Consider the following 57,671-nt stretch of genomic DNA (forward strand, 5'->3'; position numbering starts at 1 on the left):
CCGGTAGCCCCGCTCTTTTTCAAGAGGGGTGTCAGATTAAGTCGAGACTTCTACAGATAATGTCGGGCGTTGGCATCCCCTCATAGCGGATGACTCCGTCCTCAATGGTGGGCGCTCCAATGGCGCGGTAGAGAGCTACCACATTAGAAAACATTCTTAGCCGACCCTGGCCAGCAGTTCTTTCTCGATCACACCAACCAGTTCGGCAGTCAGATTGGACAGCGTCAACTTTTTCCGTCCCTCATCATAATAAACGTCTGCGGCCGGATCCTTACCTAACGCTCCACGCTCGAATTGCAACGACCAGTTAGCCGCGTCCCCCTTGATACGGGTCTTCTCTTTCAGCGATTTCGCATTGACCGTAAAGTCGTCTGGCACCTTATGTTTCTCGCTATTCAAATAGTCTTTCAGCCCAACAATTTCATCCACTAAGTCAGCGGGTACGTGTGCGACAGCGACGTGGCAGATAGCGTCCAAGCGCGCAGATTTGCCTGCGGCCAACTGCTCCTCCAGATACTTGATCACCGCCTCTTTGGCCTTGTAACCAAAGCCTTTTAACGTTTTGTTGTCGCGAAAAAACCGTGCAACGTTATCAATGGCATTTTTGGTAGCGCGTCCGGAAGCTACTCCTTTCGCGCATCCCAGTGCAGAGATGAAATAATCGGATGCCTGACTATCACGGCCCCGGCTGATGAAGCACAGGTAGGTTGAATCCACTTCATCCTCCGCGTCATCTTCATTCTGCTCAGGCGCAGCAGCGGCCGCAGCAGCCATAGCCTTTATGGCCACGAAACTCGCTAAATTGATCCTGGCGGCCTGCTGAACCTTGTTGAGATCGACCTCTTGAATTTCCTTGGGCACATAGTTCTCGTCCAGCTGTATACCGCCGCGTTCCTTCATGCTGGCGACCAGGAAAAAGTCGGTTGCACCTGCGGTGTACTGAGCGCAAAGGATGTGTCCACCGGTCGATAAGACTTGATTACCGGCTTGCTCCACCAACTGGTCCATTGCCAAGTGGGTCAAGTCGATAAATCGCGCTTCATCATCTTGTACTTCTACGAACGCGGTGAAGCGCTCTGGAAACGGTCCCTGACGGTCATCATTGGCAAACTGGCCGTAGACCACGCTGTTGCCTTCTTTGCCGATGAGGCCGTGGATACCATTGACCAGAAAATGCAACGCGGGATTTTCAGTATCGAGCGCCACATCCTTCTTGACCACCTCGGAGATAACGCTGGTCTTGGCCAGCTTCTTGAAGCTGTGAATAATGGCAGTTTTCAGCGTAATCATAGGTCGAATTCCGTTCCGATAGTATCAATATGGAATCACTGAAAATAGCACCTTACCCAGCAAACTTCAGGGCTTATCTCGATATCAGATATCACCTAAGGGCTCCAACACCTAGTGATCAGTAAGGCTGCACGAACCCAATAACTGTATATGCATACAGCATAATACTCTATGCCATTCATCAGCACGAGGGTCTGAGCGTCGAAACGCGGACAGCATCATCTAGGCTTGTCACAGACCATAGTCTCTAACGTAGACTCAGTCTGAAAAGTTTTTCCAATCTTATCCGTCAGCGCTGGAGCACAGCTGAAGAGCGGGGACCGCCCACGCTGGATCGATCAGATCCTTCGTTTGAAGCAATTCTTCGAAGGAATCTATCCCAAAGATTACCCGAGGTTCTAGGTAATGCGCAGGAGGCCTTTTACCTACTGAAGAACAGATTTTTGGAGGGTTTGATCTCAAGACAGGTCACACAAGAACTCGACTGTCTGGACGATAGTCCGGGTAATGGTCATGTGTCGCCACTCCGCTATAGGCCTGGTTCTGGGGACGATTGTTACGAACGCCATGTCTCAGTAAGCACCGAGACAGTACCGCGATGGTTGAGTGGGACGGCGCCCAAAACATTGAGCGTCGATAAATACCACATTACGCGTCCGTGACTCTCAGTACAGGCTCAAAGCGACATCTAGGTCCGTCTGTACCCTTCGGCCGGGTCCCATCAACACATAAACGGTATTTTTGGTCTCGAACAGGCAATCGTGGGTGAAGGAAACTCCCAATGAGGTTCTTACCCAGCGGGCGCGATGGAAACGTCCTCAGCTATCGTGGAGAACAAACAAAGTGTTGACCAGTGTAGGAGTAACTCCTCCTCTAACAACGACCTTTAACTGACGGGGGGAGACCACTAAATCAACCATTATCCAGTCAGCGACTAGGCAATAGGTCCGTCCAGGGAAGTAAGATCCGATCAGAGCCACGGCGTCTGAATGAGGAAGCTCACATCCAGGTATTTTTTCACCACCAGAAACCAGTTCTGCTAGGCCCGCCAGATTCATTCATCCCTCCGACCCACTTCATAAATCGAGTCGAATGATTAATCACACCAGTCAGCATAGCTGCCCGTAAATCGCCCGACTTAAACCCCGATGAACAGCACGCAAAACTTGGCTCATCTGCTCAAAAGCTAACGTTTAGCCCTTTAGCTATGGTCTGATTTATGCCATTGCTCATGCTTGAATCCGACGTCAAAATAGATGCCGGTGTCTGCGGTACGTGAGCGATATCTGCTTCTGCGGCATAAATCCCGTATATGCGTAAACCGCTGCTATCGGTGCACATCCAATGCCCGATCAATACGCAATAGGCGTCGGTATTAACAATGACATCCAACGCCCAGCAATAAGCCACAAAAATCACCGGATCCAGAGCAACTGCGCCACGCCATAAAAATATCTACTGGAGCTTTGAATTGGACGCGATCATCTCCATGTATGCATTGCCACCCATGGAAATATCATAACCTGGTGGCCCTTCCCATTGCCGCGAGACACCGGTATTTCTAAGCATAACGTCAACCTTAATGCCGTCCTTAACCATGCTGTCTAAATCCCACTCGAAGTGATTTATGAGAGCCTGGCAGGCCACATGAGGCACTGTTGTCAATAATCTCAAGCTGGAGTTGTTTGGGGGTAACTTAAGCCTCGCGATCTCCGACATCGTCCATATAAATCTCCGTAACCTAAAATGCCAAAGAGACTCAAGATGAAGTTCAAGTTGAGCTGACAGCAATGGGAAAGACTTACGAGTCGCACGCTCCCTACTTACTTTTCGCGGCAAAAGTGCAAGCATGTTACTGATATTTACTCGCACCTGTTTTTGGGTGATGCGGTACAAGTTCTCAACGCCCTCTATAAGAATAGTTGCGTATTTTTCGTCCTCATCATTTACCACCGGCTCGACACTACTCTTCTGCATTAAGTTCCCTGTAATTTTACTCAACAACCAGTCCTTATCGTTTTCGTTGAGCCAACGGGTTACTTGATAAGCACTTACCCAAAGATAGTCCATACCAATGCCTGGCTTCACTTCAAGTAGCATTGAGATTTTTTCTCGATAAGCCTTTTTCTTATGTTCTGGCAAAGTTTTCTCTTTAAGACGGACCGTCGGGTTTGCCGAGCTAGCAAGTAGAGACTCTTCTGCCAAGCATTTCTCAAACTTTTCTGCACATCCAAAAAGATGGAGAGATATTAAAAGATGCCTTGCCAACGGCATATCAATTTGACCTCTTGTTGTCGATAGCCTAATCCATTGACTTCGAATTCCAGCTGCGTATGCCAAATCAATTTTCGAAATAATTTCATCGCTGAACTTATCACGAATACTGCTAAATAATTTAGCTGTGCCAATTAGGTTCCCATGAACAAACCCTTGCTTCTTTGCTTGACGCCGATAACAAGCAGCCAAAACCGTATATTCTATCGATGGCAGATTGCGTTGCAGAATATCATTTACAAAAACTGCAAACTCGCGCTCTTCATTTGAGGCGAGTGAGCGGTTCGTAGGTTTAACAGCGTTCCACCCGCAAGCACAATCATCGGTCAACCCCGGTAACAATCGGTTTTTACGATAGAAAGGGTGAGAGCAATTAGGGCAAGATTTAAGAAGTTCTTCACCGTGTCGCCAGCACGCTGTAACGCCCGGTACATGATGAGCTCGGTGCCAATATGCGTAGCCACACTCTATGAGGTCGGCCTGCACACAGGCCAAGCAAATTTTAGCTCTGCTATTCCTCGTACCTTCTCTCCTAGGCACTCGAGCGACATCAGATAAAACCTTGTCAAATTCCTTAGAGGATTCTTTTGATAATCCTATAAAAGGTTTGTAGGCTGGGAACGTAGTGTTAATCTCAAGCAACTCAGCCAAGTTGCCTTCTTTAACTCCCGGCAATCGAGAAGCAAGGTTTTCTAATTGCTTTGGTATGATAGATAGTTGGAATGGCGCAACGCCAAAAAGATCACGGAAAGTTTCTGCCTCGGTTTTGTTTCCGGACAAAAAATGGTATCTCGTAATACGAGATAATAGTGTCTCGTCTGGCATAGACATTGGGAAAAACAGAATACTGGACATGAGTAGCCGACTTTCTAGCGTGGGTCTGGTAGGACGCGAGTCCTGTGGATGGTGTTCTTTTATCACATATCACCGTGTACCCGGGTAAGGATTTTAAAAATGAACGCCATACAGTAGCGAACAGCCAGCAACTGTTTTATTAGAAAACAGCAGTTTTTACGCCAAAGTCAAAATACAAGTAAGCGTCCGAACTACACCGCCTTGCATCTCAGACCTTAATCCCCTTTAACCGCTGATTGACGCGCTCACACTCAAAAACTGCGAAATTGCACCCCACTTGACCACCCATTTGCGTTGCAACTGACCAATCATTTGCATTCGAAGTGATCAGGACTCTCGGCTCTGTAGGGTAAGAGCGTGGCTAAAAGCAGACCGTAGGTTTGGCCAGTCAACGGGGCTCATTGAGCGCCGCTCTTTTCCTGTTCAAGCCGACAAACAGGGGGGCAATGAAACGGGAAATCGTAGGCTAAGGCGCGAAGTTTTCGTGGCTATCTATTCCATGCAGCGAATCGATCAGCGGGCAGCTAACCGTCCCGTGGCTCGCGCAACAGTCATCAACCAACTGCGCCAGGACCAACTCGATCCGCCGCAGATCCGCAAGTTTCCCCCGCACGTCTTCGAGCTTCTGCTCGGCGTGCACACGCGCATCATTGCAGTGCGTACCGTCATCGAGCCGCAACAGTCCGGCCACTTCATCGAGGCTGAAGCCCAGCCGTTGTGCGGACTTCACGAATTTCACCCGTGCAATATCCGCCTCGCCGTAGCGACGAATGCTGCCGTAGGGCTTGTCCGGTTCGGGCAACAGCCCTTTGCGTTGATAGAACCGAATGGTTTCCACGTTAACCCCGGCTGCCTTGGCAAAGACGCCAATGGTCAGGCTTTCCGCAGTGTTTTTCATACCGCTTGACTCCGTACCTGACTACGGAAATAACCTTAACCCATCGATCAAACATTCGAAAGGTTGAACCCATGTCTGAATCACAAAAGGGCCGTGGTGCACTCCTCGCTGGAGGTCTGGCGGCGATCCTTGCGTCCACCTGCTGCCTGGGCCCGCTGGTGCTAATTGCCCTGGGCTTCAGCGGCGCCTGGATCGGTAATCTCACCGTTCTGGAGCCCTACCGCCCGTTTTTCATCGGCGCGGCATTGTTGGCGCTGTTCTTCGCTTACCGGCGCATTTTCCGCCCGGCTCAAGCCTGCAAACCCGGTGAGACCTGCGCAATTCCGCAGGTACGAACTACCTACAAGTTCATTTTCTGGCTCGTGATGGCACTCGTGCTGGTCGCGCTCGGTTTCCCCTACATCCTCCCGTTGTTTTACTGATCAGGCAGGAGTCTCCCATGAAAAAGCTGTTTGCCGCTCTCGCGCTCATTGCCGTGGTTTCCCCGGTGTGGGCCGCCATCCAAACCGTCACCCTGTCGGTACCGGGCATGACCTGCGCCGCCTGTCCGATCACGGTCAAGAAAGCGCTGACCCAGGTCGAGGGCGTGACCAAGACCGAGGTGAGTTTCGAGAAACGCGAAGCCATCGTGACCTTCGACGATGCCAAGACCAACTCCGAGGCCCTGACCAAGGCGACCGAGGATGCCGGCTATCCATCTACCATCAAGCAATAGGAGGAAATACCAATGAGAAATCCTCTCAATCTGTTCACGCGGATCGGTGACAAAGCCAGTTCCGTCGGTGTGCTGGTTTCAGCCCTAGGCTGCGCCGCGTGTTTTCCTGCTCTGGCTAGCTTAGGCGCTGCAATCGGTCTGGGCTTTTTGAGCCAGTGGGAAGGCCTGTTCATCACCACGCTACTGCCCTTGTTTGCGGCCCTGGCGCTGCTCGTCAATTCCCTTGGCTGGCTCAAACATCGGCAGTGGCAGCGAACTGCACTCGGCCTGATAGGCCCTGTCCTGGTCTTGGCTGCGGTGTTTTTGATGCGGGCTTATGGCTGGCGGAGCGGTTGGCTGCTCTATATCGGTCTGGCCCTCATGCTTGGGGGCTCGATCTGGGATCTCGTGTCGCCCGCCCACCCCCGTTGCGCCCCGGGTGCCTGCCCACCACAGCCAAAACAGTAATGCCGCAAAGAGACCCATTTGAGGAAGTAAACGCTATGACCACACTGCGAATCCACGGTATGACCTGCGCCTCCTGTGCCGACCGCGTCAGAGATGCTCTGGAGGGAATCTCCGGCGTGCACCGGGCGGACGTCTCCTACGCCGGTGGGAAGGCCGAAATGACGGCCGACGCGGCTGTCAGCCGTGAACAAATGCAAGCCGCCGTCGAGGCCCTTGGGTATCAAGCGTCGTTCGAAGTCGCCTCGCTACAACCGCGCCCCGGCCAGCTCGATAAGGCGCTGGGCTGGTTGCGCAGCGACACCGAGGTCGGCAAAAACGGCGACGCGCTACACATTGCAGTCATAGGCAGCGGCGGTGCGGCAATGGCGGCCGCCTTGAAGGCGGTGGAAGCCGGCGCCCGCGTCACTCTGATCGAGCGCGGCACCATCGGCGGCACTTGCGTCAACGTCGGCTGCGTGCCGTCGAAAATCATGATTCGCGCCGCGCATGTGGCTCATTTGCGCCGCGAGAGTCCGTTCGATGACGGAATGCCCGCCACGCCGCCGACCGTCCTGCGCGAGCGGCTGCTCGCGCAACAGCAAGGCCTTGTCGACGAACTGCGTCACGCCAAGTACGAAGGCATTCTGGAGAGCACACCAGCCATCACCGTGCTGCGTGGCACCGCTCGCTTCCAGGACGGCCACACGCTCAGCGTCGAACTGGTCGAGGGGGGCGGGCGCGAAGTCGCGTTCGACCGCTGCCTGATCGCTACCGGCGCCGGTGCGGCCGTGCCGCCGATTCGCGGGCTGCAAGACACCCCCTATTGGACCTCGGAGGAGGCACTGGCCAGCGCCAGTATTCCGCAACGGCTCGCCGTGATCGGCTCATCCGTGGTGGCCTTGGAGCTGGCGCAAGCCTTTGCCCGGCTGGGTAGCCGCGTCACCATCCTGGCGCGCAACTCGCTGTTCTTCCGCGAAGATCCGGCCATCGGCGAGGCGCTGACCGCAGCCTTCCGCATGGAGGGCATCGACGTGCTTGAGCAGACACAAGCCAGTCAGGTGACCCACGCCAACGGCGAATTCGTACTGACCACCAACCACGGTGAACTGCGCGCCGACCAACTGTTCGTCGCCACCGGCCGCACGCCCAACACCCAAAGCCTGAACCTGGAAGCGGCGGGTGTACTGTTGGATGAACGCGGCGCCATTCAGATCGATCAGGGCATGCGCAGTAGCGCAGTGGATATCTATGCAGCCGGCGACTGCACCAACCAGCCGCAGTTCGTCTACGTCGCGGCGGCGGCTGGCACCCGTGCGGCGATCAACATGACCGGCGGCGAAGCTACGCTTAATCTCGATGCCATGCCGGCGGTGGTGTTCACCGATCCGCAGGTGGCCACCGTCGGTTACAGCGAAGCGGAAGCACAGCGCGCAGGCCTCGAAACCGACAGTCGCACGCTGAGCCTGGACAACGTGCCGCGTGCGCTGGCCAACTTCGACACGCGAGGGTTCATCAAGCTGGTCGCCGAAGCGGGTTCTGGTCGGTTGCTCGGCGTGCAGGCGGTGGCCCCGGAAGCGGGCGAGCTGATTCAGACGGCGGTGCTGGCTATTCGCAACCGCATGACCGTGCAGGAGCTGGCCGACCAGTTGTTCCCCTACCTAACCATGGTCGAGGGCCTGAAGCTCGCGGCGCAGACTTTCACCAAGGACGTAAAGCAATTGTCCTGCTGCGCTGGATGAATGGAGAGCACCATGAAATTTGCCCGCTACATTACCGAGATCGCCGAACGTCTCACCCCGACCAACCGGCCCAAAGGTTTTGCGGAGTTCTTGGTCGCGCTACTGGGTGAACTTGCCAAGGGACGCCCGATTTCGCGAACTACGCTTGCCAGGACTCTTGGCTGGCCCGCTGAGCAAGTGGCGGCTGTGCTCGAACAAGCCACCAGTACCGAATACGACAACGATGGGAACATCATCGGCTATGTCCTCACCTTGCGCGAGACGTCGCATGTCTTGGAAATTGACAACCGCCGGCTGTATGCCTGGTGCGCGCTGGACACCCTGATGCTCCCGGCGTTAATCGGCCGTACAGCTCGCGTCTCGTCGCATTGCGCTGCAACTGGAGCACCCGTTTCGCTTACGGTTTCACCCAGCGAGATACAGGCTGTTGAACCTGCCGACGTGGCAGTGTCACTGGTATTGCCGCAGGAGGCGGCCGACGTTCGTCAGTCCTTCTGTTGCCATGTGCATTTCTTCGCATCTATCCCAGCGGCAGAAGATTGGGCCTCCAAGCATCAAGGATTGACTATCGTAAGCGTCCAAGAGGCGTTCGGCGTGGGCCAGGAGCTTAATCGACATCTGTTGCAGACCCTTCCAATGAGAACATCGTGATTGGATTTCGACTCAATGTCCTACGGAGTGGGCATCGGATTTCTCTTTCCGACTTTGATCCGGTGATCCCAGCCATCGCCAAAGTCATAGACCTAGCGGAATGTCCTTTTCCCGTTCAACGCTTTGATCAGAGTCTTGCGGGTCTCCGAGTTCACGGGAGGCCCCCATCCATCGGAGTCGGGAATACCGTAACTCTCACCAGCTATTTCAAACTCATGCAGATGGTCATCGTGCCAGCCCATTGCGATCTGGATCACCGCGTGCAATTTGCCTAAGGTGATGTTCTCGGGCACCGCCACACGGCGCCAGATGGCAGGTTCGATCCACTTCAATTCAATGTGCAGTAGCAACAAATCAGGTTCGGGTTTTGGCAAGCGAACAGTTTTGACCATGGATCAGGCGGCCTCGCAGAGTTCCGTGGAGGCGAGAGAAACGTTCCAGGGCAGCAGTTCGTCGACCCGATTGATCGGGTGGTCGGCGATGCGCTCCAGCACGTGTGTCAAATAGGCTTGCGGGTTCAGGTCGTTGAGTTTGGCTGAACCCACCAGGCTGTAAATCGCAGCCGCTCGTTCGCCGCCGGCGTTGGAACCGACGAACAGATAATTTTTTCTGCCTAGCGCGACAGCACGTAGCGCGCGTTCGGCAGCGTTGTTGTCGATCTCAATTCGCCCGTCATCGCAATAGCGCACCAAGGCCTGCCACCGATTGAGGGCATAGAGAATCGCACCGCCCAATGCCGATTTTTTCGACAGTTGAGTCAGCGTCTGGTTGAGCCACGCGTGGAGTTGTTCCAGCAGCGGACTGGCTCGGCTTTGCCGAACCACTTTTCGCAGGTTGGGCGGTTGCCCTCGAATCTCGCTTTCGATGGCATACAGGGCCGCAATCCGTTGCAGCGCCTCGGCGGCAAGTGGTGAAGCCAGGTCTTTGTAGACCTCGTAAAACTTGCGCCGGGCGTGAGCCCAACACGCCGCTTCCTCAATGGTGCCCGTGGCATATAGTTGAGCAAAACCGGCATAGCCGTCCGCCTGCAAGATCCCGCTGAAGCGCTTGAGATGCGCGCGGGGATGTTGCCCCTTGCGATCCGGCGAGTAGGCAAACCAGACCGCCGCCGGTGTCGCGTCCCCCGTAGGTCGGTCGTCCCGCACGTACGTCCACAGGCGCGCCGATTTGGTCTTGCCGTTGCCCGGCGCGAGCACGCCAATCGGCGTGTCGTCGGCATGGACTTTGTGTCCGCTCATGACGTGGTGCTCAAGGGCGTTGATCAGTGGTCGCAGCAACTGACTGCTCTGGCCAACCCAGTCGGCCAGGGTTGAGCGCTCCAGCTCCACGCCCTCACGGGCGTAGATCTCGGACTGCCGATACAACGGCAAATGATCGACAAACTTCGAGACCAGCACATGGGCCAACAACCCTGGGCCGGCAAGACCTCGGGCGATCGGGCGACTCGGTGCCGGCACCTGGGCGAAGTGCTCGCAGCAGCGGCAAACCCACTTCGGACGGACATGGCGAATGACTTTGAAACGTGCCGGAACGTACTCCAGCACTTCGGACACATCCTCACCTAAATGGCGAAGCGTCCCACCGCAGCCAGTGCATTGCGACTCGGGCTGATGAACGTGGGTTTCGCGAGGTAGGTGTTCAGGCAATGGTTTACGGCGCGAAACTGCGCGAGGTGCCGGCTCGACTGGAGGTGTCATTTCGGCTTGGCTGATTTGCAGCTCATCAAGGCTCAACTGGAGCTGGTCGATCATCGCTTCCAGTTGCTCGGAGCTGCGACCGAACTGCGTACGACGCAGCTTGGCGATCATCATCTTCAAGCGCTCAATCTCTGCGTGCTGGGCAGCGATCAGCGCCTTCAAGGCTTGAAGATCATTCGGCAGGGAGTCGGTCACGAGGGTCATGCCCGAATATTACTGGGGATTTTTTCAGCGCGGCAAGTCAGACCGCGAGGACGGGTGCTGTACGAATTGGCCGGCGCCAATCAATGCCCTCCAACAGCATCGACAACTGCGCGGTCGTCAGCGACACGCTGCCGCTGGTTGCTTGCGGCCAGACAAAGCGTCCTTGCTCCAACCGTTTGCAAAACAGGCACAAGCCGTCGCCATCCCACCACAACAGTTTGATCCGGTCACCACGCCGTCCGCGAAAGGCGAAGATCTGACCGGAGAAGGGATCGGCTTCCAGTTGAGTCTGCACCATGGCCGCCAAACCGTCGAAGCCACGACGCATGTCCGTGACGCCAGCGGCGATCCAGATACGGGTTCCAGCGGGAGGGGCAATCATCGCACTAACTGCTGCAAGACGAGTTGCAGCGTCTGCGGGTCTGGTGCTCCGGTGATACGCAACTTGGCTTTTCCTACCTCAACTGCGATCTCGGAATGACACTCTGCCTGTGGCTGGAAGACTGGCGGCAGATCCATTGGCGCCTCGATCACCTGGACTGGCAAAAACGAAGCACTCTGGCTGACCGGGCCGAATAGCCCTTCTTGGTATTGCTGCCGCCAGCGAAAGACCAGATTGGCATTGACGTCATGTTCGCGAGCGATCAATGACACGGAGGCGCCAGGCTGGAAGGTGGCCTCGACGACTTGGCGTTTAAAGTCCAGCGGAAAGTTGGGGCGGCGACCGGCTCGACGGGCTGGGGCAACTGTATCCAAGATAGTGTCCACTAAAAAATGGTGTCCACTATCTTGGCCAATTTGGAGGGCTGTCAGGAGAGGGTGCTGGCCGGACGGTTACAAATACAATACACCACACATATAAATACTTTCACTGCACGCCTCGTCAAAATTCACACATCGAATCCACGCACAGCTCATATATATAGAGGCTTGTGCCGACGGCGTTACAGAGCAATATTCATACGCGGATCAGGGTGCCTTCACTCATATTTGGAGTTTTCTGAGACACGCTGTTCGATACAGCGCTGATTGAGTGATTGGCTTGCCGTCAAGTTTTAGCTTCCGCTCGGCCCAGCTCAGGCGCCGCCGATGGAATGCATCAAGGGTTTCGCATTCGGCTGCCAGTGCAGCCGCACAGTGCGGCAGCTTGTTGAGCTGCTTTTCAAACCTAGATAACACATGAAGCTCTCTGCCTATTTTTGTCCGTGAGATGCGGACAGGTTTACCTGGAAGCGCTCGTAACATTTCAGCGCATTGAACCACTTCGTTGGCAAGGTCAAGGTCGAGGTCTTTGAATCTTTCTGCCTGCTGTCCGCGCGGTCTGTGGGCTTTTCCTGGCTCTTGTGTAAGCTCGGACAGCCATTGCCGATCGTTTCGATGAAGCCACACATAATCTCGACACTCATGAGCTAGGCGAGCTCTGTATTCCCCGTCAAATCGGTTCCTCCTATCAACCAGCAGTTTCGAAAGCCTCGCCTCTTTCCATAGGTCAGGTCCATACGAAATCGCGCGTATCATTCGGTAGACGCATGTAACCGAGCTCCTTGTTTCTGACGCTATGGTCTTAGCGTTAGCCCCCATGAGCGCCAGCGTCCAGATCGTTTCAGATGCCTCACTCATATACTCATTGGTGCTTGAGCGATTGGTTGGAGATCTGTTGGCAGCTCGTCCACCAGGAGTTTCGCTATTGGCTGTTCGACTAAGCGACTCGGTAATAGGCCCGTTTGGCCGCAGTATCCTTTCCATATCGACCTTGAGCGCACAGGCCAGCAGGATGAATTTCAGCGGATGATGGGTGCCCCTCGGCTTACGCAAAAGCTTCACAATCCAGGCCGCCGGTATATCCGCAGACGACTTGCTCAGTATCGAGTATTCCCCTGAGGAGGGGAGCGCCTCAAAGAACGCAGACATGTGTCGCGCCAAAATGCCTAAGTGCAGCCGACCAGTATCGGAAGCCATTTTCAAGGCAATAGCGCTATCCAGAAACACCGAGCGAATCGCATCAGGACATAATGGCGGAACATCGGTCTCAAGCACCTGCATCGAACGCTGCGCTATTTCTTGCAGAGCACTTTGTAGATTTTGAGGGATGTCTAGCGAAATGGAGTGAGACTGAACGTCCTCATCGTCCGGTAAATGCATTCTTCGAGAGTTTCTGCTCAACCAGCGGTAATCAAGGAACCTCAACGGGGTTCCATGGTGGGGACAGATCAAAACGCCTGGAAGCTGATGCACACGGTGCCAGTACGCTGCTCCCACACAGGCCATGTCCTGTTGGACACAGTCGAAGCAAAATCGCACTCTCGAAGCAAACTCGAGTCGGCTCGCGATTAACCCCAACCTTAGCATCAACCCCTTGCCGTTTCCCGCCATCAAGATATTGGCGTCGTCCACCTGTTGCGGGGTCAAAAAAGGTTCGTAGTAGGGCAGTTGCGTATGGCGCTTTATAACAGCGGCTAGCGATAAGCCTGTATCACACGGCAGCGCCTCGACAAGCTCAGCTAGTCGACATGGAAAAGCAACGTTCTGCGAAAAGCATTTCGCGGACTGCGCTCCATCGAAAACTGCTGCGCAACTACGTACGCCACAGAGCCGGGCGTATCTTGAGAGAACGCTGTGAAGCGTCTCATCGTGGAAAACGGCCGGAAAGAAATGGAATTTGAGCCCCATTTCGTCACCCTTAATTCACCCCTTCCGATACAACGGAGAAAACTCAAAGAGATCACTGCTTATCCAACCGGCGCTCTTCAACGCCTCAATGGAGTCTTCACTTTCACTTAGCGCCTGTGCCTCTGAGGTCTCAACCGCCACCGCCGCAGGTGACTGCGATTTGACTTGGTTAACGGCCGCCACATTAGGTTTGGTAGCACTATTGTCGCTGCGACTGATGACACTGCGCAGCAATGCCAGTCGCTCCGGCCGAGCCACACCATCGAACGCCATCATGTCGCTTAGTTGGTCTTCAATCGGAAGCAAATCATCGAACTGCCGCATCCGTTTCGGATCTCGGCTTCGCAGAGCGGACAAAGCTGGCTTCAATATCTGCATCTTGGTGTTGCTCACCAACGCAATTGTCTCGGCGGTAACGCATTCCGAACCACTCTGGATCGCATACCTTTGACTGAGCACCAAAAGCTTCACCAAAAAGTCGGTGACCCCTTGTGTATGCTCATACAGCGCATCAAACACATCCTCTGTCAGTTCGACCGGCTGCTGGTACCACTGATAGCTCCAGAGGTTTTCAACAAGCATGCGCCACTCGTCATCGTCCTTCTCAAAACGTTTAAATTCGAGTACCCCGACGCCGCAGCAACGCCTTGCGTTGCGCATGACGTCCGAAAATAGGCTGATCATCGAATTTGTCCCGATGAACACCACAGGAATTCCGATGTTGTTCACTAGATGGAGGAAGAAATTCAGCATGTTGTCCTTGCCCCCAGTTTTCGCGAGGTGCAGGTTCTGAAGTTCGTCGATCAGCAAAGCTCCGATGAAAAATGTACTCGCAACCTGTTCCATTTGTTGCAACGAGTCATTGATGTTCCGAGCCCTATACCGCTTGTAGTAATCCTCATCACCTAAAGCTCGCCCGACCGCATAGAAAAATTGCTGACAGAAGCCTGCCAGCGAACCATCTCGGGGGCAGTCAAGCTTGAGCCAGGTGATCTGGGTATGAACGAACTGCTTTCCTTCATAACGCTCGTGGCGAATCGTTTGAGGGTAGAGACTCAAAATGGCTTCGAGTGCGGTGGACTTTCCAATGCCACTAAGGCCAACCAGACTGAACGTTTCGGCAGTGGACTTAAATCCATCGTGGTAGCGCTGTGCGCCCGAAAGTGAGTGAAGATGTCTGACAGTGTCTGGAGAGGTCGGGTTGCGTCCGACGTACCCACGTCGTACCAGCAATGAAAATACGGACTCCAGATCCATGTGGACCAACAAAGGCTGGACCACCGTTCTCAACCGGTCGATGCAGTGAACCCGAGTCGATCGGTCGAGGGTCAGCTCTTCTGGATCAACAGGACGGGGGAAGTTCGAGATTAGTTGCATTGCCACCTCTTCTGAGAAGATCGGTGGCAGCGCTTCGATGAGTGGATTTCCCGCGTAGTCCGCTATCGCCTGCTTCGTGTAGCTTGCGAAAACTTGGGCGCCTTTCATGAGTTTTGTCCTGGGCGCAGGCGTTTGAGCATATCGATAACCTGAGCGCTGCGAGGGCCGGCAAAGTTTTCTGAGCGATCTTGGGAGATCTCTGTCTTGAGCACAGGCGATTCAATCCTTACACCCTCTGGCACATGGGCGGTCTCACGCTCCTTGAGGCGCTCAACGGCGCGATTCTCACGAATATTTCCAATCATCTCAGCTTTGGTCGCAGGCGCTGGCTCATCATTTCGCTCAGCGATCGCACCGCTGACGACTTGATTAACTTCCTCCAGCAGCGAAATCCGACTCTCCAACTCAGCGCGTTTATGAGTCGGTGGAGTCTGGCGGTAAGCTTCGAGCAGATCGAAAATCTCATCGGATCGATAACCAGCATACTTGCTATCAGACTTACGCAAATCGCAACGGATGAACTGTTTGTTGTCTCCCCGAATCCAGATATGTGCTGAGGAATTTGGGTCATACCAACACTCTATCGACCAAACCCCGCGGCTACGGGCCTTCGCAAACCAGTTGTTCTCGATCGCTACATCACAGACATAGTGCATCCCTCGGAATAGCACACCACCCTTTTGCACCGTCGCTTGCTCGCGCGGAAGCAAATGGAGATAGACCAGCTCGTCGGGATGATTGTTTGGTTCGACATGACCATTTTCTAATGCCCAAGTCCAGATACCTGACGGCGTCGGATCGACACCGTCGTTCATCATCTCTTGAGTGAGCCTGTCGGGCTGCCTGTTGAAGCGGTTATAGTGAAGGACACACTGGATGATAATCTTGGTGAACTCTTTAATGCTCAGCGTTGCATCGAGTCGGTAATCTCGCTCGCCACGTTCCTTCTCCCTAGCAGCTACACCACCAGGAAGCCACCTGATGCCTGTCAGGTTGTTCAGGATACCGAACCGGCTCTCAACCATCGACTTCCAGTCAGGGCGGTAAGGCGGAGCGATTCCCAGCTCGATATTCAGGCCAGTGGCAAGACCCTCAGCTGCTTTCCCCAACATCTCGCCTCGATCAGCGTAGATGTGATGTGGGAGGTGATGACAGGCCCATTCCCCTGAATCGATTGTGACCCCATTGGTAGCGCAAAACTCAACCTTCGAAGTGAAAGCGTTGAAAAGCGCTTGCCTGGCTCCGTTCCAACTCGGGCCCTCTAATCCGATGTAGAGACCGACGATCATGCCGGAAAAGCTATCAATGACGACGTACACAACCGGCCGTCCAATGAGCATTCGCCTGGAGTATCCGTTCACGAGATAAATGTCCGCAATGGTGGCATCGATCTCAAACTGATGGCAGGGGCCACGAAGCCAGTCACGGACGGTTCCAGAAAGGGGGCGGCAATCTTTTAGCCACTTACGCATTCCCTTACGGCCACGTTCAGTTTCAACCTCGTCGAAATATTGCTTTCCCCAATAATCGAACTGTCTAAAGGAAGGAATTTCCGATTCGGGTAGCAAACGACCGCCTGATTCTGGATTTTTCGACAGGTCTTTCGCGGTATAGAACCTCCTGAGCATCTCAACATAGGCGTTGGTTATCGTAGAAGTCTTATCCCCGACAAATAACGAGTAGCCGATACGGATACAGCGCTTATCCACGGCATCGATAACCTTGGTCGGTGAAACGGCAATACCTTGATACCTTGGCTTCCTACCTGGGGGCTTTGCGGGATCATACTTGCGCTCAGGAACTCCGACGCCCGCATAGTTTTTCAAGAGCGCATTTCGAACTTGGCCATTGATCCAGTAACGGTACAGAAGTCGATAGATGCTCTTGCGCTGTATACCGAGCTCAACAGCTCTAGCGCCGACCATTTGACCCATCTCACCAGGAGCGAATATCTGACCTGGATAATCTGAGTCGATCAGGGGTGCGATGATGTTCCACTTTTCATCCCTTTCCCGCTTCTTTTTCTCATCCAAGTCATCCTCTAACACTAAGAGAAACTCAGGCGTAACGACCTTGGCTAGCTTCGTATCACCTGCAATGACGGATCCGCGAAGCTCCTCCAGGCCTAAACCAATCGGCTGGCGGGGCGGATCCGTTAATTGGATCAAAACGACCGCATCGTATCGCTCATTGAGGTACAAGACCCTAACGAAGCCCGGCACGACGGAAAACTCAGTAAGCGGTTCGAAACAATCATTGACTTGGACTTTCATGATAGGCCCTCCGCCGTCAGTGAAATTTTCATTGGTTTCTCAATGATTTCAAATGTTGGTAGTGGCGCAGTCATTTGAATGGGAGTACCAACCAAATCTACCTTGATCGACTTAGCCCATATCAGGTGATGATATAAAGCCCGAGAGTCTTGATAGGAGATAAATAAACGTGCGGCAATCTTTCGCAGAGATTCAGCAGTACTCCACGGGTAGGGACGACAGCTCGCTAAGTGCCCCAGAAAATCTGTGTGTAATGATGGCTCTGCCAAGGCGCGCGGCAGTTGAGCGAACTTCCTGAGTAAGCCTAAATTCTTGATCAAATCGGGGCTGAACATTTCTTCAGTGACAATGGCCCAATCAACGTGTTGGCCAGTCCAGAAACGCTTTTCGATCTCAAATTTTTCCAACGTCCTCCTGGCTTTTTTGCCTTCGAGGTCAGTGCGGTATTTAATTGTTCTGGCTACGGATTTAAAGCTGCCATCGGGCTTTTTTATCGTTAATAAAAAATCCGTGGTCATAACGTAAGGAAGCACTGTCTTCGGATACTTCGGGTATCGCACTCCCATAGAGCTCGCGATTGCTTGAGCACTTTCTCGCGGTAGCAATGGATACTGCTCGCGTATATCCACAACATTTTCCGAAAATTCACATACCAAAAAATAGGCGCGCTCTAGGTCGGAAAAGAGGTGATGGAGGCGATCGATCTTCACACCTTGGATCTTGTGGGAGCGTCCTCTGGAAGGCACGTCTTGGACGCGCAGCCACGGCAGATAACTGGCACCAGCTCCGCTACCGAATCCATTCGAAATATGCCGCTGAATATCTGTCTCAGACGAAAACCTACGACCGCGCAATGCTACCTCCTTCGTCCGCCGGGACCGCCTCTCCTCGCCCTGAAAAATAGTTATAGGAAAAAATCGCCCACCACCTGTTCATGGTACAGCCCTCTTTAGCCTACTCCCGGAGCGGAACGAAGCGGAGAATCTAGACCGATGGCTCAGCCAAAAAATGGAAAACCCCGTAAATACGGGGGTTTCGGCCTTGTGTCAATCTATGTTACGGCGTGTCAATCTTTATTGTTAAGTGTCAATCTTTATTGTTAGTAGCCACCAGCAGGTTTGCTCAGGCACAGCCTTACTCCACCGTCACCGACTTGGCCAGGTTACGCGGCTGGTCAACATCGGTGCCCTTGAGCACGGCCACGTAGTACGACAGCAATTGCAGCGGGATGGTGTAGAGGATCGGCGACAGGGTGTCGTGGATGTGCGGCATGTTGATGACGTGGGTGCCTTCACCATTGGTCATGCCGGCCTTTTCATCGGCGAACACGATCAGTTGGCCACCACGGGCACGCACTTCCTGCAGGTTGGACTTGAGCTTCTCCAGCAGTTCATTGTTCGGTGCAACAGTGACCACCGGCATGTCGTCGTCCACCAGGGCCAGCGGGCCGTGTTTCAGTTCACCGGCCGGGTAGGCTTCGGCGTGGATGTAGGAGATTTCCTTGAGTTTCAGGGAGCCTTCCATCGCCACGGGGTACTGTGCGCCACGGCCGAGGAACAGGGTGTGGTTCTTGTCGGCAAACAGTTCGGCGACTTTTTCGACGGTGCTGTCCATGGCCAGGGCTTCGCCCAGGCGAGTCGGCAGGCGGCGCAGTTCTTCTACCAGGGTAGCTTCGACGCCTGCGGCCAATGTGCCGCGCACCTGGCCCAGGGACAGGGTCAGCAGCAGCAGGCCCACCAACTGGGTGGTGAAGGCTTTGGTGGAGGCTACGCCGATTTCGCGGCCGGCCTGGGTCAGCAGAGTCAGGTCGGACTCACGCACCAGGGAGCTGATGCTGACGTTGCAGATCGCCAGGCTCGCCAGGTAGCCCAGCTCTTTGGCATTGCGCAGGGCGGCCAGGGTGTCGGCGGTCTCGCCGGACTGGGAGATGGTCACGAACAGTGTGTCAAGCTGCACCACCACCTTGCGGTAGCGGAACTCGCTGGCGACTTCGACCTGGCACGGGATGCCGGCCAGCTCTTCCAGCCAGTAACGCGCGACCATGCCGGCGTGGTAGCTGGTGCCACAGGCGACGATCTGCACATTGCGCACTTTGGCGAACAACTCGGCGGCTTGTGGGCCGAAGGCGTTGACCAGCACCTGGTTCTGGCTCAGGCGACCTTCCAGGGTGCGCTGCACCACGGCTGGTTGCTCGTGGATTTCCTTGAGCATGAAATGGCGGAACTCGCCCTTGTCGGCAGCTTCAGCACCGTCGCGGTATTGCACGGCTTCGCGCTCGACGGAGTTGCCGTTGACGTCCCAGATCGCCACGCTTTCACGGCGGATGTCGGCGATATCGCCTTCTTCCAGGTACATGAAGCGGTCGGTGACCTGGCGCAGGGCCAGTTGATCGGACGCCAGGAAGTTCTCTCCCAGGCCCAGGCCGATCACCAGTGGGCTGCCACTGCGGGCGGCAACCACACGGTCCGGCTGGCTAGCGCTGATCACGGCCAGGCCGTAGGCGCCATGCAGTTCCTTGACCGTGGCCTTGAGGGCGGTGGTCAGGTCGCTGTGGTCCTTGAGCTTGTGGTTGAGCAGGTGGGCGATGACTTCGGTGTCGGTGTCCGAGGTAAAGACGTAGCCCAGGCCCTTGAGCTGTTCGCGCAGCACTTCGTGGTTTTCGATGATGCCGTTGTGCACCACCGCAATATCACCGGAGAAGTGCGGGTGTGCATTGCGTTCGCACGGCGCGCCGTGGGTCGCCCAGCGGGTATGGGCAATACCCAGGCGGCCTGCCAGGGGTTCACCGGCCAGGGCCTGCTCCAGTTCGCTGACCTTGCCAGGGCGGCGCATGCGCTCCAGCTTGCCAGCATTGCTGAAGACCGCGACACCGGCACTGTCGTAGCCACGGTATTCCAGGCGCTTGAGGCCTTCGAGCAAAATGGCGGTAACGTTTCGTTCAGCGACTGCGCCTACAATTCCACACATGGTTTCTCTCCTAGATGACTGCCGCGCAAATCAGCGTAATGCCGCGGGCTTGAATCTGGTCGCGGGCCTCAAGCGGCAGGCGATCATCGGTAATAAGGGTATGGACGCTGCTCCAGGGCAGTTCCAGGTTGGGGATCTTGCGGCCAATCTTGTCGGACTCGACCATCACCACCACTTCGCGGGCAACTTCGGCCATCACGCGGCTCAAACCCAGCAATTCATTGAAAGTGGTGGTGCCACGCTGCAGATCGATGCCGTCGGCGCCGATGAACAGTTGGTCGAAGTCGTAGGAGCGCAGCACTTGTTCAGCAACCTGGCCCTGAAACGAGTCCGAGTGCGGGTCCCAGGTACCGCCAGTCATCAACAGCACAGGCTCATGTTCCAACTCACTCAGGGCACTGGCCACATGCAGGGAGTTGGTCATCACCACCAGGCCAGGCTGATGGCCCAGTTCCGGAATCATCGCGGCGGTGGTGCTGCCGCTGTCGATGATGATCCGTGCATGTTCACGCAGGCGTTTGACCGCCGCCCGCGCGATGGCGCGCTTGTGCACGGAAATCGGTTGGGCAGGATCGCCGACCAGTTCCTGGGGCATGGTGATGGCACCGCCGTAGCGACGCAGCAACAGGCCGTTGCTTTCCAGCGCGGCAAGGTCCTTGCGGATGGTCACTTCGGAGGTTTCGAAACGCTTGGCCAATTCATCCACGCTCACTTCACCCTGCTCGGTGAGCAAGGCCAGGATGTTGTGGCGTCGTTGAGGTGTATTTCGTTTCGACATGGTGATGATAAGTTTCGTTTCGAAAGATAACGAAGGCAATCAAAACCTATTGACGAAGGATCGTCAAGCAGAAGAATGAAATTTTATTGAAGCCCCAGATCCAAAAGTGTGGGAGCTGGCTTGCCTGCGATAGCGGTGTATCAGTCGATGAAAACGTGACTGAAATATCGCTATCGCAGGCAAGCCAGCTCCCACATTGATGGGTGGTGCCTGAAGGTTGTGGATAACTCAGGTCTTTTTGATTTTGACCGGGCGTTTCCAGCCGTCGATATTGCGCTGGCGGGCGCGGGCCACCGCCAACTGGGACTTATCCACATCCTGGTTGATGGTCGAGCCCGCCGCCGTGTTTGAACCATCGCCAATGGTAACGGGCGCAATCAGCGAATTATTGGAGCCGATAAATACGTCTTCACCAATCGTCGTCTGGTACTTGTTGGCGCCATCGTAATTGCAGGTAATGGCGCCAGCGCCAATGTTGCTGCGGGCCCCAATCACTGCATCGCCGAGATACGCCAGGTGCCCTGCCTTCGCATCGTCACCCATCCGCGCATTTTTCAGCTCAACAAAGTTACCCACATGGGCGCGGGCGCCAAGCACGCTACCCGGCCGCAACCGTGCGAACGGCCCGGCATCGCTGCCCTCGCCCATCACTGCACCGTCGATATGGCTGTTAGCCTTGATCACCACGCCTTTGCGCAGGGTGCTGTCCTTGATCACGCAGTTCGGGCCGATGACCACGTCATCTTCAATCACCACGCGGCCTTCGAGGATCACGTTGATATCGATCAGCACGTCGCGGCCCACGGTAACCTCACCGCGTACATCGAAACGCGCCGGATCGCGCAGCGTCACGCCCTGGGCCATCAAGCGGCGGCCTTCACGCAGTTGGTAGTGACGCTCCAGTTCCGCCAGTTGCTTGCGATCATTGGCGCCCTGCACTTCCATCGGGTCATGGGGCTGCTCGGTGGCGACCACCAGGCCATCATTGACGGCCATTTCAATCACGTCGGTGAGGTAGTACTCGCCCTGGACGTTGTTGTTCGACAGGCGACTCATCCAGTCCGCCAAATGAGCTGCCGGCACCGCGAGAATTCCGGTATTGCCTTCGGTAATTGCCCGCTGGGCCTCAGTGGCGTCCTTGTGCTCGACGATGGCTGTGACCTTGCCGTCGGCATTGCGCACGATACGGCCGTAACCGGTGGGGTCGTCCAGTTCGACGGTCAGCAGCCCCATCTGGCCAGGCACCACGTGTGTGAGCAGGCGCTGCAGGGTTTCTACTTCGATCAGCGGCACGTCACCGTAGAGGATCAGCACGGTGTCAGCCTTGATGAACGGTACGGCTTGCGCCGTGGCATGACCGGTACCCAGTTGCTTGTCCTGCAATACGAAATTCAAGTCGTCGGCGGCCAGACGCTCACGCACCGCATCGGCACCGTGGCCAATCACCACGTGGATACGCTGTGGCGCCAGTTGCCGGGCGCTGTGGATAACATGGCCGAGCATGGAGTTGCCAGCAACCGGGTGCAGCACCTTGGGCAGGGCTGAACGCATGCGAGTACCCTGGCCTGCGGCGAGAATGACGATTTCAAGAGACATGAATGGCTACCAATCCTGGGCGGTCCGGCTTCAGACCAAAGAAGTGTTTTGCTAAAAAAGAAAAAGGGTAGCCGAGGCTACCCTTTTTAATCAATCACACATGAAGCACGACGGCGTGGCCGCTTACTTCTTGCGGATCTGCTGGAGAGTACGCAGCTGAGCTGCGGCCTCGGCCAGACGTACTGCAGCAGCGCTGTAGTCGAAGTCTGCGCCTTTTTCGTGCAGGGCCTTCTCGGCAGCCTTGACGGCTTCCTGAGCGGAGGCTTCATCCAGGTCGCCAGCACGTTGCACAGTGTCGGCAAGCACCTTGACCATGTTCGGCTGAACCTCAAGGAAACCACTGGAGATGTAAAACACCTCACGTTCCCCGCCTTGCTTGGTCAGCGTGATCGGACCTGGCTTCAAGCTGGTAATCAGCGGCGCGTGCCCCATGGCGATACCAAGATCACCCAGAACGCCGTGCGCTGTTACAAACTCGACCAGACCGGAGAAGATTTCCCCTTCCGCACTGACGATATCGCAATGGACTGTCATAGCCATCTGATTGCCTCAACCTAAATTAGCGCCCGTTGCCGGGCGCTGGGATTACAGTTTCTTGGCTTTCTCGATCGCTTCTTCGATGCCGCCGACCATGTAGAACGCTTGTTCTGGCAGGTGGTCGTAGTCACCGTTGAGGATGCCTTTGAAGCCAGCAATGGTGTCTTTCAGGGAAACGTATTTACCCGAGGCACCGGTGAAGACTTCAGCCACGAAGAACGGCTGCGACAAGAAACGCTGGATCTTACGAGCACGGTTTACCAACTGCTTGTCGGCTTCCGACAGCTCGTCCATACCCAGGATCGCAATGATGTCCTTCAGTTCTTTGTAACGCTGCAGCACGTACTGAACGCCGCGAGCGGTGTCGTAGTGCTCCTGGCCGATCACGTTCGGGTCCAGCTGGCGCGAAGTCGAGTCGAGTGGATCGACCGCTGGGTAGATACCCAGGGAAGCGATGTCACGGGACAGTACGACGGTGGCGTCCAAGTGGGCGAAGGTGGTCGCAGGCGATGGGTCGGTCAAGTCATCCGCAGGTACGTATACCGCTTGGATCGAAGTGATCGAACCTTCCTTGGTCGAAGTGATACGTTCTTGCAGAACGCCCATCTCTTCAGCCAGGGTCGGCTGGTAACCTACTGCCGAAGGCATACGGCCCAGCAGTGCGGATACTTCAGTACCGGCCAGGGTGTAACGGTAGATGTTGTCGACGAACAGCAGAACGTCGTTACCTTCGTCACGGAACTTCTCGGCCATGGTCAGGCCAGTCAGTGCTACGCGCAGACGGTTACCCGGCGGCTCGTTCATCTGACCGTAGACCAGTGCTACTTTGTCCAGAACGTTGGAATCCTTCATCTCGTGGTAGAAGTCGTTACCCTCACGAGTACGCTCACCCACACCCGCGAACACGGAATAACCGCTGTGCTCGATGGCGATGTTACGGATCAGTTCCATCATGTTTACGGTCTTGCCTACACCGGCACCACCGAACAGACCGACTTTACCGCCCTTGGCGAACGGGCAAACCAGGTCGATAACCTTGATGCCGGTTTCCAGCAGGTCGTTGCCGCCCGCTTGCTCGGCGAACGAAGGTGCTGGACGGTGAATGCCCCAGCGCTCTTCGGTGGCGATCGGGCCAGCTTCGTCAATCGGGTTGCCCAGTACGTCCATGATCCGGCCCAGGGTCGCTTTACCGACCGGTACGGAGATGGCAGCGCCAGTGTCGACAACGTCCAGACCGCGCTTCAAGCCTTCGGTGGAACCCATCGCAATGGTACGAACTACGCCGTCGCCCAGCTGCTGCTGAACTTCCAGGGTAGTTTCCGCGCCTTGTACTTTCAGCGCGTTGTAGATGCTCGGTACGCTGTCGCGTGGGAATTCCACGTCGATAACGGCGCCGATGATTTGAACGATACGTCCGCTACTCATAGCTGGATCCTCTGAATATTTGAACCGTTAAACCGCGGCAGCGCCGCCGACGATTTCCGAGATCTCTTGGGTGATCGCAGCCTGACGCGCCTTGTTGTAGATCAGCTGCAAATCGCTGATCAGATCACCGGCGTTGTCGGTAGCGTTTTTCATCGCGATCATCCGCGCCGCTTGTTCAGCTGCGTTGTTCTCGACCACCGCCTGGTACACCTGCGACTCCACGTAGCGCACCATCAAGCCGTCAAGCAGCTCTTTGGCGTCTGGTTCGTAGAGGTAGTCCCAGTGGTGCTTGAGTTCCTGATCCGGGGTCGCCACCAGTGGAATCAATTGCTCCACGGTTGGCTGCTGGGTCATGGTGTTGATGAACTTGTTGGATACCACGGACAGGCGGTCAATCCGGCCTTCCAGGTACGCATCCAGCATCACCTTCACACTGCCGATCAAGTCATTGATCGACGGCTCTTCACCCAGGTGGCTGATAGCTGCAACGACGTTACCGCCGAAGTTGCGGAAAAAGGCCGCACCCTTGCTACCAACAACACACAGATCGATCTCGACGCCGTTTTCGCGGTTTACCGCCATGTCCTTGACCAGGGCCTTGAACAGGTTGGTATTCAGACCACCGCACAAACCACGGTCACTGCTCACTACCACATAACCCACACGCTTGACTTCGCGGTCGATCATGAACGGGTGGCGGTATTCCGGGTTGGCGTTGGCCAGATGCCCAATTACCTGGCGGATACGCTCCGCATAAGGACGGCTAGCAGCCATGCGCATTTGTGCCTTGCGCATTTTGCTGACCGCCACTTTCTCCATGGCGCTGGTAATTTTTTGCGTGCTTTTGATGCTCGCAATCTTACTGCGAATCTCTTTTGCGCCTGCCATGTAACACCTATCAGGTTAGCAAGCGGGAGCCTTGCGGCTCCCGCTGCGGCTTACCAGGTTTGGGTGGCCTTGAACTTCTCGATACCGGCTTTCAGGCCAGCGTCGATTTCGTCATTGAAGTCACCCTTCACGTTGATCTTGGCCATCAAATCGGCATGATCTCGGTTGAAGTAAGCAATCAGCGCTTGTTCAAAGCTGCCGACCTTGGCGATTTCGACGTCAGTCAGGAACCCACGCTCAGCGGCATACAGCGACAGCGACATGTCAGCGATCGACATTGGCGCGTATTGCTTCTGCTTCATCAGCTCGGTAACGCGCTGACCATGCTCAAGTTGCTTACGGGTCGCTTCGTCCAGGTCAGAAGCGAACTGGGCGAATGCCGCCAGTTCACGGTACTGAGCCAGAGCGGTACGGATACCACCGGAGAGCTTCTTGATGATCTTGGTCTGAGCGGCACCACCCACACGGGATACCGAAACACCGGCGTTCACAGCAGGACGGATCCCGGAGTTGAACATGGCCGATTCCAGGAAGATCTGACCGTCGGTGATGGAAATCACGTTGGTCGGAACGAACGCGGAAACGTCGCCAGCCTGGGTTTCGATGATCGGCAGTGCGGTCAGGGAACCGGTTTTGCCGGTCACTGCGCCGTTGGTGAACTTCTCTACGTACTCTTCGGATACGCGGGATGCGCGCTCCAGCAGACGGGAGTGGAGATAGAACACGTCGCCTGGGTAGGCTTCACGGCCTGGTGGACGGCGCAGCAGCAGGGAAATCTGGCGGTAAGCCACTGCTTGCTTGGACAGATCGTCATAAACGATCAGCGCGTCTTCACCGCGGTCGCGGAAGAATTCACCCATGGTGCAACCGGAGTACGGTGCCAGGAATTGCAGCGCAGGAGATTCCGAAGCACTGGCAGCCACGATGATCGTGTTGGCCAGGGCGCCGTTTTCTTCCAGCTTGCGAACCACGTTGGCGATGGTCGATTGTTTCTGACCGATAGCTACGTAGACGCAGAAAATGCCGCTGTCTTTCTGGTTGATGATCGCGTCGATCGCCAGAGCGGTCTTGCCGATCTGACGGTCACCGATGATCAGCTCACGCTGGCCACGGCCGACTGGGATCATGGCATCGACAGCCTTGTAGCCAGTCTGTACAGGCTGGTCTACCGACTTACGCCAGATCACGCCTGGAGCAACTTTCTCGACCGCGTCGGTCTCGGTGTTGCCCAGTGGACCTTTACCGTCAACAGGGTTACCCAGTGCGTCGACAACGCGACCCAGCAGTTCCTTACCAACCGGAACTTCGAGGATGCGGCCTGTGCACTTGGCGCTCATGCCTTCAGCCAGACTGGTGTACGCGCCCAATACAACGGCACCTACGGAGTCTTGCTCCAGGTTGAGGGCCATACCGTAGACGCCGCCCGGAAACTCGATCATCTCGCCGTACATTACGTCGGCCAGACCGTGAATCCGCACGATGCCGTCAGATACGCTGACGACAGTGCCTTCGTTACGGGCTTGGGAGGTCACATCGAGCTTGTCGATGCGGCCCTTGATAATTTCACTTATTTCGGAAGGATTGAGTTGCTGCATTGCTCTGCTGCCCCTTCAAACTCAAGATTTCAATGCTTCGGCAAGTTTCGCGAGTTTGCCGCGAATCGAGCCATCGATAACCAGGTCGCCGGCACGGATAACAACACCACCAATCAGGGATGCGTCCTCCGAAGCTTGCAGGCGCACTTCCCGATTGAGTCGTGCACTGAGAACCTTGGCGAGTTTGTCTTGCTGTTCTTGGTTCAATGCAAAAGCACTGGTCACTTCAACGTCTACCGACTTCTCTTGCTCGGCCTTGTACAGGTCGAACAGAGCGGCGATCTCCGGCAATAGCGGGAGACGGTCGTTTTCGGCAACGACGTGGATGAAGTTCTGTGCCTTCACATCAAACTTGTCGCCGCACACGTCAATAAACGTGGCGGCCTTGTCTGCGCTCGTCAGTCGCGGGGCCTTGAGCACGCGCTGCATGGTGTCGTCTTGCGACACTGCTGCAGCCAGGCCGAGCATGGCTGACCAAGAGGCCAGCTGCTGGTGGGCCTGGGCGTGCTCGAAGGCTGCCTTAGCGTAAGGTCGGGCCAACGTGGTCAATTCTGCCATGATCGCCCTCGCTTAAATTTCAGCAGCCAGTTTGTTTACCAGCTCCGCGTGCGCGTTTTGATCGATTGTGGCACCCAGGATCTTCTCAGCACCGCCGACGGCCAGAGCACCCAGTTGGGCACGCAGCGCATCTTTGACACCGTTCAATTCCTGTTCGATCTCGGCCTGAGCCTGAACCTTCACACGGTCAGCGTCGATACGGGCTTTTTCAACAGCCTCTTCAACAATCTGGTTACCGCGTTTCTTGGCTTGCTCAATGATTTCAGCTGCCTGAGCCTTCGCTTCGCGCAGTTGCTGACCCGCTTTATCTTGGGCCAACTCCAGGTCGCGAGCTGCTCGTGCGGCAGCGTCCAGTCCATCCGCGATCTTCTTCTGACGTTCGTGCAGAGCTGCGATGACCGGAGGCCATACGAACTTCATGCAGAAAACAACAAAAATCAAGAACGCTAAGGACTGACCAATAATGGTTGCATTAATGTTCACGCCAATACCTCGCTCGTTCGTTGCACAACACACCAATCACTCGAAAAAACGAGTGATTAACCGGCGAGTTGACCAACGAAGGGGTTCGCGAAGGTGAAGAACAGAGCGATACCAACACCGATCATGGTCACGGCGTCGAGCAGGCCGGCAACGATGAACATTTTAACTTGCAGCATTGGAACCATTTCTGGCTGACGCGCTGCGCCTTCCAGGAACTTGCCGCCCAACAGGCCGAAACCAATGGCAGTACCCAGGGCGCCCAGGCCGATCAACAGTGCAACAGCGATAGCGGTTAGACCAACTACAGTTTCCATCTTTCCTCCCGACTTTTACGTCGTATGGTTTAGGTTTTTTAGATTTTAAAGCGGTAAAACAAATCGTTTCATAGCCCTTGGGGGCCACCTTCCCGTTTCACCGGGAAGGACATCAGACTAGTCGAGACTGGTCTTAATGGTTCTCTTCGTGCGCCATCGACAGGTAGACGATGGTCAGCATCATGAAGATAAACGCCTGCAGGGTGATGATCAGGATGTGGAACACAGCCCACGCCCACTGCAGAACAATGCCCAGGCCGCTAAGCCAGAGCAGGCCGCTGCCGAACATCACAGCGATCAGAATGAACACCAGCTCGCCGGCATACATGTTGCCGAACAGTCGCAGAGCCAGGGAAATCGGCTTGGCGATCAGGGTCACGAATTCCAGCAGGAAGTTCACCGGGATCAGCAAGGCTTGAACGAAGATGTTCTTGCTGCCGAACGGGTGCAGGGTCAGTTCGCCGATGAAGCCGCCGATGCCCTTGATCTTGATGCTGTAGAAAATGATCAGCGCGAACACCGACAGGGCCATGCCCAGGGTAGCGTTCGGGTCAGTGGTCGATACCGCGCGGAACGGGATGTGCGGGTCGCCGGAGATCGCCATGGCCAACTGAGGAATCCAGTCCACCGGAATCAGGTCGACGGCGTTCATCAGGAACACCCAGACGAAGATGGTCAGTGCCAGCGGTGCAATCACCGGGCTACGGCCATGGAAGCTGTCTTTCACGCTGGTATCGACGAATTCGACCAATACTTCAACGAAGTTCTGCAAAGCACCTGGCTGACCGGAAGTCGCCTTCTTTGCCGCCATGCGGAAAATCAGGACGAAGATCAGACCCAATGCGACCGACCAGCCCAGAGTATCCAGGTGGAAAGCCCAGAAGCCCATTTCTTTGGCTTCTGCTGCGGAGTGGGCAAAGCCCCAGCCGCCGTTGGGAAGCTGACCGAAGGTCAGGTTCTGCAAGTGGTGCTGGATATAGCCCGAAGCGGTTGTTTCTGCCATGGTTGCCTCAAACGCCCTAAGGTTTCGAAAGTCTTGTTTTCATTAGCAGGGGAGCGAACCAGCTGACCAGTTGGGTCAACACGAAGACGCCGAATACAGCTAGCGGCGCCAATGGCTTCACACCTGCAAAGGTCAGTGCAAACAGCACTGCCGTCAAAATCAGTTTCCCTGCCTCGCCGGCATAAAAGGACCGGACGATAGCCTGGGCTGCTCGGGCGCCGGAAAACCGAAAGGCCCTATGAGCAAAATACATATTGGGCAGCAAGGCTATCAGGCCTCCGCAGAGTCCTGAATATCCGGCTACGACCCCATGCCAATACCAAAGCGCCAATGCGGCGATCAGCAAAATGACAAATTGGGCCAATAAAACCGGAAAAACGGCCAAGCGATGGAACGGCAACGTGTTTGGCGTGCGGGTTTCCATCACTCTTGCTCCTCAATGGTCGGCTGCCGGAAATCAATAACTTGGCATAATTTGTGCCGACAAAATGCGCGCAGAGTATAGGGGCGGTTCAGCCCCTATTCAACTGCCGGGTAGTGATTTCCGACTGCGCGCTACATAAGCAAATGTTTCAGCGGATGTGGGAAAGAACGCCCTGAAGCTCATCAAGGGAGTTATATCCGATAACCAATTGCCCTTTGCCCTTCTTGCCGTGACGAATTTGCACCGCAGAGCCCAGCCGCTCGGCCAGGCGCTGCTCAAGGCGCGCAATGTCCGGATCAGTTTTGGTGGTTTCGACCGGTGCAGGTTTGCCACTGAGCCACTGACGAACCAGGGCCTCGGTCTGACGAACGGTGAGACCTCGTGCGACAACGTGTCGCGCCCCTTCAACCTGTTGATTTTCCGGCAAACCGAGCAAAGCCCGGGCATGACCCATTTCCAGGTCGCCGTGGGACAGCATGGTCTTGATCACTTCCGGAAGCGCGATCAGGCGCAGCAGGTTGGAAACCGTGACACGGGATTTGCCCACCGCATCGGCCACTTCCTGCTGGGTCAGCTTGAATTCCTGCTGCAAGCGCTGCAGGGCAATGGCTTCCTCGATGGGATTGAGGTCTTCGCGCTGGATATTCTCGATCAGCGCCATGGCGATGGCCGTTTCATCCGGCACATCACGCACCATCGCCGGGATGGTTTCCTGGCCGGCCTGCTGACTGGCGCGCCAGCGGCGTTCGCCGGCGATGATTTCAAACCGACCGCCGCCAATGGGGCGCACGACAATCGGCTGCATCACACCCTGGGCCTTGATCGAATTGGCCAACTCTTCCAGGGCCTGCGGGTCCATGTCCCGGCGCGGCTGGTACTTGCCTCGCTGGATCAGGTCCAACGGCAAGTGTTGCAGCTCACGGGAGTCGGCCTGCACCGCCTGTTCTTCCAGCGAAGTGACAGTCGGACCACTCAGCAGTGCATCCAGTCCACGTCCGAGACCTCGTTTCTTGACGGCCATGGGGATTCCTTAAGTTGGCTGGGCTGCAGCGGTGCGTGAATTGCGACGTTGGCGACGAACCATCTCGCCGGCCAGCGCCAGGTAGGCAATGGCACCACGCGATGACTTGTCGTACGCCAGCGCGGGCATGCCATAGCTTGGCGCTTCGGCCAGGCGGATGTTGCGTGGAATCACGGTGTCGTAGAGCTGATCGCCAAAGTGCTCCTTGAGCTGCGCCGACACATCGTTCATCAGGCTCAGGCGCGGGTCATACATGGTCCGCAGCAGGCCTTCGACTTTCAGGTTCGGGTTGAGCAGCTCGGCGATACGCTTGATGTTATCCACAAGGTCGCTCAACCCTTCGAGGGCAAAGTACTCGCACTGCATGGGGATAATCACCCCATCGGCGGCGACCAACGCATTGAGCGTGAGCATCGACAGCGACGGCGGGCAGTCGATCAAAATGTAATCGTAATTCTCGCGGATCGGCGCCAGGGCGCTGCGCAGACGGCTTTCTTTCATCTGCATTTCCAGCAGCACCACTTCCGCCGCGGTCAAATCGCGGTTGGCCGGCAGCAGTTGATAACCGCCGTGCTCGGAATAGTGCATGGCCTGGGCCAGGTCGCACTCGCCAATCAGCAAGTCGTAGACCGAGTTTTCCAGGCCGTGTTTATCCACACCGCTACCCATGGTGGCGTTGCCCTGTGGATCGAGGTCGATCAACAGCACCCGACGCTTGGTAGCGACCAGGGATGCTGCGAGGTTGATGCAGGTGGTGGTTTTGCCCACGCCACCTTTCTGGTTCGCTATCGCGAATACCTTAGCCATTCTTGCTTGTGTTCCCAATCATGCCGTGCGGCGCAGTATCAGCAGATGGCGTTGGCCTTGGCAACCGGGTACGGCCAAGGCGTGTTCGCTATCGAGGTGGAAGTCTGCCGGCAATGCTAACAGCTCGTCGCTTGGATGAACGCCCTTCATTGCCAGCCAACGGGTGTCCAGGTCGCCCAAGTGACGGGTCCAGTTGCTGAAGTTCTCCATGCTGCTGAAAGCCCGGGAAACAATTCCGTTGAAAGGCAGTTCAGGCGTGAAGGCTTCGACGCGGCTGTGGATAACTTGCAGGTTGTCCAGCTTGAGTTCGAGTTTGACCTGGGTCAGGAAGCGGGTTTTCTTGCCGTTGCTGTCCAGGCAGGTCACTTGCGACTCGGGAAACAGGATCGCCAGGGGGATGCCGGGCATGCCACCGCCACTGCCGACGTCCAGCCAGCGGCCGTTTTCGATAAACGGCATCACGCTCAAGCTGTCGAGCAGATGCCGAGAGACCATTTCGTCCGGATCGCGCACCGCAGTGAGGTTGTAGGCCTTGTTCCATTTGATCAACAGGGCCAGGTAGCCCAACAGCAACTCGTGCTGGGCTTCGGTCAGGTCCACGCCCAATTGGCGCGCACCTGTGGATAACTCTTCGGCGTGTTGCGAGGTGACCAACGAACTCAAGCGCTTTGCTCCAACTGACGGCCCGCGCCGCGTTTTTTCAAATGAATCATCAACAGCGAAATGGCTGCCGGGGTGACACCCGGGATACGGGAAGCCTGGCCCAGGGTCTCGGGACGAGTTATCCCCAGCTTGCTTTGAATCTCTTTCGATAGGCCGGAAATCCCGGTGTAATCGATATCCACAGGCAGCTTGGTGTCTTCACTGGCGCGCAGCCTGGCGATTTCGTCCTGCTGGCGGTCAATGTAACCGGCATATTTGGTCTTGATTTCGACCTGCTCGGCCACCTGTGGATCTTCTGCACCGCCACCAGTCACTTCGACCAGACCAGCGTAGTCGATTTCCGGACGGGACAGCAGGTTCAACAGATTGTATTCGTGAGTCAGCGGCGTGCCGAATTTTTCGGCAATCGCATCGCCCTGCTCAGTGCCCGGGCGCACCCAGGTACTTTTCAGGCGCTGCTCTTCGACTTCGATGCTCTCGCGTTTTTTGCAGAACGCTGCCCAACGGGCGTCATCGACCAGGCCCAGCTCGCGACCTTTTTCGGTCAGGCGCAGGTCGGCGTTGTCTTCGCGCAGGATCAGGCGATATTCGGCCCGGGAGGTGAACATCCGGTACGGTTCCTGGGTCCCGAGGGTAATCAGGTCGTCAACCAACACGCCGATGTACGCTTCATCGCGACGCGGGCACCAGCTGTCTTTGCCCTGGGCGCGCAATGCCGCGTTGGTCCCGGCCAGCAAACCCTGGGCGCCGGCTTCTTCGTAACCGGTGGTGCCATTGATTTGCCCGGCGAAGAACAGACCGCCGATCACTTTGGTTTCCAGGCTGTATTTCAAGTCCCGCGGATCGAAGTAGTCGTACTCGATGGCGTAGCCAGGTCGCACGATGTGCGCGTTTTCCATGCCGCGAATCGACTGCACGATCTGGATTTGCACGTCGAATGGCAGGGAAGTAGAAATCCCGTTCGGGTACAGCTCGTGGGTAGTCAAACCTTCCGGCTCGATAAAGACCTGGTGGCTTTCCTTGTCGGCAAAGCGGTGGATCTTGTCTTCGATCGATGGGCAATAACGTGGGCCAATACCTTCGATCACCCCGGAATACATCGGCGAACGATCAAGATTGGCCGCGATGATTTCGTGGGTCCGCGCATTGGTGTGGGTAATCCAGCAACTCACCTGTTTGGGGTGCTGCTCTTTGGAGCCCATGAACGACATCACTGGGATTGGCGTGTCCCCGGCTTGCTCGGTCATCACCGAGAAATCCACAGAACGCCCGTCGATACGCGGCGGGGTCCCGGTTTTCAGGCGACCGACACGCAGTGGCAGTTCGCGCAGGCGATGAGCCAGGGCGATGGACGGCGGATCACCGGCACGGCCACCCGAATAGTTCTGCATCCCGATGTGGATAAGTCCACCGAGGAACGTGCCGGTGGTCAGCACCACGGATTCTGCAAAGAAACGCAGGCCCATTTGCGTGACAACGCCGCGCACCTGGTCTTGTTCGACGATCAGGTCGTCAGCAGCCTGCTGAAATATCCACAGGTTGGGCTGGTTTTCCAGGGTTTCGCGCACCGCGGCCTTGTACAGGATGCGGTCGGCTTGTGCCCGGGTAGCACGCACGGCCGGGCCTTTGCGGCTGTTGAGCACGCGAAATTGAATGCCACCCTTGTCGGTAGCCATGGCCATCACACCGCCAAGGGCATCGATTTCCTTGACCAGATGGCTTTTGCCAATCCCACCGATGGCGGGGTTGCAACTCATGGCACCGAGGGTTTCCACGTTGTGCGTCAGCAACAGGGTTTTAACCCCCATGCGGGCTGACGCCAGTGCTGCCTCGGTACCGGCATGACCGCCGCCGATGACGATCACTTCAAAACGGGAAGGGAAATCCACCACGCACCTCGTGCCTGCTTATGTAGGTAATCAGGAATTGTTTGTTGAAAGAGTTATAGAGCTATGGCGGCAAGTATAGGGACTTAGCCCTTCCTAAAGAACCCTTTGCACAAAATTTAACCAGCTGTGGATGAATCAGAGGTAATAGAAATTAAAAGAGAGAAATTTATTAAATCTTTGTTTTTATGTTTATTTCTACTGAGCCTACTTTCTGTGGATAGATCTCTACAGGCCTTTATTCACGTTATGTACAGAGATTCAAAAGTCTGTGGTTAGGTGCCAATGAGGCCCTTGGATAAGTGCTCTAAGCCTGTGGATTAAACAGGTGCTTATCCACAGATGGGTTTTTACTCAGGTTTCAAGCCCTGTTATCAACCGGGCACAGGGGCGGTTATTCACAGGGCTTAATCCACAGAAAAGTGTCGCACACGGCAAATTTCACCCACGGCAAGGCACCTCGGTGTGAGGTAAATGTCAGGAAATACGAAGGTGTGCCCTGAAATGGGCAAAACAGACAGGCACGAATGGCCTGTCTGTGAACAACGAAGGGTTATTTACCGATGCAGAAGCTGGAAAAGATCCTGCCGAGCAGATCATCGGAGCTGAATGCCCCGGTAATTTCCCCCAGCAGTTGCTGCGCCTGCCGTAAATCCTCGGCCAGCAGCTCTCCTGCACCCGCCAGCGTCAGCTGTGTCCTACCGTGCTCAAGGGCGGCACTGGCATGGCGTAGGGCCTCAAGGTGCCTGCGACGAGCACTGAAGCTGCTTTCCGAGGTCTGTTCATAACCCATGCACGCCTTGAGATGATCGCGCAGCAGTTCCAGGCCATCGCCTGCAGACTTGGCGCTGAGGCTGATCGTGACATGGCCATCGTCGCTGACTTCCAGGGCAATGGCTTCACCCGTCAGGTCTGCTTTGTTGCGAATCAACGTGACTTTGGCCGAGTCCGGCCGTTGTTCAAGGAATTCGGGCCACAGCGCAAAAGGATCCACTGCCTCAGGTGCTGTCGCATCCACCACCAACAGCACCCGATCGGCTTCACCGATAGCCTTGAGCGCCCGTTCCACACCGATTTTTTCCACTTGGTCATCGGTATCGCGTAAGCCGGCGGTATCGACCACGTGTAGCGGCATGCCATCAATGTGGATATGTTCACGCAGGATATCCCGGGTGGTACCGGCAATCTCGGTGACAATGGCCGCTTCACGACCCGCAAGAGCGTTGAGCAAACTGGACTTGCCGGCATTGGGCCGACCAGCAATCACCACTGTCATGCCATCACGCAGCAGTGCGCCCTGCCCGGCTTCCTTCAGGACTGTGGATAACTCATCGCGAACCTTATCGAGCATGGCCAGGACATGGCCATCGGCGAGAAAGTCGATTTCCTCTTCCGGGAAATCAATGGCTGCCTCGACATAGATGCGCAAACTGATCAGTTGCTCGGTGAGGTTATGCACACGCAGAGAAAACGCCCCCTGCAGCGAGCGCAACGCATTGCGTGCGGCCTGTGCAGAACTGGCCTCGATCAGGTCGGCAATCGCCTCGGCTTGGGCCAGATCGAGTTTGTCATTGAGAAACGCGCGCTCGCTGAACTCACCCGGCCGGGCCAGGCGACAACCCAATTGCAGGCAGCGTTGCAACAGCATATCCAGGACGACAGGACCGCCATGGCCTTGCAGTTCCAGCACATCTTCACCGGTGAATGAGTTCGGTCCCGGGAAATACAGGGCCAGGCCCTCATCCAGTACCTCAAGCTCCTCGCCGAAAAAAGGCCCGTAATGCGCATACCGGGGCTTTAGCTCACGCCCGCTGATGGCTTGGGCTGCGATGCCGGCAAGCGGCCCGGAAATACGAACGATACCGACACCGCCCCGGCCTTGAGCAGTGGCGACGGCAGCGATGGTTTCACGAGGAGCGCTCATCAGCGGTTTCCCAGACAAAAGTGACAGAATGCAAAACGCCCCACGAGGGGGCGTCTTGAGTGGTTATCCACAGAGTAAGTTACGCCTCGGCTTTTTTGGCAGCCGCTTCGATCTTACGTGTGATGTACCACTGTTGAGAGATCGACAACACGTTGTTGACCACCCAGTACAGAACCAGACCAGCCGGGAACCACAGGAAGAAGAAGGTGAAGATGATTGGCATCATTTTCATCACCTTGGCCTGCATCGGATCCGGAGGAGTCGGGTTCAGACGCTGCTGGATGAACATGGTCGCGCCCATGATGATCGGCAGGATAAAGAACGGGTCTTTGATCGACAAGTCAGTTATCCACAGCATGAACGGCGCCTGGCGCATTTCCACGCTTTCCAGGAGCACCCAATACAGCGACAGGAATACCGGCATCTGTACCAGAATCGGCAAGCATCCACCCAACGGGTTGATCTTCTCTTTCTTGTACAGCTCCATCATGGCTTGCGACATTTTCTGCCGGTCGTCGCCATGTTGCTCTTTCAGTGCAGCCAGTTTCGGTGCAACCGCACGCATACGGGCCATCGATTTGTAGCTGGCGGCCGACAGCGGGAAGAAAATCCCTTTGATCAGCATGGTCAGGAAGATGATCGACCAGCCCCAGTTACCAACGATGCTGTGGATATGTTGCAGCAACCAGAAGATTGGCTGGGCAATGAACCACAGAATGCCGTAATCCACAGTCAGTTCCAGACCTGGGGATAACTCCTTGAGTACTGCCTGGCTTTTTGGGCCGGCATACAAGGTGGCGCTGGTTTCAGCCTTGGCACCTGGTGCAACGCTCAACGCCGGGCCAGTGAAACCAATGATGTAGTTGCCCTGGTTGTCCTTGCGGGTCTGAACCAGGTTGGCTTCGCCCTTGTTCGGGATCCATGCAGTTACAAAGTAGTGTTGCAGCCAGGCTACCCAACCACCTTGTACCGTCTCTTTCAGCGCGCCCTTGTCGATATCTTTCATCGACACTTTTTTGTACGGCTCGCTACTTGTCCATAGGGCGGCGCCCAGGTAAGTCGCGGTGCCGGTGGCTGTGCTGGAAGAAGGATCGGAGCTGCCATCACGCTTGAGCTGGGCAAACAAGTTGCCCGTCCAGGCTTTTTCGCTGGTGTTGTCGATCAGATAGGTGACTTTCAGATCGTACAAACCACGAGTGAAGCTGAAACGCTTGATGTAATTGACGCCGTCGTGACTGAATTTCAGGTCGACGTTCAACTGGTTTTGGCCATCAGCCAGTTGATAAGTCTTCTGTTCGGTCGAATAAACCGGACGACCGGTAGCGCGAGCATCAGGACCATCAGTGCCAGTCAGGCCGCTTTGCGCCAGATAAACACGTTCGCCACCGTTATCGAACAACTGGAATGGAACATCCGGATGGTCTTGGCGACGTGGATACAGTGGCAATTTCAGCTGGGCAATATCGCCGCCCTGTGGATCGATCGCCAGGTCCAGTACATCCGTTTTGACGTGGATGAGGTCTTTATTGGTGATGACCGCGTTGTCTACAGGGGTGCTGGTATCGGCATTCGCGCTGGGTACATCGGCACTGGCGGAAGCATTGTTACCCAACGGTGCATCTGCAATAGCAGGAGCAGACTGATTGGTAGCAACATTCTGAGTCGGCAGGGCAGCCTGGCCATAGTCCTGGTTCCATTTCAGAACCATAACGTAGGACACGATTGCCAGGGCGACGATCAGGATCGTGCGTTTAATATCCATGATTACTCGGCCATCGAAGAAGAACGGGAGGTAGGGATAGGCGGAACCGGGTCATAACCACCGGGATTCCACGGATGACAGCGACCTAAACGACGAAAGGTCAGCCAGCCACCGCGTAGAAGGCCATGATTTTCTATGGCTTCATACGCGTAGCAGGAACAACTGGGGTAGAAACGACAGTGGCTGGCCATCAGCGGACTAATGGCATAACGGTAAAACTGGATCGGAACGAGGGCCAGTTTACGCATCAGTGCTGTCTACCCCTACAGTTTCGGGGCTGACTGCTGGGGTTGGCTTGCTGGTGCGAGCCAAACGTTTCCAGAGCTTGCCGAAATGCTGAATCAATTCGGGGTTTTCTACGTCCCCCAAGCCTTTGCGCGCGACGATAACAATATCCCAACCAACCAGAGTGTCCTGGTGGAGGCGAAACGATTCGCGCATCAGACGCTTGAGGCGATTGCGCTCAACGGAGAGCTTTACGCTCTTCTTGCCGATCACCAACCCGAGACGGGGGTGATCCAGATCGTTGTTACGCGCAAGGAGCAGGAGATTTTTCCCCGGAACCTTGCCGGTGGGGGAGTCAAAGACTGCCTTGAAATGCCGGGGGGTTAGCAGACGCTTTTCCCGACTGAAGTCCTGACTCACCACCAGTACCGGATTATCAAACTGCCAGACGCGCACGACCTTTGGCGCGGCGACGCGACAGGACAGCACGGCCGTTCTTGGTAGCCATGCGAGCACGGAAACCGTGGGTACGGGCGCGTTTGATGGTGCTTGGTTGGAAAGTACGTTTCATGGCGTGTTACCTGGTTCGTCCACAACGGGCCGGAATGGCCCCCGTTTTAAGAGACCGGGGATTCTAGAGAAAGCAAGCCTCTAGGTCAATTTCCAACCAGCTATTCCTGCAATTAGATATCTGAAGGCCTTGGGACCGATTCCCTGAGGTTCGACTTTCATGAGCAATGCCATAGATATAAAAATAAAGAAGGAAGTTATTTAAAGCTTTTCTGTAAAGCTTATAAAAGCTAGGGGACCGATCATCTGTGGATAACTGACTTAAGGCCTTGTTCCACGTGCTGTACAGAGAATGACAACACGGGGGAGAAACGGTGCTCTGCCTGTGCTGCGCTATCGGATAAGCTGTGTGTGGAATGGCTACTTATCCACAGGCTGGTTACCCACAGACTTTCGACCCCACTTGTACAACGAGCTCAGGGCCGCTTATCCACAGAGCTTATGCACAGACCATTGGTCGCCTTTTTTAGGGTTAAGGCATTGATTCTTGGTGGCCTGTGAGCAACCTACATGTGGATAAGTGGCCCGCTCGCCGCTACAATGGCGGCTGTTTTTGCCTCACCGGCTTTCAACTTAGGGGATATCCGTGTCAGTGGAACTTTGGCAGCAGTGCGTGGAGCTTTTGCGCGATGAGCTGCCTGCCCAGCAATTCAACACCTGGATCCGTCCGCTACAGGTCGAAGCCGAAGGCGACGAGTTGCGTGTCTACGCACCCAATCGTTTTGTTCTCGACTGGGTCAACGAGAAGTACCTGGGCCGCGTTCTCGAATTGTTCGACGAGCATGGCAACGGGATGGCTCCAGCCCTCTCCTTACTAATAGGTAGCAAACGCAGCTCGGCACCGCGTGCCGCTCCGAATGCACCCCTGGCTGCCGCTGCATCGCATGCCCAGGCTGCTGCAGCGCCGGTCAACCACGCATCAGCACCTGCTGCGCCCGCCCCGAGCAAATCCGTGGCGCAAAAAAATGCGCCGGTCAGTGAAGAGCCGTCCCGCGACAGCTTCGACCCGATGGCAGGTGCCAGTTCGCAGCAGGCGCCGGTACGCGCCGAACAGCGCACAGTCCAGGTTGAAGGTGCGCTCAAGCACACCAGCTACCTGAACCGCACCTTTACCTTTGAAAATTTCGTCGAAGGTAAATCCAACCAACTGGCCCGCGCCGCGGCCTGGCAGGTTGCCGACAATCCCAAGCACGGTTACAACCCGCTCTTCCTTTATGGCGGTGTTGGCTTGGGTAAGACGCACTTGATGCACGCTGTGGGTAACCACCTATTAAAGAAGAACCCGAATGCCAAGGTCGTGTACCTGCACTCGGAGCGCTTCGTGGCCGACATGGTCAAGGCGTTGCAGCTCAATGCGATCAACGAATTCAAGCGCTTCTATCGCTCGGTCGATGCGCTGCTGATCGATGACATTCAATTCTTCGCGCGCAAGGAACGTTCCCAGGAAGAGTTTTTCCACACGTTCAATGCCCTGCTTGAAGGTGGCCAGCAGGTCATTCTCACCAGTGACCGTTACCCGAAGGAAATCGAAGGCCTGGAAGAGCGCCTCAAATCGCGCTTCGGCTGGGGCCTGACCGTTGCGGTAGAGCCGCCGGAACTTGAAACCCGGGTTGCGATCCTGATGAAAAAGGCCGACCAGGCGAAAGTCGATCTGCCGCACGACGCGGCATTCTTCATCGCCCAACGCATTCGCTCCAACGTGCGTGAGCTCGAAGGCGCGCTCAAGCGCGTCATCGCTCACTCGCACTTCATGGGTCGCGATATCACCATCGAGCTGATTCGCGAATCCTTGAAGGACTTGCTGGCACTGCAGGACAAACTGGTGAGTGTGGATAACATCCAGCGCACCGTGGCCGAGTACTACAAGATCAAGATTTCCGACCTGCTGTCCAAGCGCCGTTCGCGCTCGGTAGCCCGTCCCCGGCAGGTGGCCATGGCGCTCTCCAAGGAGCTGACCAACCACAGCCTGCCGGAAATCGGCGATGTGTTTGGTGGTCGCGACCACACCACGGTCTTGCACGCGTGCCGCAAGATCAACGAACTTAAGGAATCCGACGCGGATATTCGCGAGGACTACAAGAACCTGCTGCGTACACTGACCACTTGATGAACACCAGCGCAGCTTATTAAGGCAAGGGACTAGACCATGCATTTCACCATTCAACGCGAAGCCCTGTTGAAACCCCTGCAACTGGTCGCAGGCGTCGTCGAGCGCCGACAGACCTTGCCGGTGCTTTCCAACGTATTGTTGGTTGTCGAAGGCCAGCAGTTGTCCTTGACCGGTACCGACCTGGAAGTCGAACTGGTTGGCCGTGTACAGCTGGAAGAGCCCGCCGAGCCTGGCGAGATCACTGTGCCTGCGCGCAAGCTGATGGATATCTGCAAAAGCCTGCCCAATGACGCGCTGATCGACATCAAGGTCGATGAGCAGAAGCTGGTGGTCAAGGCCGGGCGTAGCCGTTTTACCCTGTCGACCTTGCCAGCCAATGACTTCCCGACGGTGGAAGAAGGTCCGGGCTCGTTGACCTGCAGCCTGGAACAAAGCCGACTGCGTCGTTTGATCGAACGCACCAGCTTCGCCATGGCCCAGCAGGATGTGCGTTACTACCTCAACGGCATGCTGTTGGAAGTCTCCGAAGGCATCATCCGCGCCGTGGCTACCGACGGTCACCGTCTGGCAATGTGTTCGATGAAGGCCGATATCGGCCAGCCGGACCGCCACCAGGTCATCGTGCCGCGCAAAGGTATCCTGGAACTGGCGCGCCTGCTCACCGAGCCGGATGGCAATGTCAGCATCGTCCTGGGCCAGCATCACATCCGTGCGACCACGGGTGAGTTCACCTTCACATCCAAGCTGGTAGACGGCAAGTTCCCGGACTACGAGCGCGTACTGCCCAAAGGCGGTGACAAGCTGGTGATCGGTGATCGTCAGGCCCTGCGTGAAGCGTTCAGCCGTACCGCGATCCTGTCCAACGAAAAGTACCGCGGTATTCGCCTGCAATTGGCCAATGGCCAATTGAAAATCCAGGCCAATAACCCGGAGCAGGAAGAAGCGGAAGAAGAAATCAGCGTTGATTACAACGGCGGCTCGCTGGAGATTGGCTTCAACGTGAGCTACCTGCTGGACGTGCTGGGTGTGATGACGACCGAACAGGTTCGCCTGATCCTGTCCGACTCTAATAGCAGTGCACTGGTGCAAGAATCCGATAACGACGACTCGGCTTATGTTGTTATGCCGATGCGCCTGTAATCATGCTCAGCAGAAGCTAGATGTCCCTCAGTCGCGTCTCGGTCACCGCGGTGCGCAATTTGCACCCGGTGACCTTCTCCCCCTCCCCCCGCATCAATATTCTCCACGGCGCCAACGGCAGTGGCAAAACCAGCGTGCTGGAAGCCATTCATCTGCTGGGCCTGGCTCGTTCCTTTCGCAGTGCTCGCCTGTTACCGGTGATTCAGTACGAGCAATTGGCGTGCACCGTATTTGGCCAGGTTGAACTGGCGCAAGGCGGGCACAGCAGCCTGGGGATATCCCGTGATCGCCAGGGGGAGTTCCAGATCCGTATCGATGGGCAGAATGCGCGCAGTGCGGCGCAACTGGCGGAAATCCTGCCTCTGCAATTGATCAACCCTGACAGCTTCCGCTTGCTGGAGGGGGCACCCAAAATTCGCCGGCAGTTCCTCGATTGGGGAGTGTTCCACGTGGAACCGCGGTTCATGGCCACTTGGCAGCGCCTGCAGAAGGCCCTGCGGCAGCGGAACTCATGGCTGCGGCATGGTACACTTGACGTCGCTTCGCAAGCGGCCTGGGACCGTGAACTGTGCCTGGCCAGCGACGAAATAGATGAATACCGCCGCGCCTATATCAAAGCCTTGAAACCAGTCTTTGAACAGACCTTGAGTGAGTTGTTGGAACTTGAGGGGCTGACGTTGAGCTACTACCGCGGTTGGGATAAAGAGCGAGAGCTGAGTGCAGTACTCGCAACGTCCCTGCAACGGGATCAGCAAATAGGTCATACGCAGGCTGGACCCCAACGAGCTGATCTGCGCCTTAGGTTAGGCGCTCATAACGCTGCGGACATTTTGTCTCGTGGTCAGCAAAAGTTGGTGGTCTGTGCTTTACGTATTGCCCAAGGGCATTTGGTCAGCCAAGCCCGGCGAGGCCAATGTATTTATCTGGTGGATGATTTGCCGTCTGAACTGGACGAGCAACACCGCCGCGCGCTATGCCGCTTGTTGGAAGACTTACGCTGCCAGGTGTTTATTACCTGTGTAGACCACGAATTATTGAGGGAAGGCTGGCAGACGGAAACGCCAGTCGCTTTGTTCCACGTGGAACAAGGCCGTATCACCCAGACCCACGACCATCGGGAGTGAAGGCATGAGCGAAGAAAACACGTACGACTCGACCAGCATTAAAGTGCTGAAAGGTTTGGATGCCGTACGCAAACGTCCCGGTATGTACATTGGCGACACCGATGATGGTAGCGGTCTGCACCACATGGTGTTCGAGGTGGTCGACAACTCCATCGACGAAGCACTGGCCGGCCACTGCGACGACATCAGCATCATTATCCACCCGGACGAGTCCATCACCGTACGCGACAACGGTCGCGGCATTCCGGTAGATGTGCATAAAGAAGAAGGCGTATCGGCGGCAGAGGTCATCATGACTGTGCTCCACGCCGGCGGTAAGTTCGATGACAACTCCTACAAAGTATCCGGCGGCTTGCACGGTGTAGGTGTGTCGGTGGTAAACGCCCTGTCGGAAGAACTGATCCTGACCGTTCGCCGTAGTGGCAAGATCTGGGAACAGACCTACGTCCATGGTGTGCCTCAGGCACCGATGGCGATCGTTGGTGAAAGCGAAACCACCGGTACCCAGATTCACTTCAAGCCTTCGGCTGACACCTTCAAGAATATCCACTTCAGCTGGGACATCTTGGCCAAGCGGATTCGTGAACTGTCCTTCCTCAACTCCGGTGTGGGTATCGTCCTCAAGGACGAGCGCAGCGGCAAGGAAGAACTGTTCAAGTACGAAGGCGGCCTGCGTGCGTTCGTTGAATACCTGAACACCAACAAGACTGCGGTCAACCAGGTGTTCCACTTCAACATCCAGCGTGAAGACGGCATCGGCGTGGAAATCGCCCTGCAGTGGAACGACAGCTTCAACGAGAACCTGTTGTGCTTCACCAACAACATTCCTCAGCGCGATGGCGGTACTCACCTGGTGGGTTTCCGTTCGGCCCTGACGCGTAACCTGAACACCTACATCGAAGCTGAAGGCCTGGCGAAGAAGCACAAAGTCGCCACCACCGGTGATGATGCGCGTGAAGGTCTGACCGCAATTATTTCGGTCAAGGTTCCGGATCCTAAGTTCAGCTCCCAGACCAAAGACAAGCTGGTTTCTTCCGAAGTGAAGACCGCTGTCGAACAGGAAATGGGCAAGTACTTCTCTGACTTCCTGCTGGAAAACCCCAACGAAGCCAAGCTGGTCGTCGGCAAGATGATCGATGCGGCACGGGCTCGTGAAGCGGCGCGTAAAGCCCGTGAAATGACTCGTCGTAAAGGCGCGCTGGATATCGCTGGTTTGCCGGGCAAACTGGCCGACTGCCAGGAGAAGGACCCTGCCCTCTCCGAACTGTACCTGGTGGAAGGTGACTCTGCTGGCGGTTCCGCCAAGCAGGGTCGTAACCGCCGCACCCAGGCGATCCTGCCGTTGAAGGGTAAGATCCTCAACGTCGAGAAAGCCCGTTTCGACAAGATGATTTCCTCCCAGGAAGTCGGCACCTTGATCACCGCCCTGGGCTGTGGCATTGGTCGCGACGAGTACAACATCGACAAGCTGCGCTACCACAACATCATCATCATGACCGATGCGGACGTCGACGGTTCGCACATCCGTACCCTGCTGCTGACCTTCTTCTTCCGTCAGTTGCCGGAGCTGATCGAGCGTGGCTACATCTACATCGCCCAGCCACCGTTGTACAAAGTGAAAAAGGGCAAGCAAGAGCAATACATCAAAGACGACGACGCCATGGAAGAGTACATGACGCAGTCGGCCCTGGAAGATGCCAGCCTGCACTTGAACGATGAAGCCCCGGGCATCTCCGGTGAGGCGCTGGAGCGCCTGGTAAACGACTTCCGCATGGTGATGAAGACCCTCAAGCGTTTGTCGCGCCTGTACCCTCAGGAGCTGACCGAGCACTTCATCTACCTGCCAGCTGTCAGCCTGGAACAGTTGGGCGATCACGCAGTGATGCAGGATTGGCTGGCCCAGTACGAAGTCCGTCTGCGCACTGTCGAGAAGTCCGGCCTGGTGTACAAAGCCAGCCTGCGTGAAGACCGTGAACGTAACGTCTGGCTGCCAGAGGTCGAACTGATCTCCCACGGCTTGTCGAACTACGTCACCTTCAACCGCGACTTCTTTGGCAGCAACGATTACAAGACCGTGGTTACCCTGGGCGCGCAACTGAGCACCCTGTTGGACGACGGCGCTTATATTCAGCGCGGCGAACGCAAGAAGCAGGTCAAGGAGTTCAAGGAAGCACTGGACTGGTTGATGGCCGAAAGCACCAAGCGTCACACCATTCAGCGATACAAAGGTCTGGGCGAGATGAACCCTGACCAGCTGTGGGAAACCACCATGGACCCAGCGCAGCGTCGCATGTTGCGTGTGACCATCGAAGACGCCATTGGCGCGGACCAGATCTTCAACACCCTGATGGGTGATGCGGTCGAGCCACGTCGTGACTTCATCGAGAGCAATGCCCTGGCAGTGTCCAACCTGGACTTCTGATAACGCCATTGCGAAACAAAAAAGGCCAACGTCAAACGTTGGCCTTTTTTATTGCCCGGATTTCAGGCCTTTTTAAAATGCTCCACGTGGAACATTAGCTATGCCGTAGCCGCGGTCACGCTCTCCAATCGATAGCCATACCCATAGATCGTCAGTAACTGCCAACCCCGTTCCGGGGTCAGTCCAAGCTTGTTCCGTAGCCGATAGATATGGGTATCCAACGGCCGCGAAGACACCATTTCTTCATGGGTCCAGAACCGTTCATAGAGATATTCCCGGGACAGCGGCCGCGCCAGGTTGGCGAACAGGCAGCGTGCCAGGCGATATTCCCTTTCGGTCAGGTTGATTGGATCACCGGCGCGGCTGACCGTCAGCTCGGCATCGTCGAAGGTCAGGTCGTTGAAAACCAGCACTTCGGTTGCAGCAGATTTCTGCAGGCCGTGACGACGCAAGACTGCACTCACCCGGGCCTTTAGCTCGTTGGGGCGAAACGGTTTGCTGACATAGTCATCAGCGCCGCTGTTCAGTGCCTGGACGATATCGCTCTCGGCATCGCGGCTGGTCAGCATGATCACGGGAGGGGGCGCCTCCATGTGTTCACGGGTCCAGCGCAGGATCGCGATGCCGCTCAGGTCCGGCAACTGCCAGTCGAGTACCAGTAAATCGAAAGTTTCTCGGCGCAGTTGGCGCAGCAAGTCTTCGCCGCGCTCGAAGCAATGCAGCGTCCATGGCTGCTCCGAGGCACTCGGGATTTGTCGCAGTGTCTGTTCCACCCGCCGCAATTCGGCAGGTTCGTCATCCAGTATCGCGACACGCATGGGAGGGTCCTTTCTTCTTGAAGAGTGTTGCAGCGGTTGAAGAGAGCGTACTAGTTCACCGTTGAATCTGAACAATTATGGCCAGTTTCTCAAGTCCCCTGAATCTCTCGGTACGCTGATATCAAATAGCCCTAAGGCCGTTAAACATCTGTACCCAGCTGGAAAGATACCGGCTCAAGCCCCTCAGGAAAAGGATCAATGGCAATCAGGTTTTATGCGCTGTCGGGACGAGTGAGTCTCGTGCAGAAGGTCAGTGTGTGGGGAAAGATGTTGATATTGGTTGTGGCCACAGGTTTGGGGACGGAAATGGTGGATGCCCGTAGTGCTCCTGCCAAGCAAGTTCAAGTGTACAGCGAGTCTGTAGACGCCCTTGGTTACGCTGGATTCTGGGAAGTTGATGCCCCGCAAGGTGTTCAACAAGGCAGCGTGCTTGACCAGGACCAACGCTGGATCTTTTAAATCTGAACAAATGTTGCGATGCCGCCCTATGCACCTTGCTTGTAGGTAAATTCTCTATCGCTGAGTGACCACAGGGAGGGCGCACGCGGGAAGCGCGCTCGATACAGGGACGTATCATCCGTAGTCTGGAGCTTGTTCGGGCTGCTGTCGGAGGGATGTGAGGGACAGTATTTCTTCGATGTACACCCGGTTCGGCATTGTCGATCCGGCAGACACAGGGATGTGTCACCTTCCCCGTAAATCCCGTCATGCCTTCTACGGCTATCGAGTGCGATACGTCATCGGGTATCGTAGGCATCATTCAAGGTCCTGCCACCGCAAGACGCTTTCTGAACGTGCAGTCTGATGAACCTTTAGAACTAGACCCTTGATGAGCACCATGACTCTCTCTCCCCGTCACTATCGCTCCGCCCTTTCCTCGCTGCTGGGCTCAGGCCTGGTCCTGGCGCTCTGTATCAACAGTCCCTTGGCCCTGGCCAAAAAATCTGCACCTGTGCGAGCGCCCTACATTGATGACAACCTGCTGTGCAGGGCGCAACCGCTGCCTGCTGTAGTCCAGCACCTCAACGGTGAAGCCTGGAAGCTGGATGCCAAGGGGCGCCCCAGTGTGTTGGAAGAAGGCATGCTGATCGATGAGCAGGAAAGTGTAAAAACCTCGCCATCGGCGTTTGTCAGCTTGTTGCTGGGTGATGGCTCGCGGATTGTCCTGCCCTCCAGCTCCGAGGTGCGTTTGCACCTGGTGGAGGAGCAGGCGATCCCCCAGGTAATCCTGCAACAAGGACAAGTGGAAGCCTACGTACTCAAGCGCGCCAGCGACTATGACCGTTTTCAGATCGTGACCCCGGTGGGCGTACTGGGCGTGCGCGGTACACACTTTCGTGTGCGTAACGACGATCAGCAATCGGTTGTCGAGGTGCTCAACGGTCAGGTAGCCGCCAGCCGTACCGAGCCGCCGCCGGTGGGCCGACAGGTCAAGAAAAAGCCGCAGACGGGCCCGGTGGAAGGAGAACTGAAGGTCGGTGCCCGGCAAGGTGTATTGCTCAAGACACAGGGTGAGTTGAAGACGGTCGACCTATTGCCCGCTCCGCGCCTGATGGGCCAGGACGGCCAGAAAGGCGACGCGCCAGTCTGGACGTTGATCCTGCATCCGCAACCGGGTGCCCGGCGCTATCGTGCGCAAGTGGCTACCGATACAACGTTCATGAACATCAAGCAGGAAAACTTCTCCAGTGAGCCACGCTTGAGCTTCACTGGACTGAAGGCCTCGTTCTATCACGTTCGCGTGTCGGCCTTCGATGACCAGGGACTGGAAGGAGAGGCAGGCGTTTATGACATCTTTTATTACCCACCTGCCACCCGTGTGCAGTAGCACCGCGGCGTTCGGACGGTGAAGTGGTGGCGTCGGGCTGAACAGCGCCAGCCGACCCAGGCCCAGCGCCTGTTCAATGGACTGGTCAGGGAATGGCTGTGGATCAGCCTGCTCCTGCTGCCGCTGACGGCCTTTCTCTCCCTGAGCCCCGGGCTTTCCCTGAATAACCTGTTGTATGACAGCCTGCGGCGCCTGGCGCCGTTACCCGTGGACTCGCGGATTCTGTTGGTGACCATTGACGACATGAGTCTCAAGGAACTCGGCCAATGGCCCTGGTCACGCCGCCTGCACGCTGATCTGCTTGACCATTTAAGTGCCGCCAAGCCTGCGGGGATCCTGTTCGATGTGATCTTCAGCGAGCCGGCGCGCGAGCCTGCCAACGACCAACGCCTGGCTCAGGCCATCTGCAATGCCGGCAATGTGTTGTTGCCTTTGATTCGCGAAGGCACGCAGCGCCTGGGGCAACCTGTGACACAGATCCTGCCTGTGCAGCCCTTGCGTGATTGCGCCAGGAGCGTTGGCCATATCAACGTCGAAGCTGACAGCGACGGCATTGTGCGCAGCCTGTACCTGCGTGAGGGGCCTCCTGGGCAACTGGTACCGCAATTGGCCTGGCTGGCGTTCGAACTGACTGGCCAGCAAACCGATATGCCCGGGTTGTCAGTGGCGTCTGGTGCTACTGATTGGCAGCGGGACAATGCCATCCGTATTCCGTTTATCGCTGCCGATGAGGGCTTTCCCAGCGTCCCTTATGTCAGCGTCCTACGCGGTGAAGTCCCGGCTCAACTGTTGCGTGATCGCGTGATTCTGGTGGGGGCTATCGCACCCGGCATGGGCGATCGTTATGTAACGCCGCTGTCGGCCAGCGTCGGTACTACACCGGGTGTGGAGATTCAGGCCAATATCCTCAACGGGCTGCTGCAAGACCGCAGTATTACGGTGTTTCCAACGTGGCTGGCCACGCTGTTGTCCACCTCGATGGTGGCATTGCTGATGGGCTTGTTGCTGTTGCGCCCACGCTACGCGCTGTGGCTGACCCTGGCCTGCATGAGCACTGCCCTCCTCGCCTCCTGGGGCTTGTTGCGCCTGGGCCACTGGTGGTCGCCAGCCGCCACGCTGATCGGCATGCTGCTGGGCTACCTGATCTGGAACTGGCGCCGCCTGAGCGTGATCCTGGCCTATTTCGGCTGGGAACTGGCGCGTCTCGACAGCGAACCCAAGGTACTGCCGGAACGCCGACGTGTTCCCGTCAGCAGTGGCGACGTGTTGCAGGGCCGCATTGTGGCGTTGGAGCAAGCCGTCAGCCGGACCCGCGACACCCGTCGCTTCATGGCGGATGGCCTGGAATGCCTGGCGGTCGCTACGCTGATCACCGATCCGCAGGGCGATATCCTGTTGGCCAACCGCATTGCCCGCGATGTGTTTGGCAACGAGCTGATTACCGAAAACCTGCTGGAGCAACTGGCGGCGCTGGGTTATCCACCGTTGCAGGGCAAGCCCGATACACCGCTGTCAGCCCTGGAAATCGTCGAGTTCCGAGACATCCAGCAACGCAGCCTGCGTCTGGAACTTGCCCCCTTGTTGCCGGTTGACGGGGACGTGGCACTGGGCTGGTTGCTGAGCCTGACCGACCTGAGCGTCGAACGTGATGCCCAACAGCAACGTGAAACCCTGCTGCAGTTCCTGTCCCATGACCTACGGGCACCCCACTCGGCAATCCTGGCGTTGCTGGACGTGCAGCGGCATGAGGCCACAGACGTCACGCAGGTGTTTACCCAGATCGAGCAGCAAGTGCGCCGCGCGTTGAATTTGACCGAGTCGTTCGTGCAACTGGCCAAGGCTGAGTCTGACGGCTACCAATTCCAGCCCAGCCTGTTTGCGATGTTGGTACTCGATGCGTTTGACCAGGTGGCGTTGTTGGCCCAATTGAAAAATATTCAATTGGTCCATGACCTGGACGAGGCCGGTGAAGACATGGTCCTGGCGGATCAATCGCTGTTGACCCGTGCCTTGTTCAACCTGATCCAGAACGCGATCAAATACAGCCCATCCGGCACCACGGTTACGGTGAGGCTCGAACGCAATGACCAAGGCTTGGTGTGCCATATCCAGGACCAAGGCCCAGGCATTGCGGCTGAAGAACTACCTGAGCTGTTCAGCCAGTACCGGCGGTTTGCCTCGTCTCAGGGCAGTGAAGGCTTGGGCTTGGGGCTGACGATGGTCAAGGCGGTAATGGATCGCCACGGCGGGCGTATCGGCTGCGAGAGCGTGGTGGGGCAAGGCACGGTTTTCAGCCTGCAACTGCTGGTGTGGGAAGAGTAAAAAGCTGTGCATAAAAAACCGGCCACAAGGGCCGGTCTTTAAGTGCCTGCAAAACTTATGCACGTTTTTCGTTGTTTTATTAGCTTAAGAAATATGTAATAAAATCATAAGCCTACAAGCTAAAAACTGCATTTCGCCAACAAACCGTACACAGGTTATCCACAGAACGTCAGATCACTGCCCGGTCTTCAGCAACCGGCAGTGGCGGCAGCGAACCCATGGCCCGCTGTTGCGCTTCATTCCAGGCTGCCGCGCGGTCATTGAGCGCTGCAATGGCACGCGGTCCTTCCCCTTCGGCATACATCGGCTCGCCGATCACCACGGTGATGGTGCCTTTACGCTTGGCCCAGCCTTCCTTGGGCCAGAACTTGCCAGCATTGTGAGCAATCGGCAGCACCGGCAGGTTGGCGTTGACGGCCAATGCCGTACCACCTCGGGAGAACTTGCCTACAGTGCCAAAGGGTACGCGGGTGCCTTCAGGGAAGATCAGTACCCAAACACCGTCCTTGAGCAACTCGTCACCCTTCTTCGCCACATGCTTGAGCGCGGCCTTGGGGTTGTCCCGGTCGATAGCAATCGGGCGCAACATGGCCATGGCCCAGCCAAAGAACGGTACGAACAGCAACTCACGCTTGAGCACCTGGCTCAGGGGCGAGAAGTAGGCAGAAAGAAAAAACGTCTCCCAGGTGCTCTGGTGGTTCGACAGGATCACGCACGGCTGGTCCGGGACATTCTCGGCGCCCTTGACCTCGAAACGGATGCCCAGGAACACCTTGGTCAGCCACAACGCGCAGCGGCACCAATAGACGTTGATAAAGCGATATCGCGCCTTGAATGGCAAAAAGGGCGCAATAAAAAAGCTCAGGGTGCACCAGAGAAACGAACTGGTGCCCAGCAGCAGGTAAAAGAAGAAGGTTCTGATGGCCTGCAAAATCGACATGGCAGCATTTACCGTTGCGGGACAACGCCCGCCTGTTAAAAGTGCACTCCCGAACAATCCTTGGTCAGGAAGTCGAGGGCGACTAGTTGTTGATAAGTTCTGCGGCAACCGCCGCCAGATCGTCAAAAATCAAGGTGCCTACCGGCAGGTTTTTCGCCTGGGTCTTTTCGCCTTTTCCGGTCTTTACCAAAACTGGCTGAGAGTCGACGGCTTTGGCCGCCTCCAGGTCACCGAGACTGTCCCCGACGAACCATATCCCAGCCAGGGGCACCTTGTAATGTTCTGAAATGATTTTCAACATGCCAGGCTTGGGTTTGCGGCAATCGCAGCCCTCGTCCGGCCCGTGGGGGCAATACACCACCAGCCCCACCTCACCGCCCTGCTCTGCCACCAACGTGCGCAAGCGCGCGTGCATGGCGTCCAGGGTGGCGATGGCGTAGTAGCCGCGGGCGATGCCGGACTGGTTGGTAGCAATGGCTACCGTCCAGCCGGCCTTGCTCAACTGCGCGATGGCCTCGATCGAGCCGGGCAGCGGGATCCACTCCTCTACCGACTTGATGTAAGCGTCGGAGTCATAGTTGATCACCCCGTCCCGATCGAGAATCAGCAGTTTCAACATGATCAGCTCAGCGTCGAAATGTCAGCGATGTTGACGAACAAGCCGCGCAGACGCGCCAGCATGGCGTAGCGGTTTTTCCGCACGCCAGCATCTTCGGCGTTGATCATCACCGCTTCGAAGAACGCATCCACCGGCTCACGCAAGGTGGCTAGGCGCGCCAGTGCTTCGGCGTAGTTGCGTTCGGCGATCAGCGGCTTCACTGCGTTTTCTGCCTTGGCGATAGCCGAGTTCAGCGAGAACTCCTTGGCATCGGCAAACAGGCCAGGATCGACGTCGCCGGTGCCCAGGCCTTCGGCCTTGCTCAGCAGGTTCGACACGCGCTTGTTCACGGCGGCCAGGGCATCGGCTTCCGGCAGCTTGCGGAAGGCCTGTACGGCTTGCACACGTTGGTCGAAGTCCAGTGCCGAACCCGGTTGCAGGGCACGCACCGACAGGTAGACGGAAACGTCCACGCCTTCGTCTTCGTAGCGCGCACGCAGGCGGTCGAACACGAACTCCAGCACTTGCTCGGCCAAACCGGCTTGCTTGACCTTGGCGCCGAACTGACCAACTGCAAACACCACGGCCTGGGTCAGGTCCAGGTCCAGCTTCTTGTCGATCAGGATGCGCAACACGCCCAGGGCCGCACGGCGCAGGGCATACGGGTCTTTGCTGCCGGTAGGCAACATGCCGATACCGAAGATACCGACCAGGGTGTCCAGCTTGTCGGCGATGGCTACGGCCGCACCGGTGAGGGTGCTTGGCAGCTCGGCGCCGGCACCCCGTGGCATGTACTGCTCGTTCAAGGCCAGGGCGACGTCTTCAGGCTCGCCGTCATTGAGCGCGTAGTAGTAACCGGCAACGCCTTGCATTTCCGGGAACTCGCCGACCATTTCGGTGGCCAGGTCGCATTTGCACAGCAGGCCGGCGCGCGCGGCCAAGGCAGCATCGCCGCCAATGCGTGGCGCGATGTAGGCCGCCAGCTTGGAAACCCGCACAGCCTTGTCGTAGACGCTGCCCAGCTTCTCCTGGAACACCACGTTCTGCAGGCGCAGGTTGAAGTCTTCGAGCTTTTGCTTCTTGTCTTGCTTGAAGAAGAACTCGGCGTCGGTCAGGCGCGGGCGCACGACTTTTTCGTTACCGGCGATGATCTGCTGCGGGTCCTTGCTTTCGATGTTGGCCACGGTGATAAAGCGCGGCAGCAACTTGCCATCCACGTCCAGCAGGCAGAAGTACTTCTGGTTGTCCTGCATGGTGGTGATCAGGGCTTCTTGCGGTACATCGAGGAAGCGCTCTTCAAACGAGCACACCAGCGGCACAGGCCACTCGACCAGCGCGGTCACTTCGTCGAGCAGGCTTGGCGGCACGATGGCAGTGCCTTCCTGCAAGCGGGCCAGCTCTTCGGTGCGCTTGCTGATCAGTTCGCGTCGCTCATTGGCATCGGCCAGCACATAGGCGGCGCGCAGGTCATTGAGGTAGTTGGCGGGTGCGCTGATGCGCACGCTGTGCGGATGGTGGAAGCGGTGACCACGGGAATCGCGGCCAGCCTTCTGGGCGAGGATGGTGCAATCGATGACGTCATCACCGAGCAGCATCACCAGCCATTGGGTCGGGCGTACGAATTCTTCTTTGCGCGCACCCCAGCGCATGCGCTTGGGAATCGGCAGGTCGTTCAGCGAGTCTTCAACGATGGTCGGCAGCAGGCTGGCGGTCGGCTTGCCGGTGATGACCTGGCTGAAACGCAGTTTCGGGCCGCTCTGGTCGATCTCGCTCAGCTCTACACCACACTTCTTGGCAAAACCCAGGGCAGCCTGGGTCGGGTTGCCGTCGGCATCGAAGGCGGCCTGGCGTGGCGGGCCATCGAGGTTGATGCTGCGGTCCGGCTGCTGGGTTTGCAGCGCGGTCAGCAACACCGCCAGGCGACGTGGCGCGGCGTAGACCTTCTTGGCTTCAAACTTCAGGCCGGCAGCCAGCAGGCCTTTTTCGATACCGGCCAAAAATGCATCGGCCAGGGTATTCAGGGCCTTGGGTGGCAGCTCTTCGGTGCCCAGTTCAACCAGGAAATCTTGAGCACTCATTGTGCAGCCTCCAGCTTAGCCAACACTTCATCACGCAAATCCGGGGTGGCCATCGGGAAGCCCAGCTTGGCGCGAGCCAGCAGGTAGGCTTGGGCGACGGCACGCGCCAGGGTGCGTACACGCAGGATGTATTGCTGGCGCGCGGTTACCGAGATGGCACGGCGGGCGTCCAGCAGGTTGAAGGTATGGGACGCCTTCAACACCATTTCATAGCTTGGCAACGGCAGCGGCTGGTCGAGTTCGATCAGGCGCTTGGCTTCGCTTTCATAGAAGTCGAACAGTTCGAACAGCTTCTCGACGTTGGCGTGTTCGAAGTTATAGGTCGATTGCTCCACTTCGTTCTGGTGGAACACATCGCCGTAGGTCACTTTGCCGAACGGGCCGTCAGCCCACACCAGGTCGTAGACCGAGTCCACGCCTTGCAGGTACATGGCCAGGCGCTCAAGGCCGTAGGTGATCTCGCCGGTCACCGGGTAGCACTCGATGCCACCGGCTTGCTGGAAGTAAGTGAACTGCGTCACTTCCATGCCATTGAGCCAGACTTCCCAGCCCAGGCCCCAGGCGCCCAGGGTTGGCGACTCCCAGTTGTCTTCGACGAAACGGATGTCGTGGACCAGCGGGTCCAGGCCGACATGCTTCAACGAGCCCAGGTACAACTCCTGGAAGTTGTCCGGGTTCGGCTTGAGGACGACCTGGAACTGATAGTAGTGCTGCAGGCGGTTGGGGTTTTCGCCGTAGCGGCCGTCAGTCGGACGACGACTGGGCTGCACATAAGCGGCGTTCCAGGTTTCCGGGCCGATGGCCCGCAGGAATGTTGCGGTGTGGAAAGTGCCGGCGCCTACTTCCATATCGTAGGGCTGAAGTACCACACAACCTTGCTCGGCCCAGTATTGCTGGAGGGCGAGGATCAAGTCTTGGAAGGTACGCACGGCTGGCGTAGGCTGGCTCACAAAATTCACCTGTTACTTGGGCTGCGATTTAAAGGGCGGCAGTATACCCGATTCGGCCCTGCCACCACTCCCTGGAGCCTTATGCCACGCTGCTTTTGGTGTTCTGAAGATCCGCTGTACATGGCTTATCACGATCAGGAGTGGGGAACGCCGCTGCGCGATGCGCAGGGTTTGTTTGAACTGCTTTTGCTCGAAGGGTTCCAGGCGGGCCTGTCCTGGATCACCGTTTTACGCAAACGCGAGCATTATCGGAAGGTCTTGTTTGGTTTTGATGCGCAGCGCCTGGCGCAACTGACTGACGCGGAGATCGAAGCATTGATGCTCGATCCGGGCATCGTGCGCAACCGTCTCAAGCTCAACGCCACCCGGCGCAATGCCGCGGCCTGGCTGGCGCTGGAGGACCCGGTGGGGTTGCTCTGGTCGTTTGTCGGCGGCGTGCCCAAGGTCAACCATTTCAAGGACCGCAGCGAAGTCCCGGCGATTACGCCACAGGCCGAGGCCATGAGCAAAGCCCTCAAGAAAGCCGGTTTCACGTTCGTCGGGCCGACCATCTGCTACGCGTTCATGCAGGCCTCGGGCATGGTCATGGACCACACCCAGGACTGCGACCGTTACGCGGACTTGGTCAACGCCGGGTAGAATGGCGCACTTTGCGCACCGCACAACATCAGGAGTGACCTGTGGAAAAGTTAAAAGGCGCCTTGCTGGTAGGCGCTCTTCGGTTGTTTGCCTTGCTGCCCTGGCGCGCCGTCCAGGCGGTTGGCACGGCCATCGGCTGGATCATGTGGAAAACCCCCAACCGCTCCCGCGACACGGTGCGGATCAACCTCTCCAAGTGTTTCCCGGACATGGACCCGGCCGAACGCGAGCGCCTGGTGGGCCAGAGCCTGATGGATATCGGCAAGTCCCTGACCGAAAGTGCCTGCGCCTGGATCTGGCCGGCCCAGCGCTCCATCGACCTGGTGCGCGAAGTCGAAGGTCTGGAGGTCCTGCATGAGGCGTTGGCTTCGGGCAAAGGTGTGGTGGGCATCACCAGTCACCTGGGCAACTGGGAAGTGTTGAATCACTTCTATTGCAGCCAGTGCAAACCGATCATTTTCTATCGTCCGCCCAAGCTCAAGGCGGTGGACGAACTGCTGCGCAAACAGCGCGTGCAATTGGGCAACCGTGTGGCGGCGTCCACCAAGGAAGGCATCCTCAGTGTGATCAAGGAAGTCCGCAAGGGCGGCCAGGTGGGGATCCCCGCTGACCCGGAACCGGCAGAGTCGGCCGGAATCTTCGTACCGTTCTTTGCCACCCAGGCGCTGACCAGCAAGTTCGTGCCGAACATGCTCGCGGGGCATAAGGCGGTGGGTGTGTTCCTGCATGCCCTGCGGCTGCCGGATGGCTCGGGCTACAAAGTGATCCTGGAAGCGGCGCCGGAAGATATGTACAGCACCGACACGGCCACGTCCTGCGCGGCGATGAGCAAGGTGGTGGAACGTTATGTCGGCGCGTACCCGAGCCAGTACATGTGGAGCATGAAACGCTTCAAGAAACGCCCGCCGGGCGAGGCGCGGTGGTACTGATACACCCGGATCCATAACCCCATGAAGATCTAATGTGGGAGCTGGCTTGCCTGCGATGCAGGCAACTCGGTCTTGCAGTCAAACCGAGGTGATGCCATCGCAGGCAAGCCAGCTCCCACAGGGGTCACCTCAAGCCAGACGGTCGAGTTTCTTCAGGAACACCGTCATCTCTTTTTCGGCCTGCTTGTCGCCATGGGCCAGGGCCGCTGCAATCCCCTGCTCCCACGCCAGCCGCGCCGCAGCGTGATCACCCAAACCCGCATGCGCCTTGCCCAACAGCTTCCACGCCGCCGAATACTTTGGATCGAACTCGACGCATTTTTGCAAATGCTCAGCCGCCTTGGCGTTGTCCTTCAGGTCCAGGTAACCCTTGCCAAAACCAAAGCGCAGCAGTGAGTTATCCACACCCTTGGCGAGCATTTTTTCCAGGGATTCGAGCATTTCAATCACTCCGTTTGATCAGAAGAAGCTCAACCCCACGTGGAACAGCTTCTCCACATCGCGGATATGTTTCTTATCCACCAGGAACAGAATCACATGGTCCCCTGTGGCGATCACCGTGTCGTCATGGGCGATGATCACTTCTTCATCCCGAATGATCGCGCCAATGGTGGTGCCCGGTGGCAAGCCGATATCGCGAATCGCCCGGCCGATCACCTTGCTCGACTTCGAGTCGCCATGGGCAATCGCCTCGATGGCTTCCGCCGCGCCCCGGCGCAGTGAGTGCACGCTGACGATATCGCCGCGCCGCACGTGGGCCAGCAAGGTGCCGATGGTCGCCAATTGCGGGCTGATGGCGATGTCGATGTCACCGCCCTGGATCAGGTCCACATAGGCCGGGTTGTTGATGATGGTCATCACCTTCTTGGCTCCCAGCCGCTTGGCCAGCAGCGATGACATGATGTTGGCTTCGTCGTCGTTGGTCAGGGCCAGGAAGATATCGGCGTCGGCGATGTTTTCTTCCATCAGCAGGTCGCGGTCCGAGGCGCTGCCTTGCAGGACCACGGTGCTGTCGAGGGTATCGGACAGATAGCGGCAGCGTGCCGGGTTCATCTCGATGATCTTCACCTGGTAGCGGCTTTCGATGGCCTCGGCCAGGCGCTCGCCAATCTGCCCGCCGCCCGCGATGACGATGCGCTTGTAGCTCTCGTCGAGCCGGCGCATTTCACTCATCACGGCACGAATATTGGCCTTGGCGGCGATGAAGAATACTTCGTCGTCGGCTTCGATCACCGTGTCGCCCTGGGGCAGGATCGGCCGGTCGCGGCGGAAAATCGC

General features: G+C 56.8%; 52 protein-coding genes and 3 pseudogenes (1 of these 55 running past the window's edge). 14 read left to right on the forward strand and 41 right to left on the reverse strand.

The window, feature by feature from the left end; all coding sequences use genetic code 11:
• Positions 1 to 156 precede the first annotated feature (156 nt).
• From KL786_RS16580 to merR, 4 genes and pseudogenes are all read right to left on the reverse strand, one after another.
• Positions 157 to 1,290 (reverse strand): nucleoid-associated protein, encoded by a 1,134-nt coding sequence (locus tag KL786_RS16580; protein WP_034152178.1) that lies wholly within the window; start codon positions 1,288 to 1,290, stop codon positions 157 to 159.
• A gap of 665 nt (positions 1,291 to 1,955) precedes the next feature.
• Positions 1,956 to 2,348, reverse strand: a pseudogene (locus tag KL786_RS30115) (DUF6957 family protein).
• Between the two features lie 397 nt (positions 2,349 to 2,745).
• On the reverse strand, positions 2,746 to 4,419 hold the full coding sequence (locus KL786_RS16585; RefSeq protein ID WP_215518321.1) for a TniQ family protein: 1,674 nt from the start codon (positions 4,417 to 4,419) through the stop codon (positions 2,746 to 2,748).
• Between the two features lie 466 nt (positions 4,420 to 4,885).
• Positions 4,886 to 5,317, reverse strand: coding sequence for a mercury resistance transcriptional regulator MerR (merR, locus tag KL786_RS16590; RefSeq protein WP_003425050.1), 432 nt, complete (start codon positions 5,315 to 5,317; stop codon positions 4,886 to 4,888).
• Positions 5,318 to 5,388: 71 nt separating this feature from the next.
• Here merR and merT point away from each other — a divergent pair, with 71 nt between their 5' ends.
• The 5 genes from merT to merB are packed head-to-tail and all read left to right on the forward strand — an operon-like array spanning position 5,389 to position 8,848.
• Entirely contained in the window at positions 5,389 to 5,739 is a 351-nt protein-coding gene (merT, locus tag KL786_RS16595) for a mercuric ion transporter MerT (RefSeq protein ID WP_003425049.1), read from the forward strand.
• 17 nt (positions 5,740 to 5,756) lie between these two features.
• Entirely contained in the window at positions 5,757 to 6,032 is a 276-nt protein-coding gene (gene merP / locus KL786_RS16600; RefSeq protein WP_003425048.1) for a mercury resistance system periplasmic binding protein MerP, read from the forward strand.
• Positions 6,033 to 6,044: 12 nt separating this feature from the next.
• A complete protein-coding gene (gene merC, locus KL786_RS16605; RefSeq protein ID WP_003425046.1) occupies positions 6,045 to 6,479 on the forward strand; it encodes an organomercurial transporter MerC in 435 nt (144 codons plus the stop codon).
• A gap of 35 nt (positions 6,480 to 6,514) precedes the next feature.
• Complete coding sequence (gene merA, locus KL786_RS16610; RefSeq protein WP_003425044.1) at positions 6,515 to 8,197, forward strand: mercury(II) reductase; 1,683 nt, start codon at positions 6,515 to 6,517, stop codon at positions 8,195 to 8,197.
• 12 nt (positions 8,198 to 8,209) lie between these two features.
• Positions 8,210 to 8,848 (forward strand): organomercurial lyase MerB, encoded by a 639-nt coding sequence (gene merB, locus KL786_RS16615; RefSeq protein ID WP_003425042.1) that lies wholly within the window; start codon positions 8,210 to 8,212, stop codon positions 8,846 to 8,848.
• A gap of 92 nt (positions 8,849 to 8,940) precedes the next feature.
• Here the strand turns inward: merB and KL786_RS16620 are convergent, their stop codons facing one another.
• The 30 genes and pseudogenes from KL786_RS16620 to rpmH all read right to left on the reverse strand — a co-directional run bounded on the left by KL786_RS16620 (position 8,941) and on the right by rpmH (position 38,496).
• Complete coding sequence (locus KL786_RS16620; protein WP_003425039.1) at positions 8,941 to 9,240, reverse strand: plasmid pRiA4b ORF-3 family protein; 300 nt, start codon at positions 9,238 to 9,240, stop codon at positions 8,941 to 8,943.
• A 3-nt stretch (positions 9,241 to 9,243) separates the two neighbouring features.
• Complete coding sequence (gene tnpC / locus KL786_RS16625) at positions 9,244 to 10,749, reverse strand: IS66 family transposase (RefSeq protein WP_003425038.1); 1,506 nt, start codon at positions 10,747 to 10,749, stop codon at positions 9,244 to 9,246.
• 37 nt (positions 10,750 to 10,786) lie between these two features.
• Positions 10,787 to 11,131: an IS66 family insertion sequence element accessory protein TnpB gene (gene tnpB / locus KL786_RS16630; RefSeq protein WP_003425037.1), complete on the reverse strand. Its 345-nt coding sequence runs from the start codon at positions 11,129 to 11,131 to the stop codon at positions 10,787 to 10,789.
• Positions 11,128 to 11,424: pseudogene (locus KL786_RS30120) on the reverse strand (transposase); the annotation flags it as partial. The gene tnpB and the pseudogene KL786_RS30120, both read right to left, overlap by 4 nt.
• Positions 11,425 to 11,733: 309 nt before the next feature.
• The gene (locus tag KL786_RS16640; protein ID WP_306108736.1) at positions 11,734 to 12,891 is read right to left on the reverse strand and encodes a TnsD family Tn7-like transposition protein; all 1,158 of its coding nucleotides are present in this window, start codon (positions 12,889 to 12,891) and stop codon (positions 11,734 to 11,736) included.
• 54 nt (positions 12,892 to 12,945) lie between these two features.
• Positions 12,946 to 13,419 (reverse strand): annotated as a pseudogene (locus KL786_RS29955) (TniQ family protein); the annotation flags it as partial.
• Between the two features lie 15 nt (positions 13,420 to 13,434).
• Positions 13,435 to 14,904 carry an ATP-binding protein gene (locus KL786_RS16645; protein WP_032857199.1) on the reverse strand — a complete coding sequence of 490 codons (1,470 nt, stop codon included), beginning with the start codon at positions 14,902 to 14,904 and terminating at the stop codon, positions 13,435 to 13,437.
• A complete protein-coding gene (locus tag KL786_RS16650) occupies positions 14,901 to 17,069 on the reverse strand; it encodes a TnsB C-terminal domain-containing protein (protein ID WP_032857197.1) in 2,169 nt (722 codons plus the stop codon). The genes KL786_RS16645 and KL786_RS16650 overlap by 4 nt, the downstream gene beginning before the upstream one ends.
• Positions 17,066 to 17,923 carry a TnsA endonuclease N-terminal domain-containing protein gene (locus KL786_RS16655; protein WP_032857196.1) on the reverse strand — a complete coding sequence of 286 codons (858 nt, stop codon included), beginning with the start codon at positions 17,921 to 17,923 and terminating at the stop codon, positions 17,066 to 17,068. Before KL786_RS16655 ends, KL786_RS16650 begins: the two co-directional genes overlap by 4 nt.
• 280 nt (positions 17,924 to 18,203) lie before the next feature.
• Complete coding sequence (gene glmS, locus KL786_RS16660) at positions 18,204 to 20,036, reverse strand: glutamine--fructose-6-phosphate transaminase (isomerizing) (protein WP_215518322.1); 1,833 nt, start codon at positions 20,034 to 20,036, stop codon at positions 18,204 to 18,206.
• 10 nt (positions 20,037 to 20,046) lie between these two features.
• Positions 20,047 to 20,814, reverse strand: coding sequence for a DeoR/GlpR family DNA-binding transcription regulator (locus KL786_RS16665; RefSeq protein ID WP_032857193.1), 768 nt, complete (start codon positions 20,812 to 20,814; stop codon positions 20,047 to 20,049).
• A 228-nt stretch (positions 20,815 to 21,042) separates the two neighbouring features.
• On the reverse strand, positions 21,043 to 22,410 hold the full coding sequence (gene glmU / locus KL786_RS16670) for a bifunctional UDP-N-acetylglucosamine diphosphorylase/glucosamine-1-phosphate N-acetyltransferase GlmU (RefSeq protein WP_215518323.1): 1,368 nt from the start codon (positions 22,408 to 22,410) through the stop codon (positions 21,043 to 21,045).
• 123 nt (positions 22,411 to 22,533) lie between these two features.
• Positions 22,534 to 22,950: a F0F1 ATP synthase subunit epsilon gene (locus KL786_RS16675; RefSeq protein WP_032857189.1), complete on the reverse strand. Its 417-nt coding sequence runs from the start codon at positions 22,948 to 22,950 to the stop codon at positions 22,534 to 22,536.
• Positions 22,951 to 22,995: 45 nt separating this feature from the next.
• Positions 22,996 to 24,372 (reverse strand): F0F1 ATP synthase subunit beta, encoded by a 1,377-nt coding sequence (gene atpD, locus KL786_RS16680; protein ID WP_032857187.1) that lies wholly within the window; start codon positions 24,370 to 24,372, stop codon positions 22,996 to 22,998.
• Between the two features lie 27 nt (positions 24,373 to 24,399).
• On the reverse strand, positions 24,400 to 25,260 hold the full coding sequence (gene atpG / locus KL786_RS16685; protein WP_010565870.1) for a F0F1 ATP synthase subunit gamma: 861 nt from the start codon (positions 25,258 to 25,260) through the stop codon (positions 24,400 to 24,402).
• Positions 25,261 to 25,310: 50 nt separating this feature from the next.
• Positions 25,311 to 26,855: a F0F1 ATP synthase subunit alpha gene (atpA, locus tag KL786_RS16690; RefSeq protein WP_029290137.1), complete on the reverse strand. Its 1,545-nt coding sequence runs from the start codon at positions 26,853 to 26,855 to the stop codon at positions 25,311 to 25,313.
• Positions 26,856 to 26,876: 21 nt separating this feature from the next.
• Positions 26,877 to 27,413, reverse strand: coding sequence for a F0F1 ATP synthase subunit delta (locus tag KL786_RS16695; RefSeq protein WP_215518324.1), 537 nt, complete (start codon positions 27,411 to 27,413; stop codon positions 26,877 to 26,879).
• 12 nt (positions 27,414 to 27,425) lie between these two features.
• Positions 27,426 to 27,896: a F0F1 ATP synthase subunit B gene (locus KL786_RS16700; protein WP_008439543.1), complete on the reverse strand. Its 471-nt coding sequence runs from the start codon at positions 27,894 to 27,896 to the stop codon at positions 27,426 to 27,428.
• Positions 27,897 to 27,952: 56 nt separating this feature from the next.
• The gene (gene atpE / locus KL786_RS16705; RefSeq protein ID WP_002555987.1) at positions 27,953 to 28,210 is read right to left on the reverse strand and encodes a F0F1 ATP synthase subunit C; all 258 of its coding nucleotides are present in this window, start codon (positions 28,208 to 28,210) and stop codon (positions 27,953 to 27,955) included.
• A gap of 133 nt (positions 28,211 to 28,343) precedes the next feature.
• Positions 28,344 to 29,213 carry a F0F1 ATP synthase subunit A gene (gene atpB / locus KL786_RS16710; RefSeq protein WP_032857183.1) on the reverse strand — a complete coding sequence of 290 codons (870 nt, stop codon included), beginning with the start codon at positions 29,211 to 29,213 and terminating at the stop codon, positions 28,344 to 28,346.
• Positions 29,214 to 29,229: 16 nt separating this feature from the next.
• Complete coding sequence (locus KL786_RS16715; protein ID WP_010565865.1) at positions 29,230 to 29,637, reverse strand: F0F1 ATP synthase subunit I; 408 nt, start codon at positions 29,635 to 29,637, stop codon at positions 29,230 to 29,232.
• Positions 29,638 to 29,785: 148 nt separating this feature from the next.
• A complete protein-coding gene (locus KL786_RS16720; RefSeq protein WP_169390057.1) occupies positions 29,786 to 30,658 on the reverse strand; it encodes a ParB/RepB/Spo0J family partition protein in 873 nt (290 codons plus the stop codon).
• Positions 30,659 to 30,667: 9 nt separating this feature from the next.
• Complete coding sequence (locus tag KL786_RS16725; RefSeq protein ID WP_005792605.1) at positions 30,668 to 31,465, reverse strand: ParA family protein; 798 nt, start codon at positions 31,463 to 31,465, stop codon at positions 30,668 to 30,670.
• Between the two features lie 18 nt (positions 31,466 to 31,483).
• Positions 31,484 to 32,128 (reverse strand): 16S rRNA (guanine(527)-N(7))-methyltransferase RsmG, encoded by a 645-nt coding sequence (rsmG, locus tag KL786_RS16730; RefSeq protein ID WP_215518325.1) that lies wholly within the window; start codon positions 32,126 to 32,128, stop codon positions 31,484 to 31,486.
• The gene (gene mnmG, locus KL786_RS16735) at positions 32,125 to 34,017 is read right to left on the reverse strand and encodes a tRNA uridine-5-carboxymethylaminomethyl(34) synthesis enzyme MnmG (protein ID WP_032857204.1); all 1,893 of its coding nucleotides are present in this window, start codon (positions 34,015 to 34,017) and stop codon (positions 32,125 to 32,127) included. The genes rsmG and mnmG overlap by 4 nt, the downstream gene beginning before the upstream one ends.
• Positions 34,018 to 34,567: 550 nt before the next feature.
• The gene (mnmE, locus tag KL786_RS16740) at positions 34,568 to 35,938 is read right to left on the reverse strand and encodes a tRNA uridine-5-carboxymethylaminomethyl(34) synthesis GTPase MnmE (protein ID WP_215518326.1); all 1,371 of its coding nucleotides are present in this window, start codon (positions 35,936 to 35,938) and stop codon (positions 34,568 to 34,570) included.
• Positions 35,939 to 36,017: 79 nt separating this feature from the next.
• On the reverse strand, positions 36,018 to 37,700 hold the full coding sequence (gene yidC / locus KL786_RS16745) for a membrane protein insertase YidC (protein ID WP_215518327.1): 1,683 nt from the start codon (positions 37,698 to 37,700) through the stop codon (positions 36,018 to 36,020).
• Between the two features lie 2 nt (positions 37,701 to 37,702).
• Positions 37,703 to 37,948 (reverse strand): membrane protein insertion efficiency factor YidD, encoded by a 246-nt coding sequence (yidD, locus tag KL786_RS16750; RefSeq protein ID WP_010465488.1) that lies wholly within the window; start codon positions 37,946 to 37,948, stop codon positions 37,703 to 37,705.
• On the reverse strand, positions 37,941 to 38,345 hold the full coding sequence (rnpA, locus tag KL786_RS16755; RefSeq protein ID WP_029290189.1) for a ribonuclease P protein component: 405 nt from the start codon (positions 38,343 to 38,345) through the stop codon (positions 37,941 to 37,943). Before rnpA ends, yidD begins: the two co-directional genes overlap by 8 nt.
• Before the next feature lie 16 nt (positions 38,346 to 38,361).
• Entirely contained in the window at positions 38,362 to 38,496 is a 135-nt protein-coding gene (gene rpmH / locus KL786_RS16760; RefSeq protein WP_003213577.1) for a 50S ribosomal protein L34, read from the reverse strand.
• Positions 38,497 to 39,081: 585 nt separating this feature from the next.
• Between rpmH and dnaA the strand changes: the two genes are divergently transcribed.
• From dnaA to gyrB, 4 genes are read left to right on the forward strand one after another with little or no spacing between them, the layout of a single operon-like run.
• Entirely contained in the window at positions 39,082 to 40,602 is a 1,521-nt protein-coding gene (gene dnaA, locus KL786_RS16765) for a chromosomal replication initiator protein DnaA (RefSeq protein ID WP_215518328.1), read from the forward strand.
• Between the two features lie 39 nt (positions 40,603 to 40,641).
• The gene (gene dnaN, locus KL786_RS16770; protein ID WP_029290193.1) at positions 40,642 to 41,745 is read left to right on the forward strand and encodes a DNA polymerase III subunit beta; all 1,104 of its coding nucleotides are present in this window, start codon (positions 40,642 to 40,644) and stop codon (positions 41,743 to 41,745) included.
• Positions 41,746 to 41,765: 20 nt separating this feature from the next.
• Positions 41,766 to 42,869, forward strand: a complete 1,104-nt coding sequence (recF, locus tag KL786_RS16775; RefSeq protein WP_215518329.1) for a DNA replication/repair protein RecF — start codon at positions 41,766 to 41,768, stop codon at positions 42,867 to 42,869.
• Positions 42,870 to 42,873: 4 nt separating this feature from the next.
• Entirely contained in the window at positions 42,874 to 45,291 is a 2,418-nt protein-coding gene (gyrB, locus tag KL786_RS16780) for a DNA topoisomerase (ATP-hydrolyzing) subunit B (protein ID WP_215518330.1), read from the forward strand.
• Between the two features lie 98 nt (positions 45,292 to 45,389).
• Here the strand turns inward: gyrB and KL786_RS16785 are convergent, their stop codons facing one another.
• Positions 45,390 to 46,109 carry a response regulator transcription factor gene (locus KL786_RS16785; protein ID WP_032857163.1) on the reverse strand — a complete coding sequence of 240 codons (720 nt, stop codon included), beginning with the start codon at positions 46,107 to 46,109 and terminating at the stop codon, positions 45,390 to 45,392.
• A gap of 198 nt (positions 46,110 to 46,307) precedes the next feature.
• On the opposite strand from KL786_RS16785, the gene KL786_RS16790 reads away from it, so the two are divergent.
• The 3 genes from KL786_RS16790 (at position 46,308) to KL786_RS16800 (ending at position 50,259) form a co-directional block, all read left to right on the forward strand.
• Positions 46,308 to 46,568, forward strand: a complete 261-nt coding sequence (locus KL786_RS16790) for a hypothetical protein (RefSeq protein WP_215518331.1) — start codon at positions 46,308 to 46,310, stop codon at positions 46,566 to 46,568.
• 370 nt (positions 46,569 to 46,938) lie between these two features.
• Positions 46,939 to 47,937 (forward strand): FecR family protein, encoded by a 999-nt coding sequence (locus KL786_RS16795; RefSeq protein WP_215518332.1) that lies wholly within the window; start codon positions 46,939 to 46,941, stop codon positions 47,935 to 47,937.
• An 18-nt stretch (positions 47,938 to 47,955) separates the two neighbouring features.
• Entirely contained in the window at positions 47,956 to 50,259 is a 2,304-nt protein-coding gene (locus KL786_RS16800) for a CHASE2 domain-containing protein (protein WP_215518333.1), read from the forward strand.
• A 169-nt stretch (positions 50,260 to 50,428) separates the two neighbouring features.
• Here the strand turns inward: KL786_RS16800 and KL786_RS16805 are convergent, their stop codons facing one another.
• From KL786_RS16805 to glyQ, 4 genes are all read right to left on the reverse strand, one after another.
• Positions 50,429 to 51,199: a lysophospholipid acyltransferase family protein gene (locus KL786_RS16805; RefSeq protein WP_029290207.1), complete on the reverse strand. Its 771-nt coding sequence runs from the start codon at positions 51,197 to 51,199 to the stop codon at positions 50,429 to 50,431.
• Positions 51,200 to 51,281: 82 nt separating this feature from the next.
• Entirely contained in the window at positions 51,282 to 51,821 is a 540-nt protein-coding gene (gmhB, locus tag KL786_RS16810; protein WP_215518372.1) for a D-glycero-beta-D-manno-heptose 1,7-bisphosphate 7-phosphatase, read from the reverse strand.
• Positions 51,821 to 53,875 carry a glycine--tRNA ligase subunit beta gene (gene glyS / locus KL786_RS16815; protein WP_215518334.1) on the reverse strand — a complete coding sequence of 685 codons (2,055 nt, stop codon included), beginning with the start codon at positions 53,873 to 53,875 and terminating at the stop codon, positions 51,821 to 51,823. The genes gmhB and glyS overlap by 1 nt, the downstream gene beginning before the upstream one ends.
• Positions 53,872 to 54,825 carry a glycine--tRNA ligase subunit alpha gene (gene glyQ / locus KL786_RS16820; protein WP_032857150.1) on the reverse strand — a complete coding sequence of 318 codons (954 nt, stop codon included), beginning with the start codon at positions 54,823 to 54,825 and terminating at the stop codon, positions 53,872 to 53,874. Before glyQ ends, glyS begins: the two co-directional genes overlap by 4 nt.
• A gap of 81 nt (positions 54,826 to 54,906) precedes the next feature.
• Here glyQ and KL786_RS16825 point away from each other — a divergent pair, with 81 nt between their 5' ends.
• Together KL786_RS16825 and KL786_RS16830 are read left to right on the forward strand one after the other, a co-directional pair.
• Positions 54,907 to 55,464, forward strand: coding sequence for a DNA-3-methyladenine glycosylase I (locus KL786_RS16825; protein ID WP_032857147.1), 558 nt, complete (start codon positions 54,907 to 54,909; stop codon positions 55,462 to 55,464).
• Between the two features lie 41 nt (positions 55,465 to 55,505).
• Positions 55,506 to 56,393, forward strand: coding sequence for a lysophospholipid acyltransferase (locus KL786_RS16830; RefSeq protein ID WP_032857144.1), 888 nt, complete (start codon positions 55,506 to 55,508; stop codon positions 56,391 to 56,393).
• A gap of 129 nt (positions 56,394 to 56,522) precedes the next feature.
• Here the strand turns inward: KL786_RS16830 and KL786_RS16835 are convergent, their stop codons facing one another.
• Together KL786_RS16835 and trkA are read right to left on the reverse strand one after the other, a co-directional pair.
• The gene (locus tag KL786_RS16835; RefSeq protein WP_215518335.1) at positions 56,523 to 56,834 is read right to left on the reverse strand and encodes a hypothetical protein; all 312 of its coding nucleotides are present in this window, start codon (positions 56,832 to 56,834) and stop codon (positions 56,523 to 56,525) included.
• Positions 56,835 to 56,852: 18 nt separating this feature from the next.
• Positions 56,853 to 57,671 carry the 3' portion of a Trk system potassium transporter TrkA gene (gene trkA / locus KL786_RS16840; RefSeq protein WP_032857141.1) on the reverse strand. Its footprint extends 555 nt past the window's final position, so the window shows 819 of its 1,374 coding nt (coding positions 556-1,374); its start codon lies beyond the right edge, outside the window — the gene reads right to left on this strand; it ends in the stop codon at positions 56,853 to 56,855.

The sequence above is a fragment of the Pseudomonas sp. TAE6080 genome (assembly GCF_018732265.1).
GTDB classification, from domain to species: Bacteria; Pseudomonadota; Gammaproteobacteria; order Pseudomonadales; family Pseudomonadaceae; genus Aquipseudomonas; species Aquipseudomonas brenneri.

Coding starts and splice junctions, on each gene's coding strand:
- gyrB (WP_215518330.1), top strand. CDS start 42,874: ATGAGCGAAGAAAACACGTACGACTCGACCAGCATTAAAGTGCTGAAA.
- KL786_RS16665 (WP_032857193.1), bottom strand. CDS start 20,814: ATGTCGAAACGAAATACACCTCAACGACGCCACAACATCCTGGCCTTG.
- KL786_RS16645 (WP_032857199.1), bottom strand. CDS start 14,904: ATGAAAGGCGCCCAAGTTTTCGCAAGCTACACGAAGCAGGCGATAGCG.
- merB (WP_003425042.1), top strand. CDS start 8,210: ATGAAATTTGCCCGCTACATTACCGAGATCGCCGAACGTCTCACCCCG.
- merT (WP_003425049.1), top strand. CDS start 5,389: ATGTCTGAATCACAAAAGGGCCGTGGTGCACTCCTCGCTGGAGGTCTG.
- atpG (WP_010565870.1), bottom strand. CDS start 25,260: ATGGCAGGCGCAAAAGAGATTCGCAGTAAGATTGCGAGCATCAAAAGC.
- recF (WP_215518329.1), top strand. CDS start 41,766: ATGTCCCTCAGTCGCGTCTCGGTCACCGCGGTGCGCAATTTGCACCCG.
- merR (WP_003425050.1), bottom strand. CDS start 5,317: ATGAAAAACACTGCGGAAAGCCTGACCATTGGCGTCTTTGCCAAGGCA.
- atpE (WP_002555987.1), bottom strand. CDS start 28,210: ATGGAAACTGTAGTTGGTCTAACCGCTATCGCTGTTGCACTGTTGATC.
- dnaN (WP_029290193.1), top strand. CDS start 40,642: ATGCATTTCACCATTCAACGCGAAGCCCTGTTGAAACCCCTGCAACTG.
- KL786_RS16825 (WP_032857147.1), top strand. CDS start 54,907: ATGCCACGCTGCTTTTGGTGTTCTGAAGATCCGCTGTACATGGCTTAT.
- merA (WP_003425044.1), top strand. CDS start 6,515: ATGACCACACTGCGAATCCACGGTATGACCTGCGCCTCCTGTGCCGAC.
- KL786_RS16650 (WP_032857197.1), bottom strand. CDS start 17,069: ATGAAAGTCCAAGTCAATGATTGTTTCGAACCGCTTACTGAGTTTTCC.
- KL786_RS16580 (WP_034152178.1), bottom strand. CDS start 1,290: ATGATTACGCTGAAAACTGCCATTATTCACAGCTTCAAGAAGCTGGCC.
- KL786_RS16835 (WP_215518335.1), bottom strand. CDS start 56,834: ATGCTCGAATCCCTGGAAAAAATGCTCGCCAAGGGTGTGGATAACTCA.
- glmU (WP_215518323.1), bottom strand. CDS start 22,410: ATGTCTCTTGAAATCGTCATTCTCGCCGCAGGCCAGGGTACTCGCATG.
- KL786_RS16805 (WP_029290207.1), bottom strand. CDS start 51,199: ATGTCGATTTTGCAGGCCATCAGAACCTTCTTCTTTTACCTGCTGCTG.
- tnpB (WP_003425037.1), bottom strand. CDS start 11,131: ATGATTGCCCCTCCCGCTGGAACCCGTATCTGGATCGCCGCTGGCGTC.
- KL786_RS16620 (WP_003425039.1), bottom strand. CDS start 9,240: ATGGTCAAAACTGTTCGCTTGCCAAAACCCGAACCTGATTTGTTGCTA.
- glyS (WP_215518334.1), bottom strand. CDS start 53,875: ATGAGTGCTCAAGATTTCCTGGTTGAACTGGGCACCGAAGAGCTGCCA.
- KL786_RS16720 (WP_169390057.1), bottom strand. CDS start 30,658: ATGGCCGTCAAGAAACGAGGTCTCGGACGTGGACTGGATGCACTGCTG.
- KL786_RS16785 (WP_032857163.1), bottom strand. CDS start 46,109: ATGCGTGTCGCGATACTGGATGACGAACCTGCCGAATTGCGGCGGGTG.
- KL786_RS16640 (WP_306108736.1), bottom strand. CDS start 12,891: ATGCATTTACCGGACGATGAGGACGTTCAGTCTCACTCCATTTCGCTA.
- KL786_RS16725 (WP_005792605.1), bottom strand. CDS start 31,465: ATGGCTAAGGTATTCGCGATAGCGAACCAGAAAGGTGGCGTGGGCAAA.
- mnmE (WP_215518326.1), bottom strand. CDS start 35,938: ATGAGCGCTCCTCGTGAAACCATCGCTGCCGTCGCCACTGCTCAAGGC.
- KL786_RS16795 (WP_215518332.1), top strand. CDS start 46,939: ATGAGCACCATGACTCTCTCTCCCCGTCACTATCGCTCCGCCCTTTCC.
- KL786_RS16695 (WP_215518324.1), bottom strand. CDS start 27,413: ATGGCAGAATTGACCACGTTGGCCCGACCTTACGCTAAGGCAGCCTTC.
- KL786_RS16585 (WP_215518321.1), bottom strand. CDS start 4,419: ATGTCCAGTATTCTGTTTTTCCCAATGTCTATGCCAGACGAGACACTA.
- atpB (WP_032857183.1), bottom strand. CDS start 29,213: ATGGCAGAAACAACCGCTTCGGGCTATATCCAGCACCACTTGCAGAAC.
- merP (WP_003425048.1), top strand. CDS start 5,757: ATGAAAAAGCTGTTTGCCGCTCTCGCGCTCATTGCCGTGGTTTCCCCG.
- glmS (WP_215518322.1), bottom strand. CDS start 20,036: ATGTGTGGAATTGTAGGCGCAGTCGCTGAACGAAACGTTACCGCCATT.
- atpA (WP_029290137.1), bottom strand. CDS start 26,855: ATGCAGCAACTCAATCCTTCCGAAATAAGTGAAATTATCAAGGGCCGC.
- merC (WP_003425046.1), top strand. CDS start 6,045: ATGAGAAATCCTCTCAATCTGTTCACGCGGATCGGTGACAAAGCCAGT.
- KL786_RS16790 (WP_215518331.1), top strand. CDS start 46,308: ATGGCAATCAGGTTTTATGCGCTGTCGGGACGAGTGAGTCTCGTGCAG.
- yidD (WP_010465488.1), bottom strand. CDS start 37,948: ATGCGTAAACTGGCCCTCGTTCCGATCCAGTTTTACCGTTATGCCATT.
- atpD (WP_032857187.1), bottom strand. CDS start 24,372: ATGAGTAGCGGACGTATCGTTCAAATCATCGGCGCCGTTATCGACGTG.
- rpmH (WP_003213577.1), bottom strand. CDS start 38,496: ATGAAACGTACTTTCCAACCAAGCACCATCAAACGCGCCCGTACCCAC.
- tnpC (WP_003425038.1), bottom strand. CDS start 10,749: ATGACCCTCGTGACCGACTCCCTGCCGAATGATCTTCAAGCCTTGAAG.
- yidC (WP_215518327.1), bottom strand. CDS start 37,700: ATGGATATTAAACGCACGATCCTGATCGTCGCCCTGGCAATCGTGTCC.
- KL786_RS16715 (WP_010565865.1), bottom strand. CDS start 29,637: ATGGAAACCCGCACGCCAAACACGTTGCCGTTCCATCGCTTGGCCGTT.
- KL786_RS16675 (WP_032857189.1), bottom strand. CDS start 22,950: ATGGCTATGACAGTCCATTGCGATATCGTCAGTGCGGAAGGGGAAATC.